Genomic DNA, 57671 nt, shown 5'->3' with positions numbered 1-57671 from the left:
TCCCTTTCATGGCACTGTAGACCTGCGATGAGATGTATCCCAACGCTTCAAAACTACAGTACCCATACAGAGTCACGCCGGAAAGGGAATCCGGATCTTTTAAGGCATTCAGATAAACTTCTTTTCCCTGGGCGATCAGCCACATCCGAAAATCGGAAAAACTGTCATCACTGCACCCTGCTTCCATCATAATACCTGCCGCTGTCCATAAGCCGTACTTATAAGCCGCATCCCGGTAACTGTAAACAAGATTGTGGAATTGGAGGACATCCTCCGGTGTCATATAGAAGAGCTGCTGCTTGATCCACACTGCCGAAGCATCCAGATCGGTGCCGCACACTTCCTTTGCTTTTTCAATCAGATTCCAGAATTGATCCTTGCTCATTCCACTTCTTTTTGTTTCTTCCATCTGTTCTCTCCCCTTGATGTGACGTTAATACCACAAGAATACGGCTGTAGTCTCCCACAGCCGCATGGTATCTGATATCAACGACACACTTCTTCATTGATTTCTTTTTTATCTTGCTGTTCCGCATTTGACCTCGCACCCCCGGAACCATCCCTGTTTTTCTTCTGGGAAAGGGGACACTACAGGCGGGCGGTTGGCCTGCCGCCGCTCACAGATGTCCTGGGGGTCTTTCTGATTACAACCCGGAGTCCATCTTCCGCTCTCTGGCTGGTAACGTGTATCATTATCCCCCATCCGTGATCCTGGCGAAAGGCTGCCACCGCCTTATTCACAGCTATGCTTTCTCGCTCCAAGTCTAAGAATCTTTACCCTATACTTAATCATGGCGCTCATACTGTCACGCTTCTACGGTTGGGAACGTACCTGTAGTGCCGATATTCACTTGCCAAAGAACAGCCGAGAGATGTCCCTCTGCTTACTAGCCGATGGCAGTGTATTTTTTTATTCACTTCACAGAAAAATTTTTTATCGTGCTTCCCCGGATCTGTTTTTCTTTTTTCCTTTTGCCGGATTCTTCTGCTGTGCATCCTTCTTCCGACTTTCCTTCTGCTCTTTTTGTTCCTGCGGTGGCATCTTCATCACATGAAGTTCCCCGTTAAACAGGGTGAAAACTTCCGGTGACTGATATTTTTCTTTAAACTTTTCAATCTGCTCCGGTGTCAGCGAAGTAAAATCATCTTCTGTCAGTCCTACCACAAGGAATGTTCCGGCAATGGCATCATAGACCTGTCCTCGGTCATCGTACAATGCCCGATTTAACGGCAACCCCTCAAATTTTCCATTGCCGTTTAAAAGAATTCCAACCTCATCCTCAAACGGATAAGTCATCTCAATATCACCGCCTACTGCCTGCTGCAGATCTTCCAGCTCATTGGGGATGCTTTTGACATAGGGTGCTTTCATCGGCTCGACTACCAGTACCGTCATCATTTCTTCCTGCATTTCGGACACTTCTTTCTCATCCATCGTATCAATCCTCCTGTCTATTCGTTCTGATAATCAGCCGATGAGAGCCTTTTGTTTTATTCAAATTTCATGGACTTTTTGATTTTCTCCCGTAACCTCCGCAGTCTTGTATAAACAGTCTGCTCCGGCAGTTCCATGTGATGGCTGATCTCCTTTGGTGCATATCCCATCATCTTCAGAACAACCATCTGAAGAGTTTTCTTGTCAGTCGATAACAGGATCTGGAGCAATTCCTCATTCTCCACGGTATCGAGCAGGGCTTCCACACTCTCTGGCTGAGACTCTCCTAATTCTTTTTCTTCCAGAAGCAGTTCCATACAGTCCAGAAGTGAGGTCTGATGTTCCCGGAATCTCCGCTCTGCGTTAAAATCGTTCCAGTCATACTCCCGGAGCTTCTGGATCGTCTCTTCATCCACACCCTGCTCACGCAGGATCTTCTCTTCCTCTGTTTTCCACTGGTTCCATCTATATTCTTCTTTTGCTTTGTTATAAGCCACTTATCTTTTCCTCCGATCTGAATTTTTGTGAAATCAAATCGGAGTGTGGCGGTGATCTGGCTCGTTCTTCCTGTCCACAGGAATGTCCGGCATCTCTGCTGTTTCCCTGCAAACACGGATCTCCTTTGTAATCATATCTTTACAAAGGCACAGTGTATCGGATGCACCTGTCAGTTAACGGTCAGAAACCTGTCAATTGACGGTCAATTTTTATCACCTTCTTTCCAGCACAAATAAAATAAGACGAACAATCTTTTTACGGATTATTCGCCTTACTGCTGTTCGTTTTCATTATTCAATTCAAATTTGTAACCTATATCCCTGACACTGACAATGCAATTCCCGGCACCGTCTTCAACGACATTCAACTTTTTTCTCAATCGCTTTACCAGACACCAGATGATATTTTTAATATCACCAACAGAATAATCTTTCCATACAAGCTGGTAAATCTGTTCAAATGTGTATACTCTCATCGGTGTCACCGCTAATAAGTATAAAAAATTATATTCTTGTCGTGTTAAATGTAACGCTACATTATTCCAAAATACTTTATGTTTCTTATGATCCATTACAAGTTTTCCCTTATCAATCATCGTTTCGGATTGCTTTTGAGTTATTTTTTGTTTATTATTTCGTCGTGCCAATGAAAAAATCTGCAGATCTACTTCTTCTATAGTGCTATTTATATCCATTACACAATCTGCACCAGCGTATATTAATTCTTTTTTCCATGACATACACAATAAAGAGGAAGCATCCGTCAAAATAATAATTGGTATCTGCGTTATTTTTCTAATAGCAGATATAATATTACTTATGTTCTCTTTATAAAGGATCACTCCTATTATAAGCACATCATAAGAAAATAAACTCAAATTATGCAGTAAAATTTGTAGATTTTCTGCATAATCTGAGTTTACCTCATTGAATAGTTTTCGATATGATTGATTGTCAAAATATGCTAATATCTTGTATTTTGTGTCTTTCATATTTAATCTATTTTAGCAAAGCAACATTTTCTATTTCTTCACAGGAAAATTATCAAATGTATTGTCAATTTTTTGTGCAGCAATCCCTCTCATCGCATGCTCTTTCAGTTTTTGAAAACTTTCATCACTGACTGCATGTTCCATGCGACAAGCATCCACTTCTGCAGTTTGTGGATTAACTCCAACGGCTATAAGTTGATAAGTAAAAAAGCAATGGCGTTCGTAAATTTTTTCGGCCACATCCCGGCCAAGGTCGGTCAGGTGTATATAATGGTTTTCGTCTGTTGTCAAAAAACCGCCCTCTCGTAAAGTTCCTACTGCGTAACATACGCTGGGTTTTGAAACTTCCATGTACCGGGCAACATCCACGGAACGCACCATACCGAGTTTCTTTTGAAGTATAAGCACGGATTCTAGCTGCTGTACGACGGCTTTTTTTCTTTTGCCGTCGTGCGGCAGCTATTTCTGTTATACTAAGCTACTGTTTTCCACATTTCAGATTCACTTTAATGATTCATCTGAAACTCTTCAATCGATCCATAGTCAATTAGTTTGCTCTCGTCAAATGACTCTTGAAGTTTCTCTCCTTCTGCAAACAGGACATTTCCGCTTGAAGTCAGCGGCAACATACAGCTACTCGCTTTAAGACTTTGTGCCGGTTTATCCACAAGGATAATCAATGGATTTTTTGCTTCTATCGGCTCTGCTGCGCCCAACGCCACATGCACCGGAAATGCCAATAATGTCTCTCCATCATATTGATATAGTCCCACTCCATCAGGCAATACATTTCCATCAGCAGTCAATATAGGCATTTGAACATCTAAAAATTCCTGCATGCTATTTGCCAAACTGCCATATTCCACAGGTTTTAACTTGCTGGGATCACCAAAGCGATCTATCCATTGAGGGTTTGTCAGGATCAAATGGTCCCACCCCCCATCCTTTAGCTCTTTTGTAATTTCAATATTGCTGTCAACTACATATGAAAGCAGAAGATAATTTTCCTCAGAATGTAAAATGCTGGAGCCATCTGCGGTTAATTCATTGCTCCCACAAACTGTATCAATGTCTGTATATGCTATATACCAAATTTCACTCGTATTGTATTGATTAAGAGTGAGTGTATCTCCACACCCAGATAGACCCAATACAAGGATGCACACGAGTGTCATCACTATTTTTCTGCTCATTTACAAATCCCCTCAGTTTTCCTTACGTTCGAGAACATGATTTTCTTTTTTGAATACCCATCATGCCTAAAATCAGAATTGCACATACGACAATACTGCCGACAATGTACTGCCATCCAAAAAATGATAGATTAAGAATATAGCGTGCTGCCGGATTAGAAAAAATGTGTGTGAACGGCTCATTCACTGCAATTCTGCTCATTACTCCGCTGACATCTGCCAGAGGTATTCCGTAAAGGGACGCACCAAAAAAATAAAGAACGAGTTTTTCTACAATGGACGGCAGTAAAATTCCTAACACACAACCTCCCACCCGATGTGCCGCTGGTGTATTAAAAAGATAAAACGCTCCCGCAATGTAAGGTAGAACAGCTAAACATCCACCTAAAACAACTGGTGCCAAATGAAATCCGAAGATAACAAAGACAAGGCGCAAAAGTAAATATACGCCCAAGATAATCAGCCAACTTATAATCAGAGAAGCCGCAGGCTTATTTTTCTTTGGTGTTTGCGTACGAATCTGCTGTTGCATCATCAAACCTCCTGACTGGATATTGCACCTTGGGGAACATCAGAATAATGGTTGTTCCGCATGACAACTGTGATGTGATTTGTAAATCTATCGCTAAATCTTTTGCCATTTTCTGCACTAAATATAATCCCATACCTGTGGAGCGGCTTAAAAAGCTTCCTGCGTCCCCAGTGAAGCCCTTATCAAAAACAAACGGCAGATCAGACGCGGGTATACCTGTTCCGTTATCGCTGACGGATAGAGTAATCTGCCCGCTTTCTGGATTATCCGTTACTGAAAATTGAATAGTGGGGGCGGTGTCCTTCACAGCATACTTTACACTGTTGCTAATAATCTGTCCCAAAATGAACATAAAGCCTTTTTTGTTAGAAATTACGTTACAGTCGTTCCCGGAATATGTGACAGAAAATTGGGCTTCTTCAAGCAAGGATAAATTGTCCTCAACCGCTTCCCGACAAGTCTCTAAGATCAGAATTGGTTCAAAATAGCAATCTTTGTGAGCCGCCCCAAGACGTGAAAAGTACAAAATCTGTTCTACGTTCTGCCGCACATGGTCGCGTACATATAGCATACGAGTATGCACCAACGGTGACATCTCAACCTTTCGATTATCTAAAAGAAGCGTCATAAGGGACAGAGGTTTCTTGATTTCATGCACCCAATTTTCAATATAACTTTCGTAGTTGGCAACCTTTAACTGCTGTTCGTTCACATACCCCTCTTGCATTCTCAGATGATGGGCTAATTCATGGATATATGGGCGCATTGACGCGGGGGCACTTTCACACAACAGGTATTCGTTTGTGTCGTCCGGCTCTAACAGAAAGCGCCGAAAAGCGGCATCAATTTTACTGCGTTTATGAATTGAGATGACAAAGGGGATGACAAACGCGGCAAGTGATACAAATATCATTAGCCCCACAAGGCTCAAAAAATCCCCCGGATAAGCCACCCATGCCAGAAACGCAAAGAACAAATCCAAGCAGCCAAGAGTAATCAACCAAATACGATTGGACGATACATAGGTCAAGAGAGTATTAAATTTCTTCATACTTCCACCTGCTCTTTCAAACGGTAGCCTTGCCCGCGCACCGTTTCAATGCGATCATCAAGTCCAACTTCACGCAGCGTTTTCCGCAGTCGTGTAAAATTGACTTGCAGCGCATTTTCGTCTATAAACTCCGCTGTTCCCCAAAGCACATGAAACAGGTCGCTCTTTGATACAAGGTTCGGGCTGCTTTTCAAAAGGGTGAGAAGTATTTTCCCCTCATTCTGCGGAAGAACATAAGATTTCTTTCCTGCATAGAGCGTAAAAGTGTTTGGATCAAGCAGGAAGCCGCCCCCGTTAAGCAATCCCTGCTGCATCTGTTCTTCTTTGCGGCGCAAGAGGTTTTTAATGCGGGCAAGAAGCCGTTCCGTGTTGCATGGCTTTGTTAGGTAATCGTCCGCCCCTAATCCCAAAGCGTGAAGCTCGTCCTGTAATTTATCTCTTGCAGTTAATATCAGCACAGTCCCAAGCTGTTTGGCCTTTACCTCTTTGCAGATTTCAAAGCCGGAGTGAAAAGGAAGATTGATGTCGAGCAAAATCAAGTCCGGGGAAAGAGACATTATCTGTGATACGGCATTTTCAAAGTCAAGCAAAGGAACAGCGTCATATCCCGCTTTTTCCAACACATCAATCAATTCTTCCCGCATATATACATCATCTTCAACCACAATAATTTGCGCCAATATGAACACCTCCTTCCCGAATAAGCCCATTAAGCATTTGGCTTCCAATTTAATTTGCTGATTTCACGGTTTGCTGTCCGCGCAATAGCCACACCGTACAATGCAAGCATACAAACAACGACAAGCGCCATAACGAGCAGCATAGGATAAGACTGTTGCAGTTTTGCCATATTAGAGTATAGGTAATGCTGCATTGCGCAAATTCCGACTGTACCGCTGATACACGCAGGAAACAGCGGGAGCAGAAAATACCATAGCACCTGTTGGTTTATGGAACGCTTCATTTGTTCGCGTCGTGCGCCCAGAATAGAAAGTGTCGCATACCTTGCCTTTGTTTCTCGCATTTGGGTTAGGAATTGCAGGGCAAGTAGGGCGCAAGCGATAATTAGAAGCATAAAACCCATGTATAAGGTCGTGTAGCTGCCGGAAATGACATAAAATAGTTGCCGTCCGAAATTGTCCAAATAGCTTTCGCAGTACAGGCCAGAGGGCTTTAACAGGTCACGGGCTTCCATAATCGACACCATCAGGCCATCAGCTTCCACAGTTTCGCTCGGAATACAGAAATTGTGATAAACGGTAACGGTGCCTGGATTTACATATTCAGAATATACTTCATCGGAAACAATCAATGCGGTTATGATTTTTACGTTTTCATCCGCAGTCAAGCCTTTCATCGGCACAAACGGGATAAGCGTAATTGGCAGTCCGTCAATAGAAATCAAGACTTTACCATTAGCCCGTGCGTCCTCCGCAATCTGGTTCAACATGGTGGTGGTTTCTTCTTTTGTACTCCCCTGAAAATCCGGGTTAAGATAGAATACAGCTTCGTCGATTCCAAGAACGATAGTTTTTTCTCCAGCTGCTTCCAGCAATTCGTTATATGAAGATACGGGAATTAAAAATGGCGAAGCTCCCGTAGTATCAATACACCCTAAAAGGTTAAGCGCGGCTGGTTGATTGGGACTGAACTCATAGCTTGTAGCTCCTTGTGTGACGGGATCCTCTACTTCTGGCGGCAGATTCAAAACAACCTGTTCACGCAGCCCGGACCAATCTATAAAAGAGTTCGCTTTCACGGAAGCTGGGCGTTTCATTGTTCCTGTTTCCATGCGGCTCAAATCAGCCACATAGGGCTGCATTTGCTTACCCGAAAGGTATTTTTCAACAGTCGCTTCATTGCCCGTGACGGTAAAATCGTAAACAGAAGATCCCCGCGTCATTTGGTTCCCATACGACATAATGCGGGTTGATCCGTCCGCAATGAGCATGATAGTGAGCATAATCAAAATAGATGCAACACCGATTGAAATATACTTGTGGACTATATTTTCGTGTAACTGCCGCAGAGTGAAAATATATAGACCGTGTGTTGTGTTGCGTTTCACAGAAGCCGCCGCTGCGCTCAGCAAGCCTGCAAGCCCACGGATAAAAAGCATTGTTCCCACAATACCTAATATCACGGCAACAATTATCATCATACCGCCAGCAACCATGAAATACTTTAGGATTACCCAATATGCAAGCGTCAAAACTACCGCTCCGAGAATGAGGGAAAATAAGTTCCCACTCATTTTTCCAACTTGCTGTTTCTTCGCCATTTCTCCATAAAGGAGTTGGTGGATTTCTTTGTTGAATAGTTTTCCACAAAGGATGAACAACGCGACAACTTGAATCATTAGAAATCCAAGCGTTGTCAAGAGAACAGCGCTCACAGAAAAACTTGACTGATGTGCAATTATGCCGCGACCTACAAGCCGTGCCGTAGCAAGGCTGATTACCTCTGATAAAAAGCCGCCGCAGATCAGTCCGCCCAAAAGAGCCAGCAGTGATGTGATTAGCCCCTCTGCCATGATTTGAATAAACAAGTGTCGCTTTGTCATTCCAAACATCAGGTAAAGCCCTAATTCCCGGCTCCTACATTCAAGCTGATATTTGTTCGCAAAAATGACAAGGAAAAATACAAACAGCAGCGAAAAAAGATAAACCGTCGGCATTAGCATTGTCAGAAGTCGATTAACAGCGTCACTTTCGATTTCCTCCAAGAAGCGCATCACGTCCTGGCTTCCAAGGGAGAGGACGATATAAAATGTGGCTATAGCTGTAACCATAGTAAGAAAATAAATCAGGTTCTCACTACGGTTTCGTTTGGAGTTTCGCCACGCAAGGTTAAAGAACATTTGCACTCCCTCCTCCCATCTGTGCCATTACCTGTAAGATACGCGCATAAAATTCCTCCCGTGTTTCAGTCGGAATTTTCCGGCGCAGCTCATGGAAAATCACACCGTCCTGTATGAATAGGATTCTGGAACAAAAACTTGCAGCGTTCGGGTCGTGTGTTACCATCAAAATTGTGCGTCCGCGACCGTGATTGATCTCGCACAGTTTTTCCATAAGCAACCGCGCTGCCTTTGTATCCAATGCCCCAGTTGGCTCATCTGCCAAAATAATATCGGGGTCGGAAATCAAACTGCGGGCGGCAGCGACGCGCTGTTTTTGACCACCTGACATCTGCACCGGAAATTTGGAGAGCACATCCGTGATTCCAAAAAGTCCTGCAATGTCATTCAACTTCTTCTCCGCAGCAGATATATCTACATTATGGATAGAAAGCGGCAGCAGGATATTTTCTCTGCCAGTCAAGTTGTCAAGCAAAGCAAAATCCTGAAACAGATAGCCTATTTTATTGCCCCGATACTCAGCCAGTTTTTCGCTATCAAAGGAACTCACATTTGCGCCGGAAAGCAGGACTTGCCCGGAGGTCGGTTTAATAACCGTAGCAATGCAATTTAGTAGGGTCGTTTTTCCTGATCCGCTTGCGCCCATGATCCCCAAAAATTCGCCATCAAGAACATCAAAGGTAATGCCATTAAGAGCTTTTGTAGGAACACCCTCTTTCGTATATACCTTGTGTATATCTCGGACTTCCAAAAGTTTTTCTTTGCAATTCATATTATCACCTTTTGCCTTTTCGCTTTTTGATTAGTTGTTGATTATATTTTACTGCATGGCAGGAAGATAAACCACTTACAGTTGATGTAAGGTTTCTATGCTAAATGCTAAAGGGCGGCGATGTGACGTTTGTGCCAGATCGCCGCTGCTTTTCTTTATATTTATTCTATCCGATGTGCTTGCCCGCTTCAAGGTAATAGTTATGAATTATTTTGGCTATCAAGTGGAACTATATAAACATATCCGAAAGAAACAAATTTTCTTGATAAAGATCATGTTTCTTCACTCAAAGATAGCTTTACAAAATACACCTCTAAGGCTACTACAATAGGTAGGGCGCAAGGTCTTATGCAGAAGCACTTTGAGACCTTGCGCCCTCTGTTATTCTACCCTAAAAATACTTTGCCAGCTGCTTCAGACCACGCCGGATGCTGTCACGGATACAGGTAAGTTTGCATCCTTCATTACTCTTTAATGGAATTTGTATTCTCAGTTTTATAATCGGTATAATCAAGCCCATTAACCGGCATAATAAGGTCATTCCATCACATAAACCGGAACGATACGATATTATTGAGGTGAACGATTATGCCGATTGATGATTTAACTGCTTTAGGGCAAAAAATGCGGGAAGCCCGAAAGAATAAAGAACTGACACAACAGGAACTTTCTGATCTGAGCCATGTTTCTGTAAAGCAAATCGCCAATATCGAAAAAGGGAAAATGAATCCTTCCTATTTGATTTTGAGAGCATTGGCAAAGGTCCTGCACATCTCTTTAGATACACTTATAAATCCAGATGTTTCTCTGGAGGATGAGGGTGTCAATCAGATGAAAATGCTTTATTCCAGCTGTCCGCCAGAAATGCGTGACACCCTGCTGCATCACACCCAGGAAACGGTGAAAGAACTGACAGAGTTGTCCGAAAAATTTGAAACGAATTGAGCCAGTGAGTGAAATTTAACGATTCTCTCACTGGTTCTTTTCATTTCATATAAATTTAATCAAATAAGAAAGTTAACTTATACATATCAAATTTAGGTTACAAAAGGGACAAAGCTGATTTTTTACATCTACTGTCCCTTTTACATTTCCGTTATTATCTATTCATACTATATATCGTAAATAATTCCAGGTGGTAACAAAAAATTTAAAATTCTTTTAAAGTCAGAAAAGAAGTTCCCTACTCATTTAGACAATGAACTCTTTACGTTGATGAGTTGTCAACTGTATACTATTTTTTTACTTTTTTCCAAAATACAAAATATTTTACAGCAAACTGTAGAAAAGTAATAACATATACAACTAACATTACCCTAAAAAATACTGGTATCCAGCCTGGTTCACTGGGATCTGTTACAATAGTATCAATCAGGATACAAAGAATCATCAATATTAACGGAATTACTCTTCCACGAAAAATCCGATTCATCATATCCAGACGGGAGATGTCGTCACAGAATATTTCCTCTTTCTGTTGCATCTTGTCTGCTGGTTTCCTGAAATAATTGTATCCATCAAATTCTGTCAGGTATTCCCATCCGCAATCTTCAAACATTCGTATATATTCACTCTGATGTTTGATTCCTTCTTTATTGTAATCTAGCTGGTAAATTACCTTCTCAGGCTCACATCTCTCAAATGTATATAGTCCAGGAAATGTTACGCTCTTGAATTTCCAACCTTCCAAGTGCCTTTTGCTCAGGTAATTTTCTTCTTTTTCGTACTCCATAATACTAAACCAGCGAATTTCTTTTTTGAGTTTCTTCATTGCGTTACCTCCTGTGCATTACGATACAATCTGCGGATTCTTTTTAGCTCAAGCTCCAGAACTTCCGTACCGAGTTCTGTGATCTCATAAATTTTCCTTTTATCTTCTTCCCTGATAAAATGGATTAGGCCATCTTTTTCCATTTTTGAAAGACTTCCATACATGGTTCCAGGACCAAGTACCACTTCATTTTCTGTCAGTTCTCTTACTTTTTGTACAATCCCGTATCCATGATTTGGAGTACGAAGACATAACAATATGTAAAAACTTGTCTCCGTCATGGGAACGTAAACCTTTTTTATATGTGCATCCATAAACCTTTCCTTTCAGTGCGATATATCGTACTTCGATACTTGCATTATATCGCACTGTGATATATTTATCAATACAGTAATACAGTTATCATAAAAAAACCAGAAAATCAGTGTGTCCATTACTGATCTCTGATTTTTTATTTACAGATAATATATCACATGCTCTCTAATAGTGTCCTACAGAAGCATAAACTGATACAGCGTATTTTTATGGTTCTTTAAATAATCTTTGCATAAGAATCCATACTTGCATCGACTTTCATTATCAACTTACACATATCAAATTTATTTTCATAGGTTATAACTTATATTCTATTTTAATTTTCAAAGTATACCATATCCCATGATCGTTCCGTTATTGATATCATAGCTTCTCTGGTTCACGGCATTACTGGAGTTTCCTTCCACGGTGTATACGGTACTGCCTTCGGTTTTCTCCACGATTCCCACATGGTCTGAGGTTCCGTCCCCGTTCCAGTCAAAAAAGATCAGGGTTCCGGGTGCTGGGGAATATCCCCGGCTTTTCCACTTTCCCTTGCTCTGGAACCATGCGATTCCATCATCGCACAGGGAGAATTTTGGCATCTTGCCGCTCTTGATGAGTCCTGCCTGATCCCCACACCAGCTGGCAAAGCAGGCACACCATGCCACATGGCTGTCAAAGCCATACCACGACCAGAACTTCTGGCCTCCCTCATTTCCAAGCTGGGTAAGTGCCACCGATACGATCTGGCCGTTGCCTCCAAACAGGCCGGCAAACAATCCGCCGCTGGAATAATACCGCAGGACATGTGGGACGTACTCTGGGTCGCCATAGGCACTCCATCCATGCGAAGCCGCCTGCTCGTTGGAAAACTGCAGGGCATTTTCGGCACTGTAACCGCCATACTTCCGTATCGCCCACGTTATGTATCCGTTGCCGTAGTTATATCCTTGCAGGGACAGTTTCAGCTTATCCATATCCTGTGGACTGGTGCATCCGGCTTCCTTCAGGCAGTCTGCATAATACTGGATTCCTACCTGTATGGAGTAATCTGCGTCCTGGATGGCATTGGGACTGTTGGAGTACCTGGTGTTGTATGGGCACTCACTGCTCTGCATGGGATCGGTTCCCCGGCCGCCGGATTCCTGCATCATGATCGCCTGTATCACGGAAACGTATTCGGGGATTCCGTACTGGTTGGCATATTTCTGGATAGCTGTTGTATAGGAAAGGACTTCCTGACTCAATGCTTCGTTGCTCTCTGAGCTTCCTGAAAATGCCGCACCGCCAATGATTCCGACCATGATAACCAATAAAAGAACGATAACTGCTCCGGCGGCTCCCAGTGCAGCCATCATGGACTGCACGGTTTTCGCTGCCGCTTCCACGGCGGCTTTGGCTGCCTTGAAGGTATTCTGCCCTGCCCTTGCCGTTTTCTGCATCCGGCGGACGTTGTTGGACGTCTGCATGGCAGCTTTCTTCGCCGCCTGCTTCGCTGCCCTTCGTTCCATCTGCTTCTGCATCCGGGCTGTCAGGGCGTTGGAGCTGGCCGCACGGAGCTTCTGCTCTGGCTGGACGCTGATCTTCGCAGACTGGGGAGCCGTCTTGATGATACGCTTCTGTATGGTTTTCGGCTCCGGCTGTTTCCTTGGTTTTTCTTTAATCCGAATGGTTTCCGGCTGTTTCTGTCGGATGGTGGTCTGCCTTACTGTATCTTTTGCTTCCTTCTTCCGGCTCTGTTCTCGGATGGAGAGCTGCTTCATTTCTGCTATTTCCTGTCTGTTCTGGATTCTTGGTGTCTCCCTGGCAGCCCGGATCTTCTGCTCTTTCGTTTTGACGGCATCTGAAACCACCTTTTGCCGCTGGGCTTCCTGGATCTGTACCTCCCGGATCTGTGCTTCCTGAGCTTCCCGGCTGGCAGGATTGGCGGTCTGTGTGTCCCCTGTTCCTCTGGCGGTTTCTTTCTCCGCTTCTTTTTTGCCAGCGGCTCTCTGTTTGATCTTCTCGTAGGAAGTCTGTGCGGCTGTCTTTCCGGCTCTGGTTACAGTTCTGCCTGTCTTTCTTGCAGCCCATTCCTCTGCGGATGTGACTTTCCCACTGGCATATTCGGATGGGGACTGTTCTCCCATGTCATTGTCCCTGGCATTTGCGATGGTCTGGGATTTTTCCTTGCTCTCCAGTATGGCCGTCCGCATCAGCTCCTTGGGGATTCTGGAGGCAGGATTTTTGGTCTTTGGTTTTGTTGTAACTTCTTTGGTTTTGATATCCTTCATCTCTCACCTCCAGTCTCGGCTTGTCCCGCTCTTACGCTTCGCCCGGCTTGGTCGTCATCAGGCGGTACAGTTTTGTATTTCTTGGAAACGAATTTTCAAATGGCACCAGATTTCCGGAACAGCGGATCAGACCATGGCCGGCACCCACATTGGTGATGTAGGATAACTGGTTGTCTGAAATATTCAGAAGTGCCGCCAGCTCGTCCCGGTCGGTGGTGGCCTGATTCAAAAGGATCAGGAACTCACTGTTCGCCAGCATCAGGCGGGCGGTATCGGATTTCAGAAGTTCCTCTACGTTCTGGGTAAGCCCGGTGACAAATCCGGAATACTTACGGATACGCTTGTACAGGCGGTAGAAAAAGTCCGCACTGTATTCGTAGCGGAACAGCAGATAAAACTCATCCGCAAAGATCCATGTCGTTTTTCCCTTCTTCCAGTTCTGGATCACACGGTTGAAAATAGAATCCAGTGTGACCAGCATGCCAAGGGGCATCAGCTGTTCGCCCAGCTCCCGAATATCATAGTCGATGATACGGCTCTTCGTGTTGACATTGGTTTCCTGGGCAAAGGTGTTCAGACTTCCGTTGATAAACAATTCCGAAGACAAGGCCAGTCCTCTGGCTTCTTCCTCCGGCTGGAGCATGAGCTGTCGGTACAGGTCTTTCAAAGTCGGCACCTGCCCTTTGTAACCGCCCCTCATATAATCCCGGTACACATCTGCGGTGCAGCGGTCGAGGATGGATTTCTCCTTTGCCGAAAGGTTTCCGGCTCCGACAAGTTGCTCAAACAAGGACAGGATAAATTCTGACTTCTCAATGAGCGGGTTGCGGTCATTGCCATAGGCGGAATCCATGTCCAGTGCATTCAGATGAGTATCCGAGGTTGCCGAGATCCGGATAACCTCTCCGTTTAAGGCTTCCACCAGAGAAGCAAACTCCGACTCTGGATCAAGGATGAGGATGTCATCTTCCGTGGAAAGGGCAAGGTCTACGATCTCCTCTTTTGCTGAGAAGCTCTTTCCCGAACCGCTGACACCCAGTCGGAAAGAGTTGCCATTTAACAGTTTCCTTCGGTCTGCCACCAGCATATTTTTGCTGACTGCATTCTGCCCATAATAGATGCCGCCCGGCTGCATGATCTCCTGCGTATGGAATGGAATCAATACGGCAGTGGACTCTGTGGTAAGGGTTCGCACGGCATCGATTTTCCGCAGGCCATACGGCAGGACGGTATTCAGCCCATCGACCTGTTGCCATTTCAGGGTTGCCATCTGGCAGAGATGTTTTCTGGCAATGGAATACAGGGTTTCCGTATCAGAATCTAACTGCTTCTTGCTGTCTGCCATATGTACCATCGTCAAGATACCGAACATCATTCTCTGATCCCTGGTGGTCAGGTCATCCAGCATCTCCTTGGTTTCTTTTCGCTGCAGCTCCATATCGTAAGGAACCACGGCAGAAAAGTTATTGTTTGCATTCTGGCGCCTCTGCCAGTTGGTGACATTTGTCTCTACGCCCAGCAGTCGGTTCTGGATCTCCCTCACTGCTTCGTCTGTCGGTACCGGGATGATGTCAATGGATAGCATCAGGTTTCTGCCAAGTCCGCACAGCTCCGATACCATCTCGTCTTTTACATAGCTGGCGTAATCTTCCATAAAAAGGACTCTGCCATATTGCTCACCCAGTTTAAAATGATCATTGTGGAATTCCATCGTGTCCGGGCAGATCCAGTCTTTGAAGCTGTGTCCTTTTTTCGCAAAGGCTTTCATGTCAAACGTGAAACTCTGCGGAACGTCTGCCTTGAAAAAGTCTCGGAAGATCTGGAGCCTCTGTTCTGCATCCAGTTCTTCCCCGATGGAGGACAGCTTGGCCAGATGGGTGATGATATCTGTTCCCACACGGGCGAAATAGGTTCTGGCTTCATCGATATTTTTCTTGTGAACGCTGACGGTCAGATAGCGTTCCTGATAGATGCTGTTGTTGGTACCGGAGATTTTGGACAGGAGCATGTCGTTGTACTCCTTCCGGTATGCATCAAGCCCGTCCCCTTTCATCGGAATCAGCAAGGACTGCTCAAACTCTTCCTTGTTGATCTTGCGGTTGTTCAGGGTAATCTTCGCCGTACAGCCGGAATCCAGTGCATTTAAAAGCTCGGAATAATCCAGAAACATTTCTGTCTTGTCCGCTTTGCTGGCAATGGAATAGTTGATATCCGTAAACCGGAATGTCCGGGAATACTTGCTCTCCACCTGAAAAATACCATCCGGCCAGATCTTGCGGATGGGGATTGCCTGCTGGACAGACCTCGGTACTTTAAATTTTTCTTTGTCCTGTTTCAGTGTCTGACTCAGGGTTTTAATCAAAGGCATCACCCCTTCCTTTTCGCTTCTTTGGTTTCTTCTGTTTCGTCCGCTTCTTCTCCAGAAGCTCCGCTCCGTTTCCCATCATTTTTTCACCCAGCCGCAGGCTCTCTTCCAGACAGGAAAAGTACAGGTTTTCCGACTTAAATACCAGCCGTTTCGGATACAGCAGTTCGGATTTGATGACTGTCCATGCAAACTGTTCTGCCGTCATGCCGTGGTAACGGAAAAAGCCGCAGGCCGCAAAGGGAGCCGCCCCAAGGATGCACAGCCATCCAGTTACCTGTTCCCCGGCATATTTCCGGGTGAGGAAATAAATCCCAAGGGCTGCCAGGATTGCCAGTACCGAAAATAAGCACTGCCGGAAACTTAACCCCCAGAACATTGACTCCTGATAGTCTCGGATTTCTTTATTCATTTTCACTTCCATGTTGTTTTCTACCTTTCTCTTTGTGATCTCTGTTTTTTCTTTGGTTTCTGTTTGGATGCATCCCCTTGCTGGGTGCCATTTCTTTCCATAAATCTTTTTGTTCCTTCCGGATCAAGCTCTGCCAGTTTTTTCAGGTCGAATGCAACCCTCTGGAAAATGCAGTAACCGGATGATGCGGTATCCGGCTGGATCGTTCCCAGCTTATACTGCTTTATAAAACGAAGCTTTTCTTTACTGAAATTGTGGTCGATATAGGCTTCATTGATACCGCCCAGCGGAGCAAAGGGCAGGTTTACCGTAAGGTCTGCAAAGCTTTCCGGGCATCCATCTTCCATGTGGTAAAGCCCGATATAGAGATTGTCATCGTTCATGTAACTGTCTACCCGGAGAAATAATTTCTCCCGGCCATACTGCCAGTCGTAGCTCAGTGTCTTTGGTTCTTCCATTTTTTTGCCTCCTATAATCCCATGATCTCTTTTACAATCCGGTCAGATGCTTTCACTGCCCCGACCAGTACCAGTAAGTTAAATACCAGCTCCCCGATGTAATTCCAGACAATCGTCACAGCAGACAGGCTGGTATCCTCGACGGCCGGCGGACTCGCCGCAAACACCGAAAAGATGATGCAGGCCAGTGCGATGATGGCTCCTTCCAGACATACCCCGGCATAGGAACGGATAAAATTCTTTCCTACGGACTGAGTTGGCTCCCCGGCAAAGGTTGCCAGCGGGATCGGTGCGATGGCTGTGTACATATACAGCTTGAACATTCTTCCGTATACAGTCAGAATCATGACAAATGACAATACCGTAATCAGCAGGCTGCCCAATAGGGTTACGATCCACAAAGGGATGGATTCCAGCATCCCGACTGCTTCGATCTTGTCCACGATCTCTGAGGGCAGTTCCGTTACCGTTCCACCTGCCATCCCGGAATGAGACATAATGCTGGAGATGATCCCCTGCACAATGGAAAAAATTGCCGTCAGAAGTTCCATGCCGGACATGACGGCTCCCTGTGCCAGTGCGAAACGGATAAAGGCTTTTACTACATGTTCCGGCTTTTTCATATCCGTGAAGCTCCCACAGGTTTTCACCAGCCCTGCCGCAAAAAATAAGACCAGCAGGCCGTACCCGATGGCTCGGAGCCCTCCGTTGATGTTCGTCATTACGCTCCAGATCGCACCGCCCTTGAAATTTTCCGGGCTTTGCGTCAGCAGTGTCCAGATCTCGGCCAGCTTGTCACTCCAGGTCTGCAAGGCAGAATTTAGATTCTGTACGATCCAGTTATCACTCAAACAGTTTCACCTCCCATCCTCAAAAGTGAGCAGGGAGCCGGCATTTCGCATGGCTCCCCTTCTGGACTCTTCTCCTATCCCATGATCAGGTCCAGGATCTCTTTTGCAAAGGTAATGATGATACCGCCTGCCAGTGTCAGAAATCCGTTTGCCCTCTGGCTTGGATCGTGGCTCTTTAAGGACAGACCGACCTGCACGATACCAAATCCCAGCAGGATCAGGCCAATGGCGCGGATCAGGGAAAAGATAAACGTGGACAGGTTATTGACTACGGTCAGCGGATCGCCTGCGGCATAAACGCAGGTCGCCCCAATGCAGATTGACAGTACCATGACTACATACAGAGCAAACAGTTTCTTCTGCCCTCTCTTCATCTTCAGCGGTGCGGTCTCTTTCCTGATTTCTGTGTGTTTCTTATTTTTCAGTAAATTCATTGGCTTTCCTCCCATCAAAAAAGCTCCCCGATGATGTCCTCATCCAGAAGCAGTTCGTAATCGTCATATCTTGTTTCGTCAAATGTAAAATCGTCATGCGCCAGCGGTGCTTTCGCATAATTGAACGGGCCGGCACCTCCGTCCTCGGTATACCGGATGTTGGGATGCTTCATCAGGTCATACTTGGCATCCAGTATGGGCCGCTCCCCGCGGATAAACAGAAGTGCATTCTGGTTATCCAGCATACGGACTTCATCCGGCTGTAACAGCTCCCTTCCGCTCTGCTGGAAGTTGGTGGAGTAGCTGCCGGATTTTCCTTTGGTCTGCCCGTAGGTGTTGGTGTCTATGGTTTCTTTCCCCAGTAATTCTGATACATATTTGTGTGTCTCTTTTTCATTGCCGCCCAGGTACAAAAACTCATCGCAGTTGCCCACCAGACTTTCCCAGGAGTCCTTGAACAGAGCCTTTAGCTGGCTCATGTTCTGGATGATGATGCTGCAGTAAATGGAACGGGAACGGCAGGTTGCCAGGATCTTCTCAAACTCATTTGGCAGGGATACGTTTGGAAACTCATCCATGATGCAGTTGACCGGAACCGGGAGGGCACCGCCATGCACACGGTCTGCCATGTAATAAAGCGTCTGGAAAAGCTGGCTGTAGATCATGCCTACCAGATAATTCAAAGAGGTGTCTGCATCCGGGATACAGCAGAAAAGGGCAACTTTTCTTTCTCCCATGCTGGAAAGATCCAGTTCATCAGTATTGGTCAGCTTGGCGATCTGCGGCAGATTGAAGGCTGCCAGCCGGACACCTACACTGATCAGGATGGACTTGGCGGTCTTTCCTGCCGCCTGCTTGTAAATGTGATACTGCTTGACGGCAATGCTGTCCGGGTCCCGCATCTCCAGACGGTCAAACAAAATGTCCAGAGGGGACTCGTAGTCCTCGTCCTCTTCTTTTACCTGTGCCGAGCCTAACATCTCCATGATCATGGCGAAGTTCTGTTCTTCCGGCGGAGCTTCGTGGAGCAGATACAGCATCAGTGCCTGAAGCAGTGCGGTTTCGCTCTTCTCCCAGAAGGGATCAGAAGACTGGGAACCTTTGGGTGTGGTGTTTTGTATCAGATTGGAAATAAGACGGAGCACGTCTTTGTCATCGTGGACATACTCGAATGGATTGTAGCAAAAAGATGTGTCGGGATTGATGAGGTCAAAGACACGCACCTCATATCCTTTCTTTTCCAGCAGGCCGCCTGTCTTTCGGAGCAGCTCGGCTTTCGGATCGGTGATGACCATCGAACAGCAGCACTGCATGATGTTTGGCAGGGCAAAGCCTCTGGATTTTCCTGCACCGGAGCCTCCCACTACGAGAATGTTGAGACATCTGCGGTGCTTGTGGGTGTCAAGGCTAATGCGGAAGTTCTGTGTCAGCAGGATGTTCTGGGAGTACGGCTTCTGGCTATATTTCTTACAGATCTGCCGGGCACCGCCCCATCTGGCAGAGCCATGTTCTTCCCCTCTGCGGTAGTTCTTCTGACTGGAATAAAAAATGCCGATCCCGGCTGCGTAAAGTAACGTGCAGACCAGCATCGACTTGATGGTATATTCCGTATAATGAAACTGGAAGGGATGGTTCAGCTTTTCTGTGAGAACCTTCATCAGCTCGAAAAGATTCCTGCCCGGCTGGATGGCATCCGCAAGCAGGATCGCTGCCCACCAGATGACAGGCAGTCCGGCAAGCCAGATCACCCAGTCTGACTTCCGGCTGTTTGTTACCGGGATGGCTGCTGTTTTGGCCTCTCTGCTCTCGGCAGATCCGTGATGTGGAAGCTGTCCACTCCCGGAACGAGGGCAAGGCTGCTTCCATTCTCCCAGTTTACGTGGATCTGCCCTGCATCGTCTACCATATCCACCTTACCTTTTAAGCCGGGTGGCATGTGGCTCTCCCCCTCCATGCTGTTAAGCGTGACCTCGGTTCCCGGCGGATATCTTCTCCGCATGGCTTCTATTCTTTCTTGTGTCATATTTCTGTATATTTGTACCACATCCTTTCTTCATCTTCCCCTTCCACGGTATGGGCGGTATCTGGATTTCATGATCTTTAAGAGGACGCTATCGATCCCATCGGAATAGCGTCCGTTTTTCAGGTATGTGTCCCGGAGCTGGTTTAAGGCTTCCACGGATTTGCTGTGTTCGGCTTCTGTCAGGTAGAGCTTTCCCTCTTCCTGCTCTGCCAGCTTCAGAACCAGATCCCGTGTGGTATCCACCGGAAGCCCCTGTTCTTTTTCCTGCCGGAACACTTCCCGGAGTGCATGGATCAGCATGTGGTTCATGATCCGGTCCATCTTTACATATCGCATTCTTGTCATAGGCGAGCCTCCTTTTTTCCTCTTTTTTCTCAACCACAACATACCACACTTCCTCCCGGAAAGCTACTGCAAAAGAGCCGGAAAAGCCCCTTTTTATCAGCGTTCCGGGGACTTTTTACTCTTGGCAGGTTTCTCCGTTTTTTCCTCCGGGATGGCAAATTCATCGGTCATAAATTCCTGCTCGCTTTTGCCAAGGTTGCGGTCTACCTGCTTGCCAATGGAATAGGCTGCACTCTTTACATCCTGGATAAAGGAGCGGAGTTCTTTCGGATCTTTCTGTCCGAATGCCTGCATCTGGCATACCTTGTCAAAGGAAAAACTGGAGACATCCATGCCGTATTTCTGTGCTGTCACATACGCCGCACAATAGGCCTGTGCCGATACCCCTGCCCTGCTGTAGCTTCCATCGTGATGGTCAAGGGATGCACAGGCCAGCTTCCGGCTGATGGAATGGAACGTTGCATTTTCGCTCATGCCATTTCGAACATAGATCGTCCGCTTATTCGGGATGTACTGTGCCTGTACCTTATCCGGCAGATTGTCTGCGATCTGAATCCGTACCTCGCTGTCAGTCAGCAGTGCTTCCATCAGCTGGTCCATCGGCTTTGGCTCTGCCTCTTCCGGCTGCTTGGTACGGATCTGGCTGATGTCATAGGCTTTCTGGATGGAGTACCCCTGCTGGATGACACCGTCCTTTTCATATTCCTGTCCGACAATGAAGTTGTATCCCTTGCTTCCGGTCTTGACTACCTTGCCTTCTTCCTTCCATTTTTCAAAGGTCTTGACCTGCCGTATCTCCGGATTCTGTGCATAAAGCAGGAACAGGTTGTCTGTCCTCTGCGGCTTGCACTGTCCCATAAAATCAAGGAATCCTTTTAAGGAGTCCCCATTCTGGAAGACCTCCTGTGCCTTTCCATCGATCATACCCCAGATTTCTTCCCTCTCCTGCTTTTTCTGTGCGGCATATTCTTCTTTCGATAACCGCTGGGCGGACTGCTCCTGCGAGTCCTGCCCTAAAAATTTTGTCAGGTCCATCTTCTACCTCGCTTTCACCTTTCGTTTATTTCTTGCTTTCTTCTGCGTTTTCCTTGGTCCACGGTTCTTTTCCCGGCTCCGCTTCTGGGATTCCTCTGCTTTCTCCCGTTTGATGTTCTCCAGCTCCCGGTGGACACTGGGACGCTCCTGTTCCCTCAGCCCTGCATCAGTCCCTTTTTCCTGCCCGGTAGAAATATTTCTGCTGTGCAAGGAAGAGCCGGACAGATTCTCTTCCCCCTCTTCCTGCACCGGGATAAAATTTTCCGGTTCGGAAAACTCCTTTTCGGGATGATTCTGGTTCTTTTCCTCTTCAGAAAAGTCCATGTCACCGACCTGGAATGCTTCGTCCAGATCGCTGATTTCAAACTGCACCTCGCCCTCCGGCATCTGCACAGTTTCCTGTACTGCTTCGGTTTCCGGTGCTTCCATTCCGGCGGTTACCTCATGGACAGCTTCCCCGACTTCGCTCCTTACAAAATCAAGGTTCATCTTATCCATGACACGGTTGACTTTGGCTGCATCATCGGCAAAGACCATGACCTCGCTCATTTCCGGGTTCTTTTTATCCCGGATGATCACATAGAGCAGTCCTCGTTTCCTGCCCTCACTGCAGAATTCACGCAGGCGGTCAGATGGCACAGTGAAGAACTTCAATGGCTTGTTCTCCTTTAACATCCGCACCATTCTGGTCTTGCCCCTCGTTTTCTTCTGGTCTTTTAATACGGCGGCAACAAATACCGCCAGATGCTTTGCCAGCGTACCCGAAAGCCTGAGCCCGTGGTCCACGCCGTCCAAGGAATACCGGACGATCTGGTCCGCCGCATCGCCTCCATAATTCATGTTGTTCACCTGCTTTCTGTTCTCGGTTTTCTGTTTTTCTCCGTCTGTTCTTCTTCCTGTCTCTGGATCTGCTCTGCCAGACGCATCTTTTCTTCCATCTCCTGGGACTGCTGTTCGATCCGGATACAAATGCGGATATCCTTTCGAAGCGGCTTCAGTTCTTCGGTGATCTGACCGATCCTGACACTGTCCGGTTCGCTCCGGTAGAGCCGCTTCCGCTCTTTCGTGAGTGCCTGTACCCTCTCTTCCAACGATGTGCGGTAGGTGAGTAGCTCTTCACGGGTAGTGATCTGATGCTTCTGTAGAAATTCCATCTGCTCGATCCTGGCATCCAGTTTTCGGATGTCTGCCCGGAGCACCGGGGAGATCCTTTTCGGCTTCTGCTTTAGGGCACCCATCTGGTACAGATAGGAATAGTACAGGGCCTGTATCCCTTTTAACTTCTTTTTCGGGGATCTGGAATCTCCTTCTTTTCCAGCAGGTATCCTGCTCTTGGGCTGCAAGATCCACTGCCGGATGCTCTCTTCCGAGTAATGCTTCCCAAGGCTCCGCAGACGGATATACCGTTCCATCCCCGGTGCTTTTAATGCAATGTACTTCCGGTTCAGCTTCCACTGGTATCCCCTCTGCTTCATCTGTTCCAGAAACTGTTTCCATGTGAAGCTCTCTGCCACAGCATCCCGGATGTCCAGACGGATCGAGGTTCTCCAGGTCGGCTTTCCGTCCTGTTCTGCCATCCACTGTGCATAGGATTTCCCTTTGCCGTTTTTCGGTTCGATGACAGATAAGCCGTATTTCAGACATAAGGCATCCGAAGCTTTCCTTACATCCTCATAGTAACTCCTGATGTTGCTGTGGTACTTTTTCCCATCTTCCATGCTCACGGAATTAAACACGATGTGGTTGTGGTAATGCTCCGTATTCAGATGGGTGGTGATGACTGCTTCGTATTTTCCCTGAAGGAGCCTTTCTGCCATTTCCATGCCGATCTGGTGAGCAAGCTCCGGGGTGACTTCCCCTTTGACAAAGCTCTGCACCAGATGGTACCCCTGTACTCCGTCCATCTTGTGGTATCGTTTCTTCGTAGCTACCATATCTTGATAGGCAGTCTCACAGACGCAGCCGATGGCATCCTCAAAAACGGAACGCTCCGTCTTGTCCCGATTCATGGCGTAATCGATGGCTTCTTCCAGAGAGCCGGCACTCTGCCCTTTCTTGGTGGTCTTATCCTTGTTTCGGATGTACGTGATGGAATTGTCCAGACGGCTGACCGGGATGATACTGGTGTATGCCATCGGCTACCATTCCTCTTTGACCAGTCTCCATGTCTCTTTCGTCATGCGGAGCATTTCCCGGATACTCTCTTCCCCGGCCATCCCACAGCCGTTGGCTACATGGGCAAGCTGGTTGGCGTTGTTGCACAGACCGGATATTTTCCGCAAAAGCTCCGTATGATGCTCACAGGGTCTTGCCCGGACTTCGCCGCCCATGACAAGGGAACGTATGTATTCCTCACGGGACAGGCCGCTTTTTTCTACCTGCTCTTCCAGAAAACGCAGCTCCTTTGTATTTAGGCGGACTGGTATCACATGGTTTCTTTTTCTCATCTCTTCACCTGCTTTCCAACGGGTTATTAATCGTTTCCTTACATTTCACGGTTTTTCCAGATCAGGAATCCTGTCAGCACGCCAATGGCTACGGCTGCAGCAATGATCTTTTTCTTCATATAGGCCTCACCCCCTTTCCGGTACCTGGCACAGCTCCATCGGGGCGAACATGATCCCTCTCTTTTCCATCTCTTTTGCGAATTCCAGGAGGTTCCATTTTTTCCCATCAATCATAGCAGAATCGGCATCCAGATAGTGGCAGGTGGATACGTTCCGCTCTCCATTTGGGGCATTCTGCACAAGGCTTTCCCCGTCTGCCAGACGGAACAGTTCCTCTCCCTGGCTGTTTACAAAACAGATGCACACGCCGTGGTCAATGATCTCCTTTGGTTTCATCCGGCACCGCTCCAGTGCCTCATCCTCACGCTTTCCAGCTATGAAAAGACACATTGCAAAAACGCCCATTACTCCTCCGGTCATTGTGCCAAATATAAATCCCAACATTTTTTCGTTCTCCTTTCGTCTGTTTACGGCTCGGTATGGGGGATTGGGGTTCTCCCCAAAGTGCGTTTGGATATCCAAACGCTATGCTTGCAAAACCAGTCGCATTTTGCTTCGTCCCCTCTGAACCTGTTATTTCTCTGAATCACTCGTTTTCCTTGATTTTGCTTAACCCATCCAGTGTGGTACAGATGATATGGAGCCTGTCAGCCATGCTGATCTCCGTGTTCATCGTCCCGGTGGTCTCTTTTCCGCAGACGACCACCATCCTGCACCGCCTTAATATCTGGTGGGACATTCTCCGCATGGCCTGCATATCCTCTGCATCCCCGTCATCAAGGAATGGGGAAAAGCTGTACTGCGGGCAGATCGGCACATATCCCAGTTCGTAGATCTTCCGGCAGTACCGCTGTACTTTGGTCTTTCCTTCTTCTGCAGAACAGCAGACATAAGCAAGTGCCTGTTCCAATACGACCATCTCCTTTCCTGGCCGGACAGGTTTCCTCTGCCCGGCGTTTTTCCAAAAAGAAACACCCACAAAGCATTCCGCTCTGTGGATGTCTTGTGGACATCTGGATTCTTTTCTTCTCTTTTTCAGATGTCTGGCAGACATCCGGTTACTGTGGTTCTTTATTCTCTGCTCCTGCCCCGGCTTCCAGTGCGATACGGACACGGTCGCTTCCCAGCTTATAATATGCATCCGTCACTTCGATGCCGACCGCCTGATAGCCTGATTCTGCCGCCGCAAGGATGGTAGTACCAGCTCCGGCGAACGGATCTAAGATCAGGCCGCCCGGCTCGCAGATCTGGATGACATCCTTCATCAGCTGGAGCGGCTTCTCTGTCACATGGATGCGGTTCTGTGGATTTCCATAACGGAACACACCCGGAAGGCAGGACACCGGGCGGTTGATCGGCATCGGGCCGTTGCTTCCCCACACGATATACTCTGCCTGCTGGCGGAACCTGCCTTTCTGCGGACGGGAGTTCCCCTTGTCCCAGACGGCTGTTCCTCTCCAGATCCAGCCTGCCCATTGGAGGGCATCAGTGATGGACGGGTACTGTCTCCAGTCAATAAAGAGGCAGATCGGAGCCCCTCTCTTGCAGGCTTTCCGCACATCGTAAAGCCATTCTGCCATCCAGTGGGTCCAGGAACGCTGGTCCTTGTTATCCCCATCAAAGTCCGGAAGGGCATTCTCTGCTTTCATGCTGCTGTACTTCTGGTTGGTGGTGCGGTTGCGTTCATTTTGCTTGGTTCCCCCGGACGCATAGGGCGGATCGGTCACGACTGCATCAAAGATTCCCGGCTGGAATCCTTTTACCAGCTTTAAGGTATCCCCATGCAGGATACGCCAGTTCTCCCCTCCGGCAGACTCATCCGGCAGGCAGTCCGGTTTTAAAAGATCTTCAAGTTTCAGGGTATTTCCCATAGGCATCATCCTTCCTCTTGCTTATTTCCCAGATTTCTCCGGAAGTGCTTCTATCTATGGAACTGCTCATCGGCAGGTATCCTCTTTTTTCGGTGTTTCTTTTCTCTGTGTTCTGGGCTGTTCACGGTGATCCGACAGTTCGGTTTCCACATATTCACTGATGATTCCCAGTGCTTCATAATAATTGCCACTCTTGTGGACACGGTCTGCCATCTCGTTGGCCTGTTCGGACATCCCGGCACGTCTGAGCAATCTTGAGGCATCGCCAAGAATCGAGAAAATATTTCCGTCATGCCCTAAGAGCTTCAGCTTCGGATGGGACGGCTTTGGTTCCGGCTGCTTTTCCTGCATCTCGTTTTCCGGTGCTTTCACCTGTACCTGGAAATCCGATCCGGCACCGACATAGAAATGTAAGTATAATTCACCGCCGTCTACTTTGATCTCCCGTTGTTCCAGACTTTCTCCCCAGCCATCGCTGTACTGGCCTCTCAGATACTGCCCCACCACACGGTATTCCTCTGGTGTCAGATTCTCCCGGAGTGTCAGGTTTGCACAGCCATATAAAACACCATCCTGTTCTTTTACCGCCATTGTAATGCGTTCCACTTTTTCCTTAATGTCCTTGTTTCGTTCAAAATAATCAATCAAGTTGCATGGCTGGTTGTCAGGCATACCGAGCCGGTTGATCTCGTCAACCTTTTCTGCTATAGCTGGCTGATACTGCACCAGGTCAGGTCCTTCCAATGGTTCCGCATCATCCAGATCCACAATGTCTGAATAGTCAGAGATAAACTCTGCCATCAGAGGGGACAGCATTTCCACTTCTATTTTTTCTTTGATAGACATCACCTCACTTCCTTGCTCTGCTGTTTCTCCGGTGTCCGGGCAGCCATCTTTGCCATGTCCGCCCAGTCTGCCCCTTCGATCTCTGGCAGGTTCTCGATGATCCGATAGCTTCCCTCATAGGCTTTTCGGATATGTTCACACGCCCAACGTCCGGCAAAGTCATTGTCGGTACACACTTCGATCTCGGTGATCTCCGGGTGTTGGGATAGAAAATGTTCCAGTGCCTGCGGCTTTTTCATACTCCGCTGGCTCTGTCCTTCTTTTGGTGCACTGATCCCGCCAAGCTCCAGACGGTACTTATCCCGACTTCCCTGTTCCAGTGTCATGTGAGCCAGCACATCCACACAGGCTTCATAAACGGCAACCCGTCTGCATCCTGTTTGTGCCGGAACACAAAAAGCGTATGCCTTTTCGCTTCCGGCCTGTTCCATCTTAAAAGACTTTCCGCTGGCATCGTAAATCCCACGCAGGAAAGCATACCTTGCCACCTGATTTTCGTCCCGACCTACGAACACAGCGTTGTGGTAAGGCAGGCTTTCATATAAGATTCCCAGATGAACACACCGCTGTAAGACCTCTCCGCTGATTCCACGCTCTTTCAGGTATCGGAACACCCTGCGGCAGTCCGGGCTGGCCGGCGGCAGGACAAACGGCTTCTTGGTTTTTTTCTCCACAGGCGGAGGGATGTAGGTGGGATACTCATCTTTCAGCATCTGCACCGCCTCCAGAAACGAACAGCCATCTACATGAATCAGGAAATTTAGGGCACTGGTGCCCCCAATATCTCTGGATTTCCAGTGCCACTGGCTGGTGAGTTCGTTGATCTTGAAGCTGTCATGATCTGTCAGCTCCCATTCATTCCTGGCAGAAGATTTTTTCAGGCGGTTCGGCTGGTATTTCTTCAGGTACTCAATGGCGGTGATCTCCCTTGCCCGTTTGATCTCTTCTTCCGGAATCCACGGCATTACATCACGGTGTCCCGGAGCTGCTCTACCTTATCTATTTTCTCCCACGGGAATTCCTTTCTTCCAAAATGCCCGAACACGGCACTCTGTCGGTAGATCGGCCGCTTCAGGTGCAGGGTGTCACAGATCTGGCTTGGGGTAAGCCCGAACACCAGGGGGATTGCTGCGGCGAGGCAGTCATCCGCACAGATCTTTCCGGTTCCAAAGGTATCTACCTGTACCATGACTGGCTGGGCAACCCCGATAGCATAGGCAAGGGATACCTGGCATCGGCTGGCAAGTCCGGCAGCCACCATGTTTTTGGCAATATAACGTGCCATGTATGCCCCGGAACGGTCAACTTTGGAACAGTCCTTCCCGGAGAATGCACCACCGCCATGCGGAACCAGACCGCCGTAGGTATCCACCATCAGCTTTCTTCCGGTCAGTCCGGTGTCTGCATCCAGACCTCCGCACACAAATCTGCCCGATGGATTGATCAGGATTTTGGTATCCTCATCTGGCGGCAGCATTCGAAGGGCCGGGCGCAACACTTTCTCCCGGATCTCATGCTCCAGTTTCCGAAGGGATTTTTCTTTTTCATGCTGGCAGGACACAATGACGGTATCCAGACGGACTGGCCTGTCATCTTCATATTCCACTGTGACCTGTGCTTTTCCGTCCGGCAGGATTCCCATGATATAACCGCTTCTGCGGCTTGCAGACAGTTCCCTCACGATGCGGTTCGCCAGAACCACTGGCATCGGCATAAGCTGCGGCGTCTCATCGCAGGCATATCCAACCATGATGCCCTGATCCCCGGCACCACTGGCAAGTCCGCTCTGAACAGAAACAGTCCCTACCCTGCGTTCTCTGGATTGCTCCACCGCCCCGGCAATGTCAGGACTCTGCTTGTGGATGAGTGCATCCATATGGATTCCTTCTGCTTCATAGTCTGCGCTCTCCAGCACCTTTTTGATGATTTCAAACACCTGTGGCTCATATCGGCTGGTGATCTCTCCTGCCACGATGATATTACCTTTGGTTGCCAGCACCTCGCAAGCCACCCTGGAATTTTCGTCCTCTTTCAGACACGCATCCAGAATGCTGTCTGCGATCAGGTCGCAGAGCTTATCCGGATGTCCTTCTGTTACGGATTCTGCTGTATAAAATCGTTTCATAATCGTTACCATCCTTTCCAACGTAACAAAAAAGGCAGGAAGCATTCTTTTTACGGAACACTTCCTGCCTTGCAATTATTTTTTCTTTATAAAGGAAAACTCCCCGGATATACCGGGGAGCTCCAGAAGCTATACCTTTCGGTCATACGGCTTCGTTGAAATTTTATATAGTACCCACTGTATCTTGATTGCTCAAGCATGGGACTTAATCATAGTATTTCCTTTTGTTCTTTTATTATATGCAACCACCTATCAAAAGTCAACTATAAATTATAGGCTCTTCGGAATTTTCCCTTGACAAGTGCAAAATCTTCCGCTGTCAGTTCTCCAATGCAGCCTCTTGAAACGTCCAGCCTTGATTTACTGACTGCCCGGATTTCTTCACATTGAACCATACTGTCTTTGTCTAAAAAATCGTATGTATGCATTTGTGCGGGTACCGTTCTGCCTGGAACAACCATTTTAGCTTCATCCTGTGTAGAGGAATATAGCAGAAACCAGGAATCCTGTGCTGGAAGATTATTTGAATTTACTTTTCCTTTTGCATCTGTAATGCAGACAACTACTATTTTTTCCGAAGTGTTGATTTTGTTATTGGACATGACCAGAACCGGACGCATCTTGTTTTTTTCTGTTCCGATGTTATATCCCATATCACAAAACCAGATTTGTCCATGCAGAATCTGACGGCGTTTGTTGGAATTAAATTTTGATATTCGGTTATACTCTACCTTATTCTTCTGCCATGCAGCAATGTTATAATATTCTTGTGCTTCTGGAATCATATCTATCTCCTTTGAATGAATATCCCCATTATATTCCTTTTCGGACACTGCTTCAACAACATTTTGATAAAATATTTCACTGGATTTCCACTTTCTTCTCCGCTACAACTTATTAGGCTTGTCTCACATTCTGCACTTTTTGGGGACTTTCAGACACTTCTCCGTCAGAGCATTGGCAGATAACCTGCAGAGTATGGCTAGAGTTTCTTTTTTTGAACATTTTTCACCCTGAATACCCTCAACACATATACCTGATATACTCTCCTGTTTTGAACACTTTCCGTTCCGTGCGGTCATTATTTGTCTCATTTTCTGCACTTTTGGGGTACTTACGAACACTTCTGGCTCCACACTGCCCCGGAAACCGGCACCGCCAGGACGATGTTCCTGGCACCGCTCCATTCATACGAACACGAGATGAACGTTAAGACCTTATCACAGATACCCTTTAGGTAATCATCCCCCGTTTCGAACACTTCCCTCTGCTTGGCTGCTTTTAAATATTCCTGCACTGCCTCCTCATCTGCGAGTTTCTGCTGGAATGGGAACAGATCCCTGTCTGCTTTTAGCACCGTGACAATTCGGTATTCCTGAATGCCATCCTCTGTCTGAAGATAAGCAAAGGGATGCTCCTGATAATATGTTTCATCTGCATATAAGTCCAGATTTCCGAACATTGCCCCACTGTTCATGTTGTGACCGTAAATGATAAGGTTCCGACTTTCAGACACTTTGCAGTCTGCCTGTAAAAACAGGCTTCCGTTGATGTCATATTCCTTTTTGTAATTCCGTTTCAGGTAAAACTCCCCATTCTCCTGTTCGGACTGAAGCACTGGGTAATCAATCCCGGTGTCCGGTATTGTCAGCCATCCCTGCACATCCGGATATTGTTCCCGAAGAGAAACAAGGTCTACCGCAGCCACCGGGCATTTTCTTCCAGCTGGTTGGTCTTTTTTTTGAGAGCCTGAGGCTCCCGGAGCTTCCGGCTCCGGGAAATTCCCTTTCAGCTCTGCCACCAGCTTTTTGTTCTCCATTGGGAAATATACCATGTGGTAAATCAAAAACCCGACACTTGTCAGCGTCACTGCAAGGCAGATGATCTTGAAAAACCTCTGTAAGATTCCTGTCTTTGGTTTTTCTTTCATCGTTCCTGGCCGGCTTTCCTCGATTTCTTTGGCTGGCTCTTCTGTGTCTGTCCCGGCACAGGCGGTTTCCTTGCTGCTTTCAGGATTGGTTCTATTGGGATCTGATTCTGCCTGCAACCCTTTAAGATCCCAGTCAGGTACGACCGTCCGGGCGGATTAAAGTTCTGCATGTAATCTTTTGTCATGATATAGACAATGGCTTTGATCTCTCTTCCACCTTTATTCTTGACGGTGATCTCCTGTTTGTCGTAAAAATCAGGATAGCCTTCATAAAGATCCAGGCTCTTTTCACAGTCCCCGGTCAGTGACCAGAGGACGCCGTCCACATGGCTTCCCTCTTCCGGGAAGATGGTGGCAAGACCGCTCCCTGCACTTGCAAAGGTCAGCCGATACCCCTCCAGGCGGACGGTTTCTACCACCTCCGCCTTTGGGCACCGATATGCCATCTGGTCCAGATCCATGTTGCTTCCATACGCAAAATATAATTGTTTCAGCCTATCTGCCCCCTTTTTTCTTCTTTCTTCTGGATGCCACACCCATACCAATCAAACCGCCTGCGGAAAGAATCAGGCACAGGGCTGGAATCCAGAGGTTGGTGTCATCGCCTGTTTTCGGGTTGCTTACAGACGGGGTATCCTCCGGCAGCTTCTCGTTCGTCACTTTCTGGATGACTTCGATTACCGGGGTTTTGTCATCTACATAGGTAAATGTCACTTCATGCTTTGTTTCGTCCAGCTGGTATCCTTCCGGTGCTTTGGTCTCAACCAGATAGTAAGTAGCTGCTTTGTCAAATTTGCCGTCCTTATAAGTTCCGATTGCAAGCAGTCCGCTGGTTGCATGGCCGTTTTCATCAGTGGTCAGAGTTTCTACCACTTTGTCATCGGAATCCCTCAGTTCAAATTCCGCATCTTTCAGTGCAGCTCCGGTATCCTTATCTGTTTTCTCAACGATCAGGCGTCCCTTTGCGGTACCATCTTTCATGGCTACCTTCTGGATCTCTGCGGTATCTGCCACTTCAAATGTGATCTCTTCCGCAACAACATAACCGTTTGGAGCCTGCTCTTCTTTCAGGGTGTATTCACCGATCGGAAGTTTTTCGATATAATGAGGCTCTTTTCCGGAAGTCCAGCTCTCTACGATGTTGCCATTTTCATCTGTGATGGTCAGTTTGGCGCCTTCGATCTCATTATCTCCGGTAATATCCGTTTTGCTGATCTCCACTTTGGTCACGTCATCTTCCATCACCTGTTTCTGGATCTCTGCGGTATTTTCCACGGTGAATGTGATACTTTCCGCAGTGGCATATCCATCGGCCGGCTTGGTTTCTGTCAGGGTGTAAGATTTTCCTACAACCAGTTCTTTGATGATGTGCGGCTCCTCGGTGGAGGTCCATTCCTCAACAACAGCCCCGTTTTCATCGGTCAGCTGTAATCTGGCTCCCGGCAGTTCCTCGCCAGTGGTCAGATCGGTTTTGGAAAGTTCCACGGTTGTCGGCTCATCTTCAAATACGAACTCATAGGACACTTCTGCTTCTTTGTCTCCCTGATACCCAAAAACAAATTCCTGCTCTTCTCCGGTGGTGACAAATCCATCCGGTGCATACAGCTCCTTCACATAATAGGTTCCGTCGATCGGCAGGTCTGCAATAAAGGAAATCTTTCCATCTGCATCTGTTGTTTTTAACTCGATCAGGGTATCTGCTTCCATCAGCACCTTTCCAGATGCGGACAGGATGTCGTTTCTGGTGTACAGTCCAAAGATGCCTCCTTTTAATACACGGTCGGTATCCTTTTCTTTCTTCAGGACGTTCACTTTCACCTTCTGGCGGTTGTTCTGCCAGTCCTCATCGTATACGACAACCGATGTATCCTGGTCACGGTAGGAAAGATCTACATATCGTGGTTCTTCATCCAGCACATAACCATATGCTGTTCCCACCTCTTTGACATAGTATTTTCCAACCGGAAGGTCAGATACTTCTGCAACACCGTTTGCATCAGTAGTCACGGTTGCCACCAGCTCGTCCTTAGCATAATAATCCGGGCTTACGCCATCGGCTGCTTTGATATCCTCTTCAGCGTAAATCTCAAAGGTAACGTCTGACAGGCTTCCTGTGATGTACTCAAACAGATGCTCTACAACGCCTTTGACATTGTCCAGCAGGGTGATCTTATCAAGGAATTCCCCCTTCTTGTTTACGATCAGCAGTGCTTTCGGCACATCGTCTTTCATTTCCACTTTCTGTATTTCTGCGGTATCCTGAACGGTGAATTCCACATCTGTGGTCTTTAAATAACCAAGCGGTGCAAGGGATTCACGGAGGATATAAGTTTTTCCAACAGTCAGATATTTGATCACATGAGGCTCATCCTTTACGGAAGTCCAACTGTCGATCACATTTCCATCCTTGTCCAGAACAGAAAGGGATGCCCCGTTCAGCTCTACGCCTGTGGTCAGGTCGGATTTTGTCACCTCGATGGTGGTCGGCTGGTTCTTCTTCACAGATTTCAGCTTGATGGTCGGAATGTCCTGCCCCTGATAGGTGACATCAAATTCCAATACCTCATCGGAAGATACAAAACCATCCGGTGCAGAAATTTCTTTCACATAATAAGTTCCAAGCGGCAGGTCCAGGGTGAAGTGTGCCTGTCCTTTTTCATCGCTTATGATCTCCTGTAATAAAGTGTCCGCTTTCACGATTACCTTGTCACCGGATTTGATCTCGTTCTTATTGTAAAGACCGAATGTAGCTCCAGCTACCGTGCTTCCTGTTTCTGCATCCTGTTTTTCCACGGTGATGCTTACTTTCTGGCGTTCATTGGTAAAGGTCACTTCTTCGTCTACGACTGGGGTATCCTGTCCGGCATAGGTGAAAGTTATTTCTTCGCCTTTGGCATTCCAGGTGTAGCCCTCCGGTGCTTTTTTCTCTTCTACACGGTATTTGCCGAGCGGAAGGTTCTCGACTACGGTACTTCCGGTTTCATCGGTTGTCACCGTTGCTACCAATGTGTCTTTGGTATATTCCAGATAACGGTTGCCGTTCTCATCTTTCTGATGGTCTGCGGTATAGATATCTTCTGCGGCATAAACCTCAAACACGGCTCCTGCAAGGCTGGCTTCCTCATAGGTGAAATCCTTGTCAAAACCTTTGACTACTTCTCCTTCCTTGCGGATGGTCAGTCTGCCTTTTGCCGGGTGGTTTTCGAAATCTACCTCAATGATCAGGTCACCGCTGACTGGATCTTCCTGGTATGCAGTATCGCTGTCCACCTTGATTTCCACGGTATTAGTGCTGTGGGTGTATCCATCCGGTGCAGCCACTTCTTCAATGCGGTAATTTCCACAAGCAAGATTCTGCGGCAAGATCAGGTATCCATTCTCATCCGTAAAATAAGATTTATGTACCGTAGTGGATGGGTAAGTGGTTACCTGTTCCACATACTTTTTGTTGTCCAAATCGTATACCTTGAACTCGGTATTCGGAACCAGGACAGATTTCTTTGTCTCATCGTCTTTTTTGATGATCTTTAATTTTGCTTCAAACTCTTCGTCCAGAAGCACACGCCATACCTGCGGCTGATCCGGATTGTTTTCCGAGATCACAACTTTAAAATCATCGACTGGTTTGAAGTTGTGCGGTGTGGTGGTCTCTCTTACAATGTAGGTACCATATGGGAGCGGAATGGAGCAGGCATATCCACGCTCATCCGTGAACATCTCTGTCTGTCCGTCTGCGGTCAGCACGACCGGAGTTGCGGAGGCAAAGTCATAGGAGCCGTCCTTGTTTTTCTTCAGACTTCTCTCCAGATATGCACTGAATCCAACACCTTTTAACAGATCAGCATCGGTCTTTCCGTTGTTGGCTGCTTTGATGACCTGGAACGGCTGTTTGATCACATCTTCCAGAGAAGTTACGGTACGTTCTACCGTCTGAACCAGATCTCCCTCGTCATTACACTCCAGATCATGTTCTCCCGGGTCTGCCAGATATCCGACAGGCGGAGTCAGTTCTTTAACGTAATACTTTCCGAGATAGAGGTCTGCGACTTCTGCATTTCCCTCTGTATCCGTAGTCAGGGTTGCAATCTGTGTTCCTGCCGGGTAAAGAACACCTGTCTGTCCATCTGGATGTACGATATCTTCACGGGCATACAATCCGTAAACAGCACCCTCAAGGGTTGCATCTCCCTGTGCGGTCTTTCCGGTTTCGGAATCCTCTTTTACCAGTTTGATCTTCGCATTGATCCGCTCATTCTGGAACGTATGGTTGAAAGAAACCGTTGCCTCTTTGTCTGTTGTGTACTGGAAGGTAAAGGAGTACACATCCTCGCCGTTTCTCACATATCCAGCTGGTGCACCCAGCTCTTTCATGTAGTAGCTGTTGGCTATCGGCAGGTCTGCCTGATATACGGCTTTTCCGTCTGTTCCGGTCACTGCTTTCTCAATGAGAGTATCTTTCTTGACCACAATGGTTCCGTCCGCTGCTTTGATGTCATTTCCGGCATACAGACCATAAGTGCCGCCCGGAAGGTATTTCCTGGTTTCCTTATCCTGCTTGTATACACTTACGCTTGCTTTCTGGCGGTCATTTTTGAATGTCACGCTTCCCATGACCTTTTCTACGTTGCTTCCAGCATAGGAAAGGGTGATCTCCTGGCTTTCGCCTGTGCATACCAGATTTTGTGGTGCCTGCATTTCTTTTACTACATATTCCCCCAGATATAGATTATCCAGTGTGGCACTTCCGTCATCTCCGGTGGTAAGTCCGGCTTTGACTAATGCGTCTTTTTTGTAGACTACTGTTCCGTCTGCGGATACAATGTCCGACGCGGCATAAACGTTATAAACCGCACCTTTCTGTTTCTGCTCGGTATAAACAAAGGAAACACCATCATCAGTTACCTTTGCCCCAGTCAGAACTTCCCCTAATTTATAAACAGTCAGGCTTGCCATCTGTTCAGCATCAGTAACGGTCTGTTTTACAGTGCCGCCGATGACCAGGTTCACATCGTAAGCCTTAGTGTCCAGCAGGTATCCGTTTGGTACGGAGATCTCTTTCAGGTATACGGTATCCTGTGTTTTTGTGATCGTAACGCTGGAAGCTCCGTTGTCATCTGTGGCCGGCATCTTCGTGATCAGGTTCTTTCCGTCCTTGTCACTGTAAACGCCATAGACTGCACCTGCGATGGCTTTGTTGCTCTTGCGGTCCTTTTTTACGATTTCTAGAGTTGCCTGTTTTACCCATGAAACTTTAAAATCCACATATTTCTCATCGGTCACGCCCTCGCCAAATACCAGGGCAAGGTCCTGTGTCTCGCTTCCGGTGGTGATCTTATAAGCGGAGTAGTCTTTGATGATGCTTCCTTTCATGGTGGAAGACCATTCCCCTTTGACATCCACAGCCTGTGTCAGCGGTGCGGATAAATAAAATTTGGTACCGCCGCAGATTTCCACGGATGCACCTACACTGCTGGTCTTTCCGGTTGTCACATTATGCAGTCTGACACCGGACGGCAGTTTCATGGTGATGGTCTGCAGTTCGGATGCCTTGAAGGTGATCTCTTCGGTTCTCTGGCTGTTGCCACTGATATATGCGGTAACATCTGCATTGGAGAAACTCATGTCCACTTCCGGGATCTCCGGCTGGCTCATGCAGTAATTGTAGAGTTCCATTGCCAGAGCCTGTCCGGTTGCATTCGTACCAGAAAAAGCGTCACCGCTGTTATTTGCATAGGATGCTGCCAGATGGACAATGATAAACTGTTTTCCGGCTGAAAAATCAGGATGTTTCTCAGAAAAAAATCCATTCTCACCGGATGCTTTGGTTCCGTAGTAGCATACTTTTGCCAGTGCTTTGCTGTCACCCAGTTTGGTGATCTTATAGACACCATCCCCAGGTCCTGCCTTGGACGGCTGCACACAGTAGGCAGTTGCAGACACGTTTCCAAATTTTACGGTATATTTATAAGTTACGTAGGAACCCAGACCGTAGTCTGCATAATAGTATGCAGCCCCTCTTGTCACATCTACGTCCTGTGTTGCTCTTGTACTGGTATTGACTGCGGTGAATGAAACGGTTTCCCCATCTTCCATTGCCATCAGGTCAATATCCTGTTCCCCTGCCTGCTCCAGAACATCGCTGAGTGTCAGCCCGGATTCTTCATCGGTTGTATTTTCCGTTTCGGATTCCTCTAATGCAGCATCAAACTCGGATTCGGAAAGTCCGTCCTGAAATTCGGGTTCTGTTTCTTCCGGTTCTTCTGTTTCAGATTCAGCTGTCTCCGGCTCAACAATTTCTGTCTCTACAGGCTCTGTCTCAGTTTCTTCCTGCGAGGCAGCTTCCTCATCATCAGAACCTGTATCCTCTTCTGTAACTGCCTGTTCTGTCTGTGGTTCACTCTGAGACGCTGCCACAGGCTCTTTTACGATCAGGTTTCTCCCAATCTGATAAACCGGGTGGTTCTGGTTGACTGGCTCCACATAATAAACGGCATGGTAAGTGTCTGCATGGCCGGTGCTGAAACTCTCCCCGGCGTCGCTCTCTGCTTTCTGGAATGTCACTTTGACTTTGCTTTCGTCCTTGATTTCCAGATTCGTGCGGTCACTGGAAACATCAAACTCCTGTCCGACTTCCAGCTCCAGATCGTTGGCTTTTACCACTTCCTCTTCATCCAGCAGATCCTTTACGGATTCATAAGCTGGCGGTTCTGCCGTTTTCGGCTCTTCCGAAGCATAAACGGTCAACGGTGAAATGACCGTGGATAAGATGGTGACTGCCGCCATCACCCCTGAAAGGATCCGCCTGAATCGATATTTGCTCTTCATGTTTTCTACCTCTTTCTTATTTTTCTTCATTTCTCATAAGAACAGCCGGATGTTCCCACCCGGCCTGTCTGTTCTCGTTATTCTGTTATCTTGCGTCCTCTGTCCGTCCTGGCTTCTGCAGACAGGCATAGGTGCTTTTGTCATACCGCCATGCTTTATCGCCGTCGAGGTTAGCAAGCAGATGCTTCCGCACATTTTTGTATTCGTCCCCGATTAGTCCGAGACGGAGCAAAAAGGTACGGAATGTAAATGCCGGGTTATCCCCGATCTCCGTCTTTTTGGCATGGGTACAGGACTGGTTGACCGCCTGTGCGGATATGGCAAGTGCCAGCGTAATGTTTGACCGGACTTTTCCTGCATGGAGGGTGCTTTCAAAACAACGCCATTCCAGTGTTCCCTTGGAAAAAACAGCATGTAAGTTTAAGGCATAATACCTTGTCCAGTTGTAATGCTCGGAGCTTCCGTCATTTCCCTCATACCATGCCCTTTTGAATTTTTCCATCGTGATGGTGCTGTTTGGCATCCGGCGGATCTTCTCCACTACCATAGGACGGACTTTCTGACAATACTCATCTTCCCTTCTCGTCTGTACATTTAAGGCTTTGAACAGAATATCCTCTTTGCAGTACATGATCGTCAGTGCATTTTTCAGACTCCTTGGTGTATGATTGGATGCGTCCACATGGACATGCATGCCACAGGATGAATTGACAAAAGCACCTGCGTTTTTGACACACCGCACCACTTCCTGGAGTTTCCCCATTTCCGAATATTCCAATTTCGGGGATACCATTTCTGTCGAATAATCTCCATCGGCATCTATTACAGTACCATTTGCCAGCCTTTCACAGTCGATACTGCTGTCCCTTGAAAATTTCCACGTTTTTCCATCTGAATCTTTTACACACCAGGAATCGTAAGAACGGATATGATATGGCTCTGTTCCGAACATTCTTCCAATCGCAACAGCCGCATCATAGCGGCTGATACCTGTCATCTCAATCTCTGTACCAAAATACTGGTCTTTTAGGTCGATCTGCTTCACCCACCCTTCGCTTCTGGAACAGGTGAGCCGCTTTGGATCTCTTCATCTACTGCTTTCAAATTTCTGCCTATTGCTTCAATGACATTGACAGTGACACCATTACCGGCCTGCTTGTAAAGCTGGTTATCCGATGTTTCTTTTTCCATCTTGGAAATCTGACCATCCCGGTATCCCTGCAGCCGCAGACACTCCCTTGGCGTCAGCCTGCGGATTCTGCCGTGGTAAATCACTCCATGACGGTCAGTTGCCGTAATGGTGAACATTGGCTCTTCCGGTTCTTTCATCCTTCTTCCATTCTGGCGGACTTTTTCCCTGTCCGGTGTCAGCACTGCCCTTGGCGGTTCTTCCACCAGCACCCCGGAACTTTCGCCCCTGTGGTTATGGATGCTGGAATCCTGTCTGGTATTCAGACATCTTGCAACGTCTGTTACCAGCGGCGGAGGGGAGATATCTACAAAATGCAGTGTCCCCTGCTGGTTTCCGGTCGTCAGAGTATGGGCGATCTCATGCCCGACTCTTCCCCTGCGGCTGTTGATGCCCGGATATCCAAGGTCAATGCTGTCTCCCTCGTAGGCCATCTTGTACCCTTTTCTGGTATTTTCCTTAATCGGGATACCGACTTCATATAATCCGGTCTTGCCGCCCATACCGCCAGCTCCACTGGTCAGGGTGCAGCTCAGTCCTTCTTCTGCATAGACTCTTTCTCCCTGTTTACCAGCATGGACTTGTATAAGAGCTGTTCCATTTGCTTTTGGGAAAGGTAATATTTTTCCGGCACATCTTCCATCAAGATATCCGACAATATACACCCGCTTCCTCGACTGGGGGACTCCGAAATCCTTGCTGTTAAGCACCTTCCATTCGACATGATACCCCAGTTCAGATAGCGTACTGAGGATGGTGTGAAACGTCCGGCCTTTGTCATGCGAAAGCAGACCGGGTACGTTTTCAAGGAGAAAATACGCAGGTCGTTTGTCTGCAACCAGTCTGGCAACTTCGAAGAAAAGGGTTCCTCTTGCATCGGCAAATCCTTCCCTTCGTCCAGCGATGGAGAATGCCTGGCAAGGAAATCCCGCGCATAAAAGATCAAAGTCCGGCATTCGTTCTGTTTCAATATTTCTTGCGTCATTGCAGAACCACTCTCCTTCCGTATCAAACAGCACCCGGTAGTTGTGGTCTGCATACGCATCCGCTTCACAGTGTCCGACACAGGTGAAGCCCCCTGCCCTGTGCAGTCCTTCTCGGAATCCTCCGATTCCACTGAACAGGTCAAAAAATCGAATTGTTCCGGCTATCAGCCTCCCTTCGCTGCGAAAAAAACAGTGCAGATTTCTCTGCACCGTTTCCGTCTCTTGGTTTCTGTTTTGTGATGTCTATTCTTCTGATTCCGCTTCCTCTGGCTCTGCTTCTTCTGCTTCTTCGGTTTCCAGTTCTGTTGGCTCTGCTTCTGCTGGCTCTTCGTTTTCTGGCTCTGTCGGCTCTTCATCTGCTTCAGCTTCGTCCGGTTCTGTCATTTCTCCGTCTGTTTCAGCTTCCGGTACTTCTGTCTCAGGCTCTTCTGCTTCAGGTTCTGCTGACTCTTCATCCGGTTCTGATTCTGCAGTCTCAGGATCTTCCATTTCTGATTCTGTTGTTTCTCCTTCTGTTTCTTCGGCTTCCGCTGACTCTGCTTTCCATTTGGCTTCCTCTTTTTCGATTGCCTCTTCGATAAGCCCGATTAAGAAGTCTTTCTGTTTCATGCCATTCTTGGCGAGGACTGCTTTCAGTCTGGAAAATAAATCCTCGGTTACCTGTACTGCTACTGTTCTTAAATCTGCCATGTTCGTCTTTTCTCCTTTTCTTGTCATGTGTTCTTCGATTACTATTTCAAGGTATTTTGGTATGCTGATTCCTAATTCTTCGATCTCCAGTTTCATCTTTTCATGTAAGTCTACCGGGATCTTTCCGCATATGTTTTTCATCTCCATGCGTTTGTTCTCCTTTCTTTTTTCTATACACAACATACCCTAAAACGAGGCAGAAAGCTATTCACAATACCCAACGAATATACGCTTCCCCAAAGCCCCCAAAGGATGCAGATCCAATAACACTCAATAGGCATCACCCCTTTCAAAGATCCGCGATTTATACTAATTTGACTTCTTGAAATTTGGCTATTTTATCACCGGGAAAGACTTGACTTTTTCAGAATGCATCCTCAAGCCCGGAGAGAAAATCCAGCATCTGGGACGGGATTTCTTCCTTCTTTGAAACACTCTCCCCGGAGTCTGAAATGGAAATACCTGCCAGTTCTTCCCGGATTGCCTGCCGGATGCTTTTCTCCAGCTGGTTATTTTCCTGATCTTTTAAGATCACCTGAACCAGATAGCTGCTCTTCTGTCCATCCGGAACACTTTGCAGGATCTCCCATGCCTTTTGGTGATCTGGGTTATCAAGGTTCAGGCGGAACGAGAAAACGGGCCTCTTTACTTCGCGCACATCTGCCCCACAATCCGCTCATAGCCGGAAGCGTTGGCGTGTACGTCCGTCAGGTAAATCTGCCGACACAGCCCGTCCTGCGGTGTCACGTGCCGTTTCAGAATGCTGGCTCCGCCGCCCATGATCACGGACGGAATTGCTTTCAGATCGAACCCGGCTTCCATAATTGCAGACAGTATTTTCTCCGTGTAGAGCCTTCCCTGCCGGACAATAATTTCTTTTGCGGCCGGGTCCATGCTGCAGCTCTGGCCGTTCAGAACACGTTCGATCTGAATGTCCGTTACAGACAGTCCGGTATTTCTGCGTACCTGCTCGGTGATCTCATCCACGCACCGGATCACACCAAGTTCCAGGCTGCGGCAGGTAGCGGCATTTGGAACACTGTTGTCCAGCCGCATCAGGTCTACGGTCCAGCCACCGATATCTGCGAGAAGAACAGAAGGCTCGTCCCGAACACATTCCGGGTGGAGAGCCAGGGCTGAGTATCCCTGTGGGAACAGTTTTACATCCTGAATCCGGATCTCATAGCTCTCATCCTCGTACCGGAAACGCAGAAGCTGCTCTTTCCGAAACAGATATTCCCGGAAGCCTTTTTTCTCCCTGCCAAAACTTGCCAGTGGAAGGCCGGCTGCCAGAACTACATCTGTTTTCCGCTCTCCCCGGCGATAGCGGATTTCCTGGGCAATGGCTGCCATTGTCAAAAGATAATAATTGTCATTGGAAGTCTTACTTCTCACCAGCGTCTGCCGCCCGGTTCCACACACATAAAATTTCCCATTGTACTGCAGGACATTCTGCATGGTATACGGCTCGTAATCGTATCCGGTCAGTCCGGTCGGAAAACATACATGGGGAGTTTTTATGGCATAATATCCATGGTCAATTCCTATAATGATAAGTCACCACATCCTTTCTGGTTTTTCTTGTTCTTTTCCAGCAGGTGGTCTTTTGGTCTGGAAAAAGAGAAAAAGGGCAGAACCCCGAAGAGCCCTGCCCGTAATAAAAAATACCGCTATGTATATTTGCAAATAAACACGCATAGCTGTATTCCATCATTTTTTATTTGTCAATCAGTGCTGTAAAATAATATAACTTTGCACTAATTCCATTGCTGTTTATTTTTATAATTTCTCCTTTTAATCCTTCCGTTCAAACTTAACTGTATACCTATTGACAATATCATCTTTTCTAAGTTTATATATACGCAGCAATTCATTAATTTTATTTACATCACTAAGATTTCCGTTCTGGCAAAGAGTACTATAGAAATCTCGAAGATTTTTTCTAAAACATGTTAGTTCTTTCTCGGTCATCACTCTCATATTTTCATCAGGAGATGCAACCTCATCAACAACTTTAGATGGATGAATCATTATTGGTACACATTCATTTGGGTATACATAATTCTCCTTAAACCAATTAACTGATCCCGATAATTGATTACAATAATCTTTCTTTATTGTTTGAGTAGTGGCCTCTGTTTTACATTCAATAACCAAATATTTGCCAGTGTCAATTGCCCACAAATTATCAGGTCCGTATCCTCCTGTTTCTTTATCAGGTCTTGAACATACAAAGCCAAGAATTGTTCCTATTTGACTTAATGCCTCCTCAAACTTTTCGTATTCGCTTCCCATACATAAATTTGCCAAAATTCCATCTACATATACTAACAGTTCATTTAACCCAAGTTTTTCAGCATCTAGATTTGTACTGATGGCTTGTGCCTGCGGAATTGTATTAATTGTTCTTTGATATTGTATTCCCGCAATAGGCGACAGAATAGCTGCATTTAATTTTTTGCCCGCTTTTAGCACTTCTTGAGAAAGTGCCGGATCTATTTTATTGGTATATTCAGCCTGAATCTGGTATAAATATCCCTTAGTTTTTTTGTCTTTCTCTTTATCTTTAACACTCTTAATAGTATTTGCAGCATCAGACCACTGCATATTTATAGCATTTTCAAAAGCTTTTCTCTGAGCAACTATTTTTTCATCTACCTTTGCCTCATTTGAGTATTTGACAGCAGCCAAATTTTCCTTACAGGTTGCAACCCATTCTGCATTTTTCTCTAATGAATAATTTGCTAGTTCAAATATTTGATCAATTGTTGGCTTTGAACCAGTTTCACTAACCAATAAATCCCATAATTGTTTTGAAAGATCATATTGGCATCTTGTCGCTACACTAAAATAATCTATTCCTCTATTTCGTGATAACACATCTGTAAGCTCATCACCCATAAGAACAATACAACACTCATCGTCATTAGAACGAATTCCACGCCCCATGCCTTGCTCAATTCTTTGGACTTGTTCCCTTAATAAAACAGTGCTCTGAGGAGCTACACTTTGAATATATCTATCCTTAATGCTATTTAAAGGAGGAAGCCCGTCAATAACCAACATTCTACAAGCATCACCCGGCAAATCAATTCCGTCATATCTATTAACAAAAATTATTTTTCCTACATGTTTACCGCTTTTTAATGCTGCAACTATTTTATCTATGTTATCTTTTGTCGCTGTTCGTATTCCACGTTCATCCCAAAATTTTGCTCTGGAAAAAGAAGGGACAAGTATTACAACATTATACTTTTCAGCTATTTCCTCAATTTTTTCCTTTATCTCAATTTCTGATATATCACTATTTACGTACTTTGGAAAAATAATGAGTCTATCGCCAATATCATTAGCATTCTCTGGCGTAATAATGTTCTTCATATCTTCTGTATTTAATCCTAACGCAGAAACAAACACACTGTCATCAGCTAATGTTGCACTCATATATATGCGTCTACTTGCTTCTTCAAGACTCGATATCTTATCTAAATCAATTCCTTTAGGTGATATTTCAATTGCAGAAGCAGTAATTATACAATCACATGTTTCCAAGCTTCGCTCTATCAACGGCAACCCAAAATATATTGCAGAATTCTTACTATTATCATATTTCGTTAATATTCTATAAATGTTATCTTGCTGTCTCTGCCATTCCCAATAAGGCACAAGCATTTTTTTTCGACAATCTTTCATTTCAACAATGTCAATATAGTTTTTTGGATTGTAGTCTTTTAACGAAGAACTAAATATAGCAATTAATTCCTTATAGGCATCTGATTCAGCATCAATTTTTATCATAAACTGACTAATGATTTTATCCATACACGCATGTACATCATCAATAATAATACTTCCTATAGGGTAATTACCACCTTCTCTCATCCCGAAATAACTATAACCATTTACAATAGTCTGAATAGAAGTAACAAGAATTGCTTTTGAATTTGAATAGCTATAATCATCTTTATCTTCCGTTGCAGAAATTCCCAATCTCTTAGCCTCATCAATAACCTGCTTAACCAAATAATTATCAGGCACAACATATATAGCTGGTCCTTTTTCTTCATTTAAGCAGCTCTGAAGCATAATCAACCCAACTACTGTTTTACCGCTACCAGTATTCATTTTTAAAATTACATTTTTCTCATTTCTTATATCAAACCACTTTTTCCATACTTCGCTTTGAACATCTCTAGGATATCCATAACCTGGTGCTTTTGAAGGTAATGTCATAAAAATTTCTCTAGGCTCTATTGTTTTGGCTTTTGTACTAGAACTAAGTTTCGATAAAAGATTCATTATTCCACTCCTGATTTTTTAAATACTGCGTCCTCTGAACTTATATATAAATTTTCTAAGGAACGCAGGCACAATATCTACTAGAACCGTTGCTAAATTAACTATTAAATCTACTGGGAGTAATCCTTTTCAATTTCACTTGTTAATCTACTTTACAAACTCATTTCTATTGACAATAATACCATAAAAATGCTCTACTGTATATTTTTTATTTATAATCTAGATCTTGAATCCATCTTCGGACTTCTGTTGACACATTTTTGCAAAAATCTTGAATCCATATTTCATGAAGTCTGATTTCTGATTTTGTACTGCCTATATTTCCAACACTCCCACCTGTTTCCCGGAGTGCATTCAAACATTCCCATTCTTTTTTGAAATCTCCTGTAAATTCCATCCAGACTTTTATATGATATTCCTTAAAACCCAAATGATAAATCAAATAAGTCAACCTGTCGAAATCAGCTAACTGCATTTTTTCTTTCTTAAGTAATAGCCTTTTATCATGCTCGCTGCATAAATATAAAAATGCAAGCTGTTCTATTTTTGCCTGCTCCATATATTTCTCCCTTCTCTTCTGTCCTTGTCTCACTTTTACAACCGATTCTACCTTGTCCAATCGTTAAAATCAATACAGATGGTGCAAAAAGTGAGACAAACCATCTTTTTACCAGAGAGGAAGAGATTTAAGATGCCAAAGCCAAGGACACAGTCTGGTGAGAAGAATCTGATTAGCCAGCGATTGATTGAACTTCGCAAGACCCACAATATGTCTCAGCGTGATCTTGCCTATAAACTCCAGTTAGCTGGTTACGATATGGATAAAAATGTAATCACCAGAATCGAAACAAACAAGCGTTATGTCACTGATCTTGAATTAAAAGCCATTGCTGAAATCTTTCAGGTTTCATACATATTTCTCATTGATGGCAAAGATGAATAGAAGTGACAAATGGGGAAGTGTCTTTCGTGCTTCCCCATTTTATCCGTCTCTTTTACAGATTCAGTAATTCCAGGATTTTCTGCATACCAGCCTGATACAAGGATTCCGCATATAGAATCCATCTCTCATTTACTTTCGTAACGTATGCATCTATCATTTTTAGTTTTTCTTTTTCAAGTCCCATTGCCTGAACCTGATCTTCATATTTTGATATTTTTTCGAGCATTTTCTGGTACACTGCATTTTCTTTCAGTTCATTTTCTACCTCATCAATCCAGGTATCCATTAGCAGTTCCAGTAATTTCTTTGTATCACTTTCGTCCTTTCCTGACACTGCTTTTTTGATTTTTCCAAGCATGGCACCATACGAAATCATCTGTGCCTGTCCCATATAGAAATGATATTCTTCTTCTATCATTTCCTTTCCGTTCTCCAGTTGGAAATATTGGTGCAGTGCCTGATGTTCGTCTGCTGTCAGACTGATTGACTGAGCCGCTTCCATAAATGTTTCTATCACTGGATACTTCTCTATAAGTTCCAGTATTTTCTTTTGCAGTCTCTGGTATTCCGCATTATGCTTTTTCAGATAGATACATACCTGTTCTCCTATCCGTATCCCCAGACATTGCTCGTTCCAGATGATATCTGGCTGTACTGACATATCGTTTTCTCCTTTCTGTGTCGTTTCCCTGTTCCAAGCACAAGACTATACCACACTTCCGGGAGAAAGCTATTCAGCAGATCTACTGAAATGACCGGGCGGATACTGTGCAACCTATCCTTTCTTTATAAATAATAAAAAAAGGCATGGAAGAATCTTATTCTTTCATACCTACTACTTATTTCTATATTCAACTGAATACACATTCTTTTCCATTATCTGTGTATCATGTACCTATTTTCCTCTAAAAGCAAACTGTATACACTCCATACACGCCTACCATCTATACCTCATTTTACATCCATCAGAATGATCGGCGCATCCTTTAAGAACGCTCTTGCGATCGAGATTCTCTGACGTTCGCCACCGGACAACTCGGAACCGTTTTCACCGATCATGGTATCCCATTTATCCGGAAGCTTCTCGATGAAATCTGTACAGTTTGCAAGCTTTGCTGCTGCCATAACTTCTTCATCGGTCGCATCCTTTTTACCGATCCGGATGTTCTCCATAATTGTATTATTGAACAATGTAACATCCTGGAACACGATCGAATACAAGGACAATAACTGCTCCGGATCAATTTCCAGAACATTCATGCCGCCGACTGTGATCGTACCGGCATTGTTATCCCAGAATCTTGCTGCCAGTCTGGAAACCGTTGTCTTACCCCCGCCGGATGGTCCGATCAGGGCTGTGACCTCACCCTGCTTTGCCGTAAAGCTGACATCGGAGAGTACCTGCTCTCCAGCCTTATAGGAGAATGCCACATGATCAAATACGATGTCATATCCCTTATTATCCGGATTCTCTCTTCCTGTCTGTTCATCATGAGACAGGATCTCATCCATACGCTCACAGTTCTTATTGATACTGATAACGGCAGCCAGATTCTGAAGCGAGATCTGAAGCGGCTCATACATTCTGGTTACAACCAACAGAAATGCAAAGAACGTCAGTACACTGATCTTGCCATCAACCAGAAGAATACTTCCAACAAGTGCCACTGTCCCGATACCAAGCTTTAAGATCATCTGTGCGGAGCAGACAAATGCTGCATTTGCAAATTCGGATACTATCGCATGATGCTCGACATCCTTGATCTTTTTATTCAGACCCTCCATATAAGAATCAGCCATATTATTGGAACGAAGATCACGAATCGTTTCCAGACCTTCCTGTATCCCGTCCAGACATGCAAGCTTATAGGTTATCGTCTTCTCATGAACCTTACCCATAACTGTCTTTGAATAACCAACGATGGCAAATGCTACCGGCATAACCCATACAGCCGCCAGCGCCATTCTCCAGTCGAAGAAAAACAGCCCGATCACGATCAATGTTGTAGATATAAATGCGCCTACAAGCTCAGGAATCCAGTGTGAGCTTGCTGTCTCGATCAATGCACAGTCGGACATGATTGTATTTGTCAAATCTGCAAGATCCTTCTTGCCAAAGAAAGAAAGCGGAAGCTTTCTCAGCTTTTCTGCAAGCGTTCTGCGACGGACTCCACTCTCTACGTAGGTCGAATAGAAAGTCGAATTATATTGAAAACTTGTTGATATTACAATTAACAATAAAGTTACACTGATTCCAATAATAAAGAATATCAGTTTATCCTTTGGAACACGGTTCTCCAACAGGTAGGAAGCTAATTGATACAGCAGTCCTACCGGGAGCATCAGCACCAAATTGGAGATCGTAACTGCCACAAAGGCGCGAACCATAGCATTTGCACCCTTTTCGGACAAGGCATATTTGTGCTTTAATTTTTCTATCATGCTGTTTCACCTTTCCTTCCTACCTGCCAGTTGACAGATTTGTTATATTCCTTCCACATATGAGTATAGATTCCGTTCTTTTCCGACAGTTCCTCATGTGTTCCGTTCTCTGCGATCTTACCATCCTTCAGCACATAGATGCAGTCCGCATCCGTTATGGTTGACAGGCGATGCGCGATCATGATAACCGTCTTGTCCTTTGCCAGATTCTCAAACGCTTTCTGAACCAGACGCTCATTATCCGGATCGGCAAATGCTGTTGCTTCGTCTAGGATCAGGATCGGTGCATTTTTAAGAAATGCTCTTGCGATCGATAACCGCTGTGCTTCACCACCGGATACATAGATTCCCTTGGAGCCAATCATCGTATGTACCCCCGCCGGGAACTTCTCTATGATATCCATACACTGAGCAGCAGAAAGTGCCTGCATAACTTCTTCGTCAGTCGCATCCGGTCTACCCATTCTTATATTTTCCAATATGCTGATCTTTAACAGCTTGCTGTCCTGAAATACATACGATACTTCTTCCATCAGTTTCTTAGTGTCAATATTTTTAACATCCACACCACCGATCTTTATGCTGCCATCCTTTACATCCCAAAATCTTGCAACCAGAGATGCCAATGTAGTCTTACCACCACCGGATGGTCCAACGAAAGCGATATGTGCACCGGTCGGAATCTTCATGGATATATCGTCAATTGCATTTTTCTTTGCTTCGTCATAGGCAAATGTAACATGCTCCATCGTGATCGATGCATCCTTTGGTATCTCCTGCTTTTCTGTATTTACCAGAGGCTTTGCATTTAGAATATCATCCATTCTCTGTAATGCATCCTCCACCAGCATCTGGGATTCGCCTGCATAGGCAATCTTCATCAGTGTAGTTGTAAGAACCGAAGTGATCAGGATATAGAAGATCAGGTTTAATACAAATGTATTACTTACATGATTACCACCCAGAATGTAAGCAACAATGATTAGTGCTGCAAAGATTCCATTTGCTGACATTGTAAACAGCACCATCGGCTTCATCATCCCCTTGGTGTAATCAAGCGTCCATTTCTCATAATCATCGATTGCCGCTTTGAACTTCTTGAATGAGTACACCGTCTGTCCAAAGGTCTTAACAACCGGAATACCTCTTACATACTCAACTGCCTCGGAAGACATGGTCTCAAGTGCATTCTGATACTGCTTCATATCCTCTGCCATCTTTGGTCCCATCATCAATGTTCCCATCATGATAAATGCCAGAACCGCAGGAATCAGACTGGCAATTCCCAGTCTCCAGTCAAATACGAACATCACCACTAACAGTCCAACCGGCGTTGCAACGGAAACTACTTTATCCGGAAGGTTATGTGCGAGGAAAGTCTCTGTTGCTGCACTTGAATCATTTACAACCTTACGGAGCTTTCCGGTTCCTTCTTTCTCAACGTAGCCAAGCGGCAGCTTCATGATATGCTCCATCATAGTGGTTCTCATATTTGCCTGTACACGAAAGGCCGTAATATGGGAGCACATCAGCGCGACAATATAGATAACCATTGCAAGCAGAGCAAATCCAACAGCCTGCCAGCCATAGGTTTTGATATGTGTCGCATCTACGAAATCCGGCCGAACCTCAAGGATCTCTTTCATAATACGCCAGATATCATAAAATGGTATCAATGCGATCCAAGCAGAAAGGATCGCAAGAACACAGGACGCATAGGTAAAATACTTATGCCCTCCTGCTATGCCCATGAGTCTGGACAATGCACTTTGTTTCTTTTCTTTCATAGTTAACCTCCTGTTACTAAAGTTAGCATTTACTAACCTATATTTATTTTTATAGGACTGGTGCATGTTGTATTTCATGCAGCAGTCCCTATTATCAGAACTTCATTCCGATCACCGCCTGCCAGCCCGCATAGTTAAATGCTCTGACATTTGCCATAAATTCTTTTGCCTCTTCATAGCTTTTATCATGTGTGATAAGTTCATACACATACTGCCATCCGTTCCTGCAATATACATGGATAAAAAAATCATCTATCGAATGTCCTCCATCCGAAAACTGCTTCGCAAACTGTTTATAATAGTATTCTTCCTTTGCCGCAAGCCTGTCAAAATATGTCTCATATTCTGTTCCCGCCGAACAGCAGAAGATCAGTTTGAATTCTTCCTGATGTCTGTAAATATATTCCAGTACAAGATCCGTTCCTTCATCTCCGGCATCCTCCGCCCGACTGATATCTGTCGCTTCTCCTGCTTTCTTTATGCTGTCAGAATAAATCGCCATTAACTCATCTGCGGCTTCTTTTACAATCGCCGTAAATAAGCCACTCTTGTCGCCAAATCTTGTATAGATTGAATTCGTGCTGACTCCACTGTCTGCCGATATTCTCCGCAGGCTGGCATCATGGAATCCATATTGTAAGAATTCCTTTCTGGCACTATCCAATAAATTTTCTGTTACACCTTCTGATTCTTTTCTCATAAACCACACCTTGATCACTCATCGTCATTTATATGCAATATAAAATAACAGCGTTATTATAACGCTGTTATTTTATAAAAGTCAAGCTTATTTCTTTAAAATTTCTTCTCCATACAGATAAAATGTTTGTCAAACAGATCACATTCCCCGACAGTCCTAAATCCGATCTTTGCATATGTCGAGAGTGCTACCACATGGCCTTCCCGAACCAGAATATGGATTCCTTTCATGCCCCGGTTCTTCAACACATCACCGGCATAATTCATCATCTGCTTTGCGATTCCCTGTCCCTGCGTATCCTTTCTTACACAGAGTCTGGACAATTCTCCCGACGGTGCCTGATCTTCATGCCAGCAGGTCAGTGACTCCACGGCATCGTCATGGTCGATTGAGATCGTCGCAATGATCTCTCCTGCATCGTTCTTCATCACAAACAGGTCTTCATTCTTAAGGTCAAATGCGATCGTGTTCTCATCCGGGTATGTCTCGCTCCACTCACATGGTCCCCCGATCATCGCATGGTATAAAGCCAGCAGTTCATCTTTATCTTCTTCTGTTGCATTCATTATCTGCATGGTAAGTCCTCTCTTTTCTGTCTTTCTTCGTTTACTTATTCACTCTGCATCAAACAGGTCTTCCATTTCCTCTACGGCTTCATAGTATTTGTTCATCCACTCGCTCATCCGGTCAATTTGTTCTCTGTCCGCTTCCACCTGCTCAATATCCTCCGGCCATTCATCACCCTCATCTATGCCCTGTTGCAGGAGCCAGTTCTCCGCACACTCAAACCGGCACATTCTACCATCGTCACTTTCGATTGTTACCAGCACCAGAAGCGGTTCCCCGGGCATCCGCTCCTCGCAGCCATAATCTGCTTCATCTATTCTGGTCACAGACCACATGTTATGCATCTCCTTTTTCTTTTGCAACTATAAATAAATTAATATTCATTATAACACAGGTCATCTCAAAACTGAAAACAGGTTCTACCAACATTTCATTGTCGATAAAACCTGTTTAAATTTATTCTGTATTATCCTTTATATTAACAGATATTTTTACTTGTTATGTTTCCTTTTCCTGTCCAAAGTTACCACAAGGTCAATGTTGGAAACCTAACCAACCTTCTAGATCTGCTGTGTGTCATATCCTACAAGAGCCAGATAATTAAGAGCCTCTGCACACTCTGATGCAGAGAATGCAGTTTCTGCACCCATCTTCTTTGCCAGTTTGGAAAGTGTATCCATTGTATTTACTGACTGTCCGTTTACCTTAGACATGGAATCTTTTGTGATTCCCATTATTGCCTGCACCTGTGACATGGAAGATTCAAAATTGGCAGCCGTAGTAACCGATGCTGTTCTAAGAGCAGTCACCCCTGCTGTAACGGGTAATAGTTTCTGTCCGGCAGAGGAAATGTTATCTCCTATGGTCTTTAACTTTTCTCCGGCTGTGGCTATCTTCTGGACTGCCATAGCTGACTGATTTGCCTGTGTTTCAAGGTTCTTCAAATCCTGCTCCGTCTCTACGATTTCCCTTTGAAGGGCATCATACTGTTCCTGTGAGATTTCTCCATTGGCAAGTGCTGTATTTGCCTGTTCTGCTGCCATCTTTAAGGTTGCCAGTTTTTCTTTTGTTTCACCAACGGCCTCAGCAAGCAGTTTATGTTTTTGTGCCAGAAGTTCCGTATTGCCCGGATCCAGTTTCAGCAGTTTGTTAACATCCTTCAGCTTCGACTGGGTGAACTTGATCTGTCCATTCACACCTTTAAGGGCATTCTGTAATTTGGTTGTATCACCACCAATTTCTACGATAATTCCTTGTATACGGCTTGCCATGAATTCTCACCTCCTCTCTCCTAAATTTTGACATAAAAATGCTCGGATTTCTCCGAGCAAGAAAAAGCACCAACCCACTTAAGGATTGATGCTCTCAACTAAATATCAATATTCTTTTCCTTCAAACTTGATCTTACTTTATCTGCATTTGCATAGCCAAAAAACTGATTCGCATAATCTAGTAACAATGAATTCAAAAAGATAACATCTCTTTTTACTAACTGTTTAATTTTATATTGATACACCATCGCACCAGATTTTAAAAATTTATTTGTAGGTGGTTCTATCGTATCTTCACTCCCAAATCCCAAACACGCAGATAAAGTTGGGGCATGTGGCGGATATATTATCCTTGTACCTGAACCCTTTAAGTGCTGTTTATATGCAGGACTCATTGTAATTATTGCCATATTTCTTGATAAAGGAAATATACCATAATCTTGCGGTGATACCATTTGAAGCAACATAGCATCTTCAATCCGACCACTTTGCATTAGTGCGTTCATCTTTCTTACACCAATGGGCCCCATATATGCAGCCCATCCTCTATCAGTAATAATTAAATCCTCTTTACTATTGTTTGTTCTTACAAATACATTATACGAAAAAACAACATCTTTTACATAATTAAAAAGATTCATGTTCTCGCCTTTATTTACTATCCTAACCAACTCTTCCTTATTCTGACATTCTAAAATCTTATTCATGTTTTCGTAGAAATCACCACTGAATATATCCTTAAATGGGCCATTCTCAAAAATAAATCCATCTCTTTTTAAGGCCTTATACCAGAGATTATGCTCCATATTTTCATCCTTAACTCTTAAAGTCGTAATAATTAAATACTTCTTTATTGTTAATAAGTCCTCTGATGTTAAAGCAATATTGTTGTTTTCTTTAAGAATTTTGTTGTTCAATATATTAGCAAACTGAACCTCTATCTTGTGACATAAGTCTTTCTCAATATTCTCAGGATAATACCCTTTTTCGGAAAATACTGATTTGGTACTCCTGGACTCTATATTTCCTGAATTCAAATCATAATACTGGATTTTTTCGTCTTCACAAAAATGTCTCAAAATGAGTTGAGGAATAAAATGGCTATTAATCATATAATCACCTCTTTACTGATTTGAGTATAACATATTATTAATAATTATTACCATTAAAACTTGTCGAAATCTTCCTGCGTTGCTAGTTCTGCATATTTGCAATCATCGTTTCTGCTCTCTGCATACATATCATTGATAAGACCTATCGACAGCATATCAAGATCTGCCATCGATAAGCCTAACTGCACACATCGAAGCAGAAACAATGGGGTTGTCATTTCACGCTCAGTTGGGCGAACTTTTTTTAGATTCAACATCCGTTTTTACATTCAGTCCCCAGAGTTCAATCAGCTGTGGAAGAACCTGGTAAATAGAGAATCTAAAATTTTATTAAACCGACTAAAGACTCCATAGTTTGTGTGTTTGACTTACTGTTTATATCTATCTTCTCCTAAATATTTTTCTAGTCATTGCAATATAAAATTGCTTATACAGTCTCTCCCTTAAGAGTCCTGGTATTCTGGATAATATACAGAGCGACCGATATGACCATCATTATAGCGCACAAACCAATCAATAGATCTGATACCATCGGTGTAATGTGGAACCATATAATATGCACCGCTGCAGTTCCATATAATAAAGAGGTTACTATCTTTCCATGCCAGTCTGCACCATGTACTTTTCCTGTCTTTCGTATCACAAGACATCCACTGACTACCATATACAACTCTTTACCTGCCATTATTACGATTAAAAGAAGCACATGCGGAAAACGAGTAAACAGACAGATTAACATCGCTGCCTGTGTCAGCTTATCAGCCACCGGATCAAGTATTTTTCCTAAATTACTAATCCTATGGAATCTTCTTGCGATATATCCATCAGCAAGATCCGTAAGACCAGACAGCAATAAGATTTCACCAGCTAACAGAGGATTTTTCTTTACACAATAACTCCATATAATTACCGGAATCAGACAAAGCCGAAAAAAGAAAGAAGATTAGGAACCGTAATAATTCTATTCAAATTTTCTTCCTGATTCACTTCACTCTGCATGTACGGTCACCTCACTTTCCTTTTTTTTAGACATAAACCAATAAAATATAACACAAAATGCTAAAGCAAACACAACACCAAAAACATTTTGAATCACTCTAAGACTAACCGCTCCTTGTAGTCCATAAGTCTCTGCAGCAATGGCTAAGGCACCAAATGTGTTAAATACTGCCTGCCAGCCATATTGTGCTGAAAATCCTACACCGATTCCACCAAGAATTCCTATATATGCATAGATTGACGAAGGAAGCAGAAAATATAATACTGTAAAACATATAACACCTGCAATATTTCCGACAATCCTTTTACGGACTCTGTAGTGCATATCTTCCATAAACGGCAAAATCACGGACATGGCCGCAATACCAGCCCACATTGCACGTGGCATATTACAAAATTCTGCAATGCAAAGGACAATCGGTACGCATAAAATCTGACATATCTGCCATTTTGTTCTGGAAGAAGTGATATCAAATTCTTGTATCAGATCTTTCAGATTTCTTTTATAAGTTCTGTTTTTATGATTTCGATAAAATACGAAGCAGGTAAGTGCTGCACCTAAAGCCATTCCGACTAATCGCATCTGATAGCTTTTTCCCGTAACATCATAACCATATAGCAGCAGATACCCAAGAACCAATGTAGATTGATTAAACATGAGTGGATTATGGCATCCGAACAGAATCAACACAGCCAGTGCCGCAATATTTAACAGCATTCCCAATACCGGTGAAAACTGATTTGCTAAATGCGGACATACAGTCATAATTACAAAGAACAAAGCCAAAAGCATCGTAGATTGTCCGGTGTGGATCCCCAAATCCGCATTTCTAAACACCATGAGACATAATAAGACTACTACACCTACAATGCTGTTCTCATTTCCAAATAGGGTGCTGAAAATACTAACAAAGAAAAAACAAAATGCCATTGTAACAGCTATCTTCACCAGATATACCCACATATGATATAATTTTTCTTTTAGTGTTTCACTCTTTTTCAACAGTTTTTTAGAACCTGCCTGATTTAACTGCAACTCCTGATAAAATGTCATATAAATCCTCCTATCTTCTAATTTATCTTAAAACTATATAATCTCATCTTTCTGCTTTGGCAGCTCTATAACAAATCTGCATCCACCATATTCACGATTTTCTGCTTTGATTGTTCCTCCGGCACTATCTACAATCCGTTTTACAAGTGCGAGACCTAGGCCATTTCCTTCTGCTTTATGAGATCCATCTACCTGATAGAACTTGTCAAATATTCTGGATTTTACATCATCCTCTATTCCTGGTCCTTCATCTTCCAAAATGAACTTAACAGAATCCTGTTCTTGTTTCAGAAACATCGTAATTGTCCCCTTTGAAGGGCTGAACTTAATCGCATTATCCAAAAGATTTATCCAGATATGCATAAAAAGTCCTTCATTCCCAGTATATTTAACTTCCTCCAATTCTACCTGAAAACCAATTTCTTTTTCTGTCCATTTTGTTTCCAATGAAAGAAATGCCTGGCGGATCTGTTCATCCAGACGATATTCTGTTTTTTTCATTGGTATATTCTGATTCTCTAACTTGGATAACAGCAAAATATTACCAACCAATCCGGAAAGCCTTTGGGTGTTAAATAAGATTTTTTCTACATATTCCTCTTGATCCGGAGACAGTTCTTCTCCCTGAAGCAGCATTGTATATCCTTCAATGGCATTAATCGGGGTCTTAAACTCATGAGAAACATTAGATACAAAATCCATCTGCAGCACCTCTGTTGCACGAAGTTCTTTTGTCATAACGTTAAAACTTTGATAAGATTCTCCAACTTCTGCTATACGGCTGTTCGTTTCCAAATGCTGTTCAAAATCTCCCTGAGAAACTTCCTTCATTGCTTTACTAAGTCTGGTAATTGGTTCCAGTAACTTTGCATTGATAAAGGAAGTGATCAGCCCTGCAATCAATGTATTGAAAATCAAAAGCCAGCCAAGCACAGGTATGCTGCCCGGCAGATTAAAAAAATGATTCAAAAAAGCAAATAATAAAGCAGATATGACTGTTGAAAATACAAGTGCCAGCCAGATTGCACCAGTCAGACAGGATCGGATCCGCAATCCTTTTTTTTTCTTTTGTTCCATTATTTTTTCACCACCTTGTATCCAATTCCACGCATTGTTACGATTTCAAAATCCGGGTTATCTTTAAAACGCTCTCTGAGTCTTCCTATATGTACCTCTATTGTATGTGGGTCTGCCCCCGTCTCGTACCCCCATACTTCATCCATCAACTGTTGTTTTGTAAATGTTCTGCCTGGCGAAGCTGCAAGCTTATATAAAAGCAGGAATTGTTTTTTAGGTAAAACAAGACTTTCCTTATCAGTTGTAACCGTCATTGCATCATAATCAAACTCTGTTGAACCGATCACAATTTTGTGTTCATTCAATATCTGTGCACGGCGAAGCAGTGCTCCGACTCTTAAAACCATTTCATTCACATTTACCGGTTTTACCATATAATCATCACTTCCCGAAAAAAATCCCTGACGCATATCATCAAAGGAACCTTTCGCAGTGATCATAAGCACTGGTATCTGATATCCTGCTGAACGAAGTTCTGACACCAGTTCATAGCCATCCATAACCGGCATCATAATATCAGAAATGATCAGATCAATATATTCCTTATCCAATACTTCTAATGCCTGTGCTCCATCCGATGCACTTTTGACTTGATATCCATTCTTCTCAAGCACTTTTTGGAATAGCTGGCTTAATTCTTTATCATCTTCTACAATCAATATTTGAAACACGTTTTCCTTCCTCCTTATTAAAACAGATACCTTGCCCATCCAAGCAGATGCTGTACCAAAAATATTTTTCTCTGACGTTTCTTTGTTAATTCGATTGGCTCTACATGATATGGATCATTATAAGTTCCACCTTCTAATATCTGGCGGGACACCTTTTCATATTCCATCATGCCCTCTTCCAACT

Annotated in this window: 60 protein-coding genes and 1 pseudogene (2 of these 61 running past the window's edge); 2 read left to right on the top strand and 59 right to left on the bottom strand. The window is 45.0% G+C overall.

Annotated features, from left to right (window positions below; genetic code table 11):
- The 13 genes from DWW85_RS07670 to DWW85_RS13040 all read right to left on the bottom strand — a co-directional run.
- On the bottom strand, nt 1–409 hold the 5' portion of the coding sequence (locus DWW85_RS07670) for a DUF4240 domain-containing protein (protein WP_117808241.1). Its footprint begins 317 nt before the window's first position; only the first 409 of its 726 coding nucleotides appear in the window; its start codon is at nt 407–409; its stop codon lies beyond the left edge, outside the window.
- Nucleotides 410–517: 108 nt separating this feature from the next.
- A complete protein-coding gene (locus DWW85_RS12630) occupies nt 518–703 on the bottom strand; it encodes a hypothetical protein (protein WP_147340904.1) in 186 nt (61 codons plus the stop codon).
- 231 nt (nt 704–934) lie between these two features.
- The gene (locus DWW85_RS07665; protein WP_025577040.1) at nt 935–1435 is read right to left on the bottom strand and encodes a DUF3846 domain-containing protein; all 501 of its coding nucleotides are present in this window, start codon (nt 1433–1435) and stop codon (nt 935–937) included.
- Nucleotides 1436–1491: 56 nt separating this feature from the next.
- Nucleotides 1492–1932: an ECF-type sigma factor gene (locus DWW85_RS07660; RefSeq protein WP_117808240.1), complete on the bottom strand. Its 441-nt coding sequence runs from the start codon at nt 1930–1932 to the stop codon at nt 1492–1494.
- 272 nt (nt 1933–2204) lie between these two features.
- On the bottom strand, nt 2205–2924 hold the full coding sequence (locus tag DWW85_RS07655) for a winged helix-turn-helix domain-containing protein (RefSeq protein WP_008400022.1): 720 nt from the start codon (nt 2922–2924) through the stop codon (nt 2205–2207).
- A 30-nt stretch (nt 2925–2954) separates the two neighbouring features.
- Nucleotides 2955–3383 (bottom strand): metal-dependent transcriptional regulator, encoded by a 429-nt coding sequence (locus DWW85_RS07650; RefSeq protein WP_044944563.1) that lies wholly within the window; start codon nt 3381–3383, stop codon nt 2955–2957.
- Nucleotides 3384–3430: 47 nt separating this feature from the next.
- Nucleotides 3431–4117 carry a DUF6619 domain-containing protein gene (locus DWW85_RS07645; protein WP_117808239.1) on the bottom strand — a complete coding sequence of 229 codons (687 nt, stop codon included), beginning with the start codon at nt 4115–4117 and terminating at the stop codon, nt 3431–3433.
- Between the two features lie 22 nt (nt 4118–4139).
- Complete coding sequence (locus DWW85_RS07640) at nt 4140–4652, bottom strand: hypothetical protein (protein ID WP_117808238.1); 513 nt, start codon at nt 4650–4652, stop codon at nt 4140–4142.
- A complete protein-coding gene (locus tag DWW85_RS07635) occupies nt 4609–5700 on the bottom strand; it encodes a sensor histidine kinase (protein ID WP_117628466.1) in 1092 nt (363 codons plus the stop codon). Before DWW85_RS07635 ends, DWW85_RS07640 begins: the two co-directional genes overlap by 44 nt.
- On the bottom strand, nt 5697–6410 hold the full coding sequence (locus DWW85_RS07630) for a response regulator transcription factor (protein ID WP_008400028.1): 714 nt from the start codon (nt 6408–6410) through the stop codon (nt 5697–5699). Before DWW85_RS07630 ends, DWW85_RS07635 begins: the two co-directional genes overlap by 4 nt.
- Nucleotides 6410–8560 (bottom strand): ABC transporter permease, encoded by a 2151-nt coding sequence (locus tag DWW85_RS07625; RefSeq protein ID WP_055057040.1) that lies wholly within the window; start codon nt 8558–8560, stop codon nt 6410–6412. Before DWW85_RS07625 ends, DWW85_RS07630 begins: the two co-directional genes overlap by 1 nt.
- A complete protein-coding gene (locus tag DWW85_RS07620; protein ID WP_055057039.1) occupies nt 8550–9332 on the bottom strand; it encodes an ABC transporter ATP-binding protein in 783 nt (260 codons plus the stop codon). The genes DWW85_RS07625 and DWW85_RS07620 overlap by 11 nt, the downstream gene beginning before the upstream one ends.
- 391 nt (nt 9333–9723) lie before the next feature.
- On the bottom strand, nt 9724–9852 hold the full coding sequence (locus tag DWW85_RS13040; RefSeq protein WP_008400032.1) for a hypothetical protein: 129 nt from the start codon (nt 9850–9852) through the stop codon (nt 9724–9726).
- Nucleotides 9853–9920: 68 nt separating this feature from the next.
- On the opposite strand from DWW85_RS13040, the gene DWW85_RS07610 reads away from it, so the two are divergent.
- On the top strand, nt 9921–10277 hold the full coding sequence (locus tag DWW85_RS07610) for a helix-turn-helix transcriptional regulator (RefSeq protein WP_005337966.1): 357 nt from the start codon (nt 9921–9923) through the stop codon (nt 10275–10277).
- A gap of 289 nt (nt 10278–10566) precedes the next feature.
- On the opposite strand, the gene DWW85_RS07605 is transcribed toward DWW85_RS07610, so the two are convergent.
- The 32 genes from DWW85_RS07605 to DWW85_RS07440 all read right to left on the bottom strand — a co-directional run bounded on the left by DWW85_RS07605 (nt 10567) and on the right by DWW85_RS07440 (nt 45423).
- Entirely contained in the window at nt 10567–11103 is a 537-nt protein-coding gene (locus DWW85_RS07605) for a DUF2812 domain-containing protein (RefSeq protein ID WP_117628468.1), read from the bottom strand.
- Nucleotides 11100–11384, bottom strand: coding sequence for a PadR family transcriptional regulator (locus DWW85_RS07600; RefSeq protein ID WP_347470674.1), 285 nt, complete (start codon nt 11382–11384; stop codon nt 11100–11102). The genes DWW85_RS07605 and DWW85_RS07600 overlap by 4 nt, the downstream gene beginning before the upstream one ends.
- 357 nt (nt 11385–11741) lie before the next feature.
- On the bottom strand, nt 11742–13673 hold the full coding sequence (locus tag DWW85_RS07590) for a lysozyme family protein (protein ID WP_117808237.1): 1932 nt from the start codon (nt 13671–13673) through the stop codon (nt 11742–11744).
- A gap of 31 nt (nt 13674–13704) precedes the next feature.
- Nucleotides 13705–16041: a VirB4-like conjugal transfer ATPase, CD1110 family gene (locus DWW85_RS07585; protein ID WP_117808236.1), complete on the bottom strand. Its 2337-nt coding sequence runs from the start codon at nt 16039–16041 to the stop codon at nt 13705–13707.
- A complete protein-coding gene (locus DWW85_RS07580; RefSeq protein ID WP_117628472.1) occupies nt 16028–16462 on the bottom strand; it encodes a PrgI family protein in 435 nt (144 codons plus the stop codon). The genes DWW85_RS07585 and DWW85_RS07580 overlap by 14 nt, the downstream gene beginning before the upstream one ends.
- An 8-nt stretch (nt 16463–16470) precedes the next feature.
- Nucleotides 16471–16908, bottom strand: coding sequence for a DUF4313 domain-containing protein (locus DWW85_RS07575; RefSeq protein ID WP_117628473.1), 438 nt, complete (start codon nt 16906–16908; stop codon nt 16471–16473).
- Nucleotides 16909–16919: 11 nt separating this feature from the next.
- Nucleotides 16920–17759: a hypothetical protein gene (locus DWW85_RS07570; protein WP_117808235.1), complete on the bottom strand. Its 840-nt coding sequence runs from the start codon at nt 17757–17759 to the stop codon at nt 16920–16922.
- Nucleotides 17760–17833: 74 nt separating this feature from the next.
- Nucleotides 17834–18208 (bottom strand): glutamyl-tRNA amidotransferase, encoded by a 375-nt coding sequence (locus tag DWW85_RS07565; protein WP_117808234.1) that lies wholly within the window; start codon nt 18206–18208, stop codon nt 17834–17836.
- Nucleotides 18208–19941: a VirD4-like conjugal transfer protein, CD1115 family gene (locus DWW85_RS07560; RefSeq protein WP_117808233.1), complete on the bottom strand. Its 1734-nt coding sequence runs from the start codon at nt 19939–19941 to the stop codon at nt 18208–18210. The genes DWW85_RS07565 and DWW85_RS07560 overlap by 1 nt, the downstream gene beginning before the upstream one ends.
- A gap of 23 nt (nt 19942–19964) precedes the next feature.
- The gene (locus DWW85_RS07555; protein ID WP_015513377.1) at nt 19965–20216 is read right to left on the bottom strand and encodes a DUF4314 domain-containing protein; all 252 of its coding nucleotides are present in this window, start codon (nt 20214–20216) and stop codon (nt 19965–19967) included.
- A 30-nt stretch (nt 20217–20246) separates the two neighbouring features.
- Entirely contained in the window at nt 20247–20561 is a 315-nt protein-coding gene (locus DWW85_RS07550) for a hypothetical protein (RefSeq protein WP_015513376.1), read from the bottom strand.
- A gap of 96 nt (nt 20562–20657) precedes the next feature.
- On the bottom strand, nt 20658–21596 hold the full coding sequence (locus DWW85_RS07545) for an ArdC-like ssDNA-binding domain-containing protein (RefSeq protein ID WP_117808232.1): 939 nt from the start codon (nt 21594–21596) through the stop codon (nt 20658–20660).
- A gap of 3 nt (nt 21597–21599) precedes the next feature.
- Nucleotides 21600–22436 (bottom strand): PcfB family protein, encoded by an 837-nt coding sequence (locus tag DWW85_RS07540; RefSeq protein WP_117808231.1) that lies wholly within the window; start codon nt 22434–22436, stop codon nt 21600–21602.
- Between the two features lie 5 nt (nt 22437–22441).
- Nucleotides 22442–23731, bottom strand: a complete 1290-nt coding sequence (locus DWW85_RS07535) for a relaxase/mobilization nuclease domain-containing protein (protein WP_117808230.1) — start codon at nt 23729–23731, stop codon at nt 22442–22444.
- A gap of 3 nt (nt 23732–23734) precedes the next feature.
- Entirely contained in the window at nt 23735–24043 is a 309-nt protein-coding gene (mobC, locus tag DWW85_RS07530) for a plasmid mobilization relaxosome protein MobC (RefSeq protein ID WP_117808229.1), read from the bottom strand.
- Nucleotides 24044–24169: 126 nt separating this feature from the next.
- Nucleotides 24170–24547, bottom strand: coding sequence for a DUF3789 domain-containing protein (locus DWW85_RS07525; RefSeq protein WP_117808228.1), 378 nt, complete (start codon nt 24545–24547; stop codon nt 24170–24172).
- Between the two features lie 142 nt (nt 24548–24689).
- A complete protein-coding gene (locus DWW85_RS07520; protein ID WP_044920437.1) occupies nt 24690–25022 on the bottom strand; it encodes a hypothetical protein in 333 nt (110 codons plus the stop codon).
- 139 nt (nt 25023–25161) lie between these two features.
- Nucleotides 25162–25983, bottom strand: coding sequence for a site-specific DNA-methyltransferase (locus DWW85_RS07515; protein ID WP_117808227.1), 822 nt, complete (start codon nt 25981–25983; stop codon nt 25162–25164).
- Nucleotides 25984–26040: 57 nt separating this feature from the next.
- Nucleotides 26041–26820 carry a hypothetical protein gene (locus DWW85_RS07510; RefSeq protein WP_242996089.1) on the bottom strand — a complete coding sequence of 260 codons (780 nt, stop codon included), beginning with the start codon at nt 26818–26820 and terminating at the stop codon, nt 26041–26043.
- On the bottom strand, nt 26820–27785 hold the full coding sequence (locus DWW85_RS07505; protein ID WP_117808226.1) for a DUF3991 domain-containing protein: 966 nt from the start codon (nt 27783–27785) through the stop codon (nt 26820–26822). Before DWW85_RS07505 ends, DWW85_RS07510 begins: the two co-directional genes overlap by 1 nt.
- On the bottom strand, nt 27785–28945 hold the full coding sequence (metK, locus tag DWW85_RS07500) for a methionine adenosyltransferase (protein ID WP_117808225.1): 1161 nt from the start codon (nt 28943–28945) through the stop codon (nt 27785–27787). The genes DWW85_RS07505 and metK overlap by 1 nt, the downstream gene beginning before the upstream one ends.
- Nucleotides 28946–29208: 263 nt before the next feature.
- Entirely contained in the window at nt 29209–29730 is a 522-nt protein-coding gene (locus DWW85_RS07495; RefSeq protein WP_117808224.1) for a type II toxin-antitoxin system PemK/MazF family toxin, read from the bottom strand.
- 329 nt (nt 29731–30059) lie between these two features.
- Nucleotides 30060–30875, bottom strand: coding sequence for a class B sortase (locus tag DWW85_RS07485; protein ID WP_117808222.1), 816 nt, complete (start codon nt 30873–30875; stop codon nt 30060–30062).
- Nucleotides 30872–31411 carry a gamma-glutamylcyclotransferase family protein gene (locus DWW85_RS07480; protein ID WP_330674627.1) on the bottom strand — a complete coding sequence of 180 codons (540 nt, stop codon included), beginning with the start codon at nt 31409–31411 and terminating at the stop codon, nt 30872–30874. The genes DWW85_RS07485 and DWW85_RS07480 overlap by 4 nt, the downstream gene beginning before the upstream one ends.
- Nucleotides 31371–37730 (bottom strand): SpaA isopeptide-forming pilin-related protein, encoded by a 6360-nt coding sequence (locus DWW85_RS07475; protein WP_347470673.1) that lies wholly within the window; start codon nt 37728–37730, stop codon nt 31371–31373. Before DWW85_RS07475 ends, DWW85_RS07480 begins: the two co-directional genes overlap by 41 nt.
- A gap of 55 nt (nt 37731–37785) precedes the next feature.
- Nucleotides 37786–38745: an amidoligase family protein gene (locus DWW85_RS07470; RefSeq protein ID WP_172678591.1), complete on the bottom strand. Its 960-nt coding sequence runs from the start codon at nt 38743–38745 to the stop codon at nt 37786–37788.
- Nucleotides 38742–40085, bottom strand: a complete 1344-nt coding sequence (dcm, locus tag DWW85_RS07465) for a DNA (cytosine-5-)-methyltransferase (protein WP_117808219.1) — start codon at nt 40083–40085, stop codon at nt 38742–38744. The genes DWW85_RS07470 and dcm overlap by 4 nt, the downstream gene beginning before the upstream one ends.
- Nucleotides 40086–40118: 33 nt before the next feature.
- Nucleotides 40119–40712 (bottom strand): hypothetical protein, encoded by a 594-nt coding sequence (locus tag DWW85_RS07460; RefSeq protein WP_117808218.1) that lies wholly within the window; start codon nt 40710–40712, stop codon nt 40119–40121.
- Between the two features lie 217 nt (nt 40713–40929).
- Complete coding sequence (locus DWW85_RS07455) at nt 40930–41223, bottom strand: plasmid segregation centromere-binding protein ParR (RefSeq protein ID WP_117808217.1); 294 nt, start codon at nt 41221–41223, stop codon at nt 40930–40932.
- Entirely contained in the window at nt 41211–42119 is a 909-nt protein-coding gene (locus DWW85_RS07450; RefSeq protein ID WP_181986540.1) for a ParM/StbA family protein, read from the bottom strand. The genes DWW85_RS07455 and DWW85_RS07450 overlap by 13 nt, the downstream gene beginning before the upstream one ends.
- Nucleotides 42120–42359: 240 nt before the next feature.
- Nucleotides 42360–44864, bottom strand: coding sequence for a DEAD/DEAH box helicase family protein (locus DWW85_RS07445; protein ID WP_117808215.1), 2505 nt, complete (start codon nt 44862–44864; stop codon nt 42360–42362).
- Nucleotides 44865–45072: 208 nt separating this feature from the next.
- The gene (locus DWW85_RS07440; protein WP_117808214.1) at nt 45073–45423 is read right to left on the bottom strand and encodes a hypothetical protein; all 351 of its coding nucleotides are present in this window, start codon (nt 45421–45423) and stop codon (nt 45073–45075) included.
- Nucleotides 45424–45555: 132 nt separating this feature from the next.
- Between DWW85_RS07440 and DWW85_RS07435 the strand changes: the two genes are divergently transcribed.
- Nucleotides 45556–45807: a helix-turn-helix transcriptional regulator gene (locus DWW85_RS07435; protein ID WP_015513363.1), complete on the top strand. Its 252-nt coding sequence runs from the start codon at nt 45556–45558 to the stop codon at nt 45805–45807.
- 52 nt (nt 45808–45859) lie between these two features.
- Here DWW85_RS07435 and DWW85_RS07430 read toward each other — a convergent pair whose 3' ends face one another.
- The 14 genes and pseudogenes from DWW85_RS07430 to DWW85_RS07370 all read right to left on the bottom strand — a co-directional run.
- A complete protein-coding gene (locus tag DWW85_RS07430) occupies nt 45860–46468 on the bottom strand; it encodes a hypothetical protein (protein WP_117808213.1) in 609 nt (202 codons plus the stop codon).
- A gap of 290 nt (nt 46469–46758) precedes the next feature.
- Nucleotides 46759–48249 (bottom strand): ABC transporter ATP-binding protein, encoded by a 1491-nt coding sequence (locus DWW85_RS07425; RefSeq protein WP_117808212.1) that lies wholly within the window; start codon nt 48247–48249, stop codon nt 46759–46761.
- Nucleotides 48246–50036, bottom strand: coding sequence for an ABC transporter ATP-binding protein (locus tag DWW85_RS07420; protein WP_117808211.1), 1791 nt, complete (start codon nt 50034–50036; stop codon nt 48246–48248). Before DWW85_RS07420 ends, DWW85_RS07425 begins: the two co-directional genes overlap by 4 nt.
- A gap of 94 nt (nt 50037–50130) precedes the next feature.
- Entirely contained in the window at nt 50131–50736 is a 606-nt protein-coding gene (locus tag DWW85_RS07415; RefSeq protein ID WP_117808210.1) for a TetR/AcrR family transcriptional regulator, read from the bottom strand.
- Between the two features lie 95 nt (nt 50737–50831).
- Nucleotides 50832–51311 (bottom strand): GNAT family N-acetyltransferase, encoded by a 480-nt coding sequence (locus DWW85_RS07410; RefSeq protein WP_117808209.1) that lies wholly within the window; start codon nt 51309–51311, stop codon nt 50832–50834.
- A 39-nt stretch (nt 51312–51350) separates the two neighbouring features.
- Nucleotides 51351–51638, bottom strand: a complete 288-nt coding sequence (locus DWW85_RS07405; protein ID WP_021943411.1) for a hypothetical protein — start codon at nt 51636–51638, stop codon at nt 51351–51353.
- A gap of 225 nt (nt 51639–51863) precedes the next feature.
- A complete protein-coding gene (locus tag DWW85_RS07400; protein WP_347465163.1) occupies nt 51864–52574 on the bottom strand; it encodes a phage tail tape measure protein in 711 nt (236 codons plus the stop codon).
- 98 nt (nt 52575–52672) lie between these two features.
- On the bottom strand, nt 52673–53686 hold the full coding sequence (locus DWW85_RS07395; RefSeq protein WP_117808208.1) for a DUF4238 domain-containing protein: 1014 nt from the start codon (nt 53684–53686) through the stop codon (nt 52673–52675).
- A gap of 53 nt (nt 53687–53739) precedes the next feature.
- Entirely contained in the window at nt 53740–53943 is a 204-nt protein-coding gene (locus tag DWW85_RS12715; RefSeq protein WP_008402119.1) for a hypothetical protein, read from the bottom strand.
- A 170-nt stretch (nt 53944–54113) separates the two neighbouring features.
- Nucleotides 54114–54685 (bottom strand): annotated as a pseudogene (locus DWW85_RS07390) (CDP-alcohol phosphatidyltransferase family protein).
- Nucleotides 54675–55739: an FUSC family protein gene (locus tag DWW85_RS07385; protein ID WP_117808207.1), complete on the bottom strand. Its 1065-nt coding sequence runs from the start codon at nt 55737–55739 to the stop codon at nt 54675–54677. The pseudogene DWW85_RS07390 and the gene DWW85_RS07385 overlap by 11 nt, the downstream one beginning before the upstream one ends.
- Nucleotides 55740–55772: 33 nt before the next feature.
- A complete protein-coding gene (locus DWW85_RS07380; RefSeq protein WP_005421561.1) occupies nt 55773–56816 on the bottom strand; it encodes a HAMP domain-containing sensor histidine kinase in 1044 nt (347 codons plus the stop codon).
- Nucleotides 56816–57526 carry a response regulator transcription factor gene (locus DWW85_RS07375; protein WP_117808206.1) on the bottom strand — a complete coding sequence of 237 codons (711 nt, stop codon included), beginning with the start codon at nt 57524–57526 and terminating at the stop codon, nt 56816–56818. The genes DWW85_RS07380 and DWW85_RS07375 overlap by 1 nt, the downstream gene beginning before the upstream one ends.
- A protein-coding gene (locus DWW85_RS07370) for a phospholipase D family protein (protein ID WP_117808205.1) crosses the window boundary here: on the bottom strand, nt 57505–57671 show its 3' end. 1267 nt of this gene lie beyond the right edge of the window; the window shows 167 of its 1434 coding nt (coding positions 1268–1434); its start codon lies beyond the right edge, outside the window — the gene reads right to left on this strand; its stop codon occupies nt 57505–57507. The genes DWW85_RS07375 and DWW85_RS07370 overlap by 22 nt, the downstream gene beginning before the upstream one ends.

It is taken from the genome of Clostridium sp. AF17-21AC, from assembly GCF_003461365.1.
In the GTDB taxonomy this organism is placed as follows: domain Bacteria; phylum Bacillota; class Clostridia; order Lachnospirales; family Lachnospiraceae; genus Coprococcus; species Coprococcus ammoniilyticus.
Note: the sequence above shows the minus strand (reverse complement) of the source record. Positions and strands in the feature narration are given on the sequence as shown.

Bases quoted from the DNA above. Each gene is read 5' to 3' on its own strand.
- DWW85_RS07665 (WP_025577040.1), bottom strand. From the start codon at position 1,435: ATGGATGAGAAAGAAGTGTCCGAAATGCAGGAAGAAATGATGACGGTA.
- DWW85_RS07420 (WP_117808211.1), bottom strand. From the start codon at position 50,036: ATGAAAGAAAAGAAACAAAGTGCATTGTCCAGACTCATGGGCATAGCA.
- DWW85_RS07475 (WP_347470673.1), bottom strand. From the start codon at position 37,730: ATGAAGAAAAATAAGAAAGAGGTAGAAAACATGAAGAGCAAATATCGA.
- DWW85_RS07385 (WP_117808207.1), bottom strand. From the start codon at position 55,739: ATGACATTTTATCAGGAGTTGCAGTTAAATCAGGCAGGTTCTAAAAAA.
- DWW85_RS07535 (WP_117808230.1), bottom strand. From the start codon at position 23,731: ATGGCATACACCAGTATCATCCCGGTCAGCCGTCTGGACAATTCCATC.
- DWW85_RS07425 (WP_117808212.1), bottom strand. From the start codon at position 48,249: ATGATAGAAAAATTAAAGCACAAATATGCCTTGTCCGAAAAGGGTGCA.
- DWW85_RS07405 (WP_021943411.1), bottom strand. From the start codon at position 51,638: ATGTGGTCTGTGACCAGAATAGATGAAGCAGATTATGGCTGCGAGGAG.
- DWW85_RS07460 (WP_117808218.1), bottom strand. From the start codon at position 40,712: ATGGAGATGAAAAACATATGCGGAAAGATCCCGGTAGACTTACATGAA.
- DWW85_RS07395 (WP_117808208.1), bottom strand. From the start codon at position 53,686: ATGATTAATAGCCATTTTATTCCTCAACTCATTTTGAGACATTTTTGT.
- DWW85_RS07510 (WP_242996089.1), bottom strand. From the start codon at position 26,820: ATGTCTATCAAAGAAAAAATAGAAGTGGAAATGCTGTCCCCTCTGATG.
- DWW85_RS07585 (WP_117808236.1), bottom strand. From the start codon at position 16,041: ATGCCTTTGATTAAAACCCTGAGTCAGACACTGAAACAGGACAAAGAA.
- DWW85_RS07605 (WP_117628468.1), bottom strand. From the start codon at position 11,103: ATGAAGAAACTCAAAAAAGAAATTCGCTGGTTTAGTATTATGGAGTAC.
- DWW85_RS12630 (WP_147340904.1), bottom strand. From the start codon at position 703: ATGGGGGATAATGATACACGTTACCAGCCAGAGAGCGGAAGATGGACT.
- DWW85_RS07590 (WP_117808237.1), bottom strand. From the start codon at position 13,673: ATGAAGGATATCAAAACCAAAGAAGTTACAACAAAACCAAAGACCAAA.
- DWW85_RS07625 (WP_055057040.1), bottom strand. From the start codon at position 8,560: ATGTTCTTTAACCTTGCGTGGCGAAACTCCAAACGAAACCGTAGTGAG.
- DWW85_RS07485 (WP_117808222.1), bottom strand. From the start codon at position 30,875: ATGAAAGAAAAACCAAAGACAGGAATCTTACAGAGGTTTTTCAAGATC.
- DWW85_RS13040 (WP_008400032.1), bottom strand. From the start codon at position 9,852: ATGGGCTTGATTATACCGATTATAAAACTGAGAATACAAATTCCATTA.
- DWW85_RS07400 (WP_347465163.1), bottom strand. From the start codon at position 52,574: ATGGCAAGCCGTATACAAGGAATTATCGTAGAAATTGGTGGTGATACA.
- DWW85_RS07555 (WP_015513377.1), bottom strand. From the start codon at position 20,216: ATGACACAAGAAAGAATAGAAGCCATGCGGAGAAGATATCCGCCGGGA.
- DWW85_RS07445 (WP_117808215.1), bottom strand. From the start codon at position 44,864: ATGAATCTTTTATCGAAACTTAGTTCTAGTACAAAAGCCAAAACAATA.
- DWW85_RS07575 (WP_117628473.1), bottom strand. From the start codon at position 16,908: ATGGAAGAACCAAAGACACTGAGCTACGACTGGCAGTATGGCCGGGAG.
- DWW85_RS07640 (WP_117808238.1), bottom strand. From the start codon at position 4,652: ATGATGCAACAGCAGATTCGTACGCAAACACCAAAGAAAAATAAGCCT.
- DWW85_RS07550 (WP_015513376.1), bottom strand. From the start codon at position 20,561: ATGACAAGAATGCGATATGTAAAGATGGACCGGATCATGAACCACATG.
- DWW85_RS07430 (WP_117808213.1), bottom strand. From the start codon at position 46,468: ATGTCAGTACAGCCAGATATCATCTGGAACGAGCAATGTCTGGGGATA.
- DWW85_RS07655 (WP_008400022.1), bottom strand. From the start codon at position 2,924: ATGAAAGACACAAAATACAAGATATTAGCATATTTTGACAATCAATCA.
- DWW85_RS07540 (WP_117808231.1), bottom strand. From the start codon at position 22,436: ATGAATTATGGAGGCGATGCGGCGGACCAGATCGTCCGGTATTCCTTG.
- DWW85_RS07415 (WP_117808210.1), bottom strand. From the start codon at position 50,736: ATGAGAAAAGAATCAGAAGGTGTAACAGAAAATTTATTGGATAGTGCC.
- DWW85_RS07580 (WP_117628472.1), bottom strand. From the start codon at position 16,462: ATGGAAGTGAAAATGAATAAAGAAATCCGAGACTATCAGGAGTCAATG.
- DWW85_RS07515 (WP_117808227.1), bottom strand. From the start codon at position 25,983: ATGATGCCTATGGGAAATACCCTGAAACTTGAAGATCTTTTAAAACCG.
- DWW85_RS07525 (WP_117808228.1), bottom strand. From the start codon at position 24,547: ATGTTGGGATTTATATTTGGCACAATGACCGGAGGAGTAATGGGCGTT.
- DWW85_RS07630 (WP_008400028.1), bottom strand. From the start codon at position 6,410: ATGGGCTTATTCGGGAAGGAGGTGTTCATATTGGCGCAAATTATTGTG.
- DWW85_RS07565 (WP_117808234.1), bottom strand. From the start codon at position 18,208: ATGGGAGGAAAGCCAATGAATTTACTGAAAAATAAGAAACACACAGAA.
- DWW85_RS07635 (WP_117628466.1), bottom strand. From the start codon at position 5,700: ATGAAGAAATTTAATACTCTCTTGACCTATGTATCGTCCAATCGTATT.
- metK (WP_117808225.1), bottom strand. From the start codon at position 28,945: ATGAAACGATTTTATACAGCAGAATCCGTAACAGAAGGACATCCGGAT.
- DWW85_RS12715 (WP_008402119.1), bottom strand. From the start codon at position 53,943: ATGTTGAATCTAAAAAAAGTTCGCCCAACTGAGCGTGAAATGACAACC.
- DWW85_RS07505 (WP_117808226.1), bottom strand. From the start codon at position 27,785: ATGCCGTGGATTCCGGAAGAAGAGATCAAACGGGCAAGGGAGATCACC.
- DWW85_RS07520 (WP_044920437.1), bottom strand. From the start codon at position 25,022: ATGGTCGTATTGGAACAGGCACTTGCTTATGTCTGCTGTTCTGCAGAA.
- DWW85_RS07645 (WP_117808239.1), bottom strand. From the start codon at position 4,117: ATGAGCAGAAAAATAGTGATGACACTCGTGTGCATCCTTGTATTGGGT.
- DWW85_RS07435 (WP_015513363.1), top strand. From the start codon at position 45,556: ATGCCAAAGCCAAGGACACAGTCTGGTGAGAAGAATCTGATTAGCCAG.
- DWW85_RS07620 (WP_055057039.1), bottom strand. From the start codon at position 9,332: ATGAATTGCAAAGAAAAACTTTTGGAAGTCCGAGATATACACAAGGTA.
- DWW85_RS07380 (WP_005421561.1), bottom strand. From the start codon at position 56,816: ATGGAACAAAAGAAAAAAAAAGGATTGCGGATCCGATCCTGTCTGACT.
- DWW85_RS07610 (WP_005337966.1), top strand. From the start codon at position 9,921: ATGCCGATTGATGATTTAACTGCTTTAGGGCAAAAAATGCGGGAAGCC.
- DWW85_RS07440 (WP_117808214.1), bottom strand. From the start codon at position 45,423: ATGGAGCAGGCAAAAATAGAACAGCTTGCATTTTTATATTTATGCAGC.
- DWW85_RS07600 (WP_347470674.1), bottom strand. From the start codon at position 11,384: ATGACGGAGACAAGTTTTTACATATTGTTATGTCTTCGTACTCCAAAT.
- DWW85_RS07545 (WP_117808232.1), bottom strand. From the start codon at position 21,596: ATGGACCTGACAAAATTTTTAGGGCAGGACTCGCAGGAGCAGTCCGCC.
- DWW85_RS07375 (WP_117808206.1), bottom strand. From the start codon at position 57,526: ATGGGCAAGGTATCTGTTTTAATAAGGAGGAAGGAAAACGTGTTTCAA.
- mobC (WP_117808229.1), bottom strand. From the start codon at position 24,043: ATGAGAAAAAGAAACCATGTGATACCAGTCCGCCTAAATACAAAGGAG.
- DWW85_RS07495 (WP_117808224.1), bottom strand. From the start codon at position 29,730: ATGATTCCAGAAGCACAAGAATATTATAACATTGCTGCATGGCAGAAG.
- DWW85_RS07410 (WP_117808209.1), bottom strand. From the start codon at position 51,311: ATGCAGATAATGAATGCAACAGAAGAAGATAAAGATGAACTGCTGGCT.